Here is a 48445-nt window from a genome sequence, read left to right on the forward strand (position 1 = left end):
CCAATATGGAGTTTACGCCATTGGCGACGATATTCAGGTTGATGTTTCTTTCGTTTCCATTCACTTTCACCTAGAAACTTTAGACCAGTAGAGTCAACAAGTAGATGTAGTCCATCACTACTTTTTTGATAGCCAATCACAATATCGATATGCCTTTGTCTTCTGCACAGTGTGGAATAATCTGGCGCTATCCAATCTAATCCGCAAAGCTTAATCAGACTTTGGACAAAGCCAGTGACCATTCTTGGCCAAGGATAAAACATAAATTCTTAGGGTCAAGTTTCTGTAGAATAAGAGACTGGTTAATAGGTTTAGAAGAAGAAAATAATAAATACCATATAATTACAGGTAATACGATATCCGCAGTAAATGAAAAAAATATAAAAGAAATAATAAATTTTTTTAATTATATTTTTCTCATCCCAAAGGAGATTATTTTTTTATTTCCATATTTAAATGAAAATGTCTATAGAGTTAAAATCTATGATAATGATTAAATCTTAGCCTTTTTAAAAAAATTTAATGGGGAAATTAATAATATAATAGAATTTTATAAGAATAAATTACAAAAAGAAAAACTAAATAATTTTAATTTCTATAATTTAATTAATAGCTTCCTTGAATATATTGAAATTATTCATCTAAAAAGTAATTGTAAATGGGCTGAAAGAAAAAGAGAATACTGTTGGACGACGTCCAGAGCTCAATTTCACAATAATATGTGGACATTTTATCAATATGAGCATGTAAAACATTTAATTAATTCTAACTGGTTAGATTATAACTTATTAAAAAGAAACGAAATAAAAAAAATTATAAATGTAAAAGTGAGCTATCAAAAGATTGATATAAGTAGCGTTGTTGCAGATTTTTTTGAAGATATATTATTTGAAATACTTATAAATACTGTGATTGAACTAAACAATAGAATGAATGAAATTATAGAAATTCAGACTAAAGGAAAGGTTGATCTTAGAGAGATATTTACATCTAACATTTATCTAAAATTAGAAGATGATAAGTGCATACTTATAAATACATTAGGATCATTTGACACAGTTACAAAATTAATTAATTTTGAGTAACAAGTTTAATTAAATGAACGTACGGCAAATTTGAAGAAGTTAAAGCTCAATAATATATATTATTTCGCATAATGTATATTATGTTAAATAAAATATCTAAGACTGTAGCCTACGCAACTTAGTTGTAGCTACAGATCAGCAACGTGAATAATAATATCCAAGATTCACGTTGCTGACTATCCTAATGAACATAATATTCGTTATTCAAAATCCTGCGCTATCTAAGTCGGTCTATGTGATGGTCTAGTTTGATAAAGAATAATTTGAGTTGGTCTATTTCTTCATGGTTATCTGTTTCTAGTTCTCGGATCTGGTCTAAATACTTCTCCAGTGATCCACGCATAAACAAAAAATCAGATTTATCTAAACTGCCTATGTTCCTGTTGTATGAAGTTGTTCGCCATACGTGTCTATTTACTGGCATTGATTAAAAAGTCTTTGCACGAATAATGGCTGAAATGAAAAATCCAAATAAATCATTTAAAAGCGCCCTTTTTAGATCATATTTTGTGCATCGCTACCCGCATATTATAAAAGGGGGATTCAAGACCACTTACTGCCGTGTTTTTAGCGGGTATGGCTATTTTTTGTATAAAGATTTCAGCGATAGATTGATCTTGTATTTTTTTCGGTTTAACCAAGGCATTTTCAAAAGACTTGAGTTTGTTTTGAGTAATGCCCTGCAACATATTTGTGAGAATTTGAGAATCAGCAAGAGAAACATCGTTGAAAGCAGTACGAGTATAAATTTCTAGTGATATTTCTTTTTCTTGAGCAAAGATTTCAGTTGAAATTATAAAATTGATTAATAAATAATCATATTTAATGGTGAAATATATCAAAACTGATCATAAAAAAATCATATTGTTTTTGAAGCGATTATTTATGATTTTGCCAATTATGTTAAATGGAGCTAGTTATCGTCACTCGTGATTCCAAAAGATTTTCTCCATGCTTGAGGACTAGTGCCGTATTTTTCACGGAAATTCTTTCTAAATGAAACAGTATTATTAAATCCTGAAAGCTCAGCTATCTTTTCGATAGACAAGCTTGTGGTTTCTAATAGTTCACAGCTTAACCTGATTCTTTCCGTATTCAGCCAATCCACTAACGTCATTCCTGTCGCTTTCTTAAAATGGCGTGTAAACGTCCTACGAGTCATATGTGCCCTTTCAGCTAAGTCTTCAATACGGTGCTGTATAGATAAGTTCTTTCTTAAAAAATCAAGTAAGAGATTAATCTGAGCATCTTGGCTCGATTTTGCTACAGGCTGTTCAATAAACTGAGCTTGTCCACCTTCACGATGAGGTGGGACTACCATTATTCTAGATACTTTATTTGCAATGTGTGCATTATAAATTTCACGTACCAAATAGAGACAGCAATCTAACGCTGCGCCTGTTCCAGCTGAGGTTACCACTCTTTGGTCTTCTACATAGAGGGCATCACGATCGAGATGAACTTGTGGAAACCTTTCACTGAAATCTTGTTCAGCCATCCAGTGTGTAGCTGCTTTTTTATGGTCGAGTAAACCAGCATATGCTAATGCATAAGTCCCATAGCATAATCCCACTATTCTAATTCCAGTTTGATATGCCCAATTTAACTCCTGAATAAGTAACTGTTCAGGCTTACGATTAAAATCATCCCATCCAGGAATAATGATGAGATCCGACTCTTTCATAAGTTCGATTCCACCATCAGGAATAATCATGATGGATTGGTCTGTTTTGACAGGCTTACCATCTATAGAAAATATTTTAAGGTCAAATAAGGGCTTATCCTGAATTTTAATATTGAAAATAATGTGAGGAATTGAAAAGTGAAATGGATTTATGTTGGGATAAACGAACAGCCCAATAACAGGTATAGCCATTCAATTTACCTCTCTAAAATAATCAATATATCATTTTGTCCTAATAGTTTCGATGATTGTCTTTAAGGACAGTTTTTTTATCAGCGGATTTCGATCATGATCTATCTATTACTAAACAATTGGATTTGGAATATGAATAAATTTTTAAGTAGCTCTGTTATTGCACTATCTCTAACAATAGCTTCAGTCAATTTATATGCGAATGATAAAGTGGTTGAACGAGATACTTCTAAAGTTACACATATACAAGAAATTCGTAATGCAACAATCAAAGTTTCTTATGCAGACACCACTTTTTTAGTTGATCCAATGTTTGCTAAAAAGGGCTTTTATGAAGGCTTCCCGAATACATATCGTAGTTATTTACGTAACCCACTGGTAGATCTACCGATTCAACCAGAAACGATTCTCGAAGGCGTAGATGCGATTATTATTACACATACTCACTTAGATCATTGGGATGATGCAGCGCAAGCCACTATTCCAAAGAATATGCCTATTTTTGTACAAAACAAACAAGATCAAAAAACGATTCAATCACAGGGTTTTAAAGATGTCCACATTTTAACTCAAACGACTTTTCAAGGCGTTCAGTTAACTAAAATTGGTGGTCAACATGGTACTGATGAAATGTATCTTAATGCTGAACTCAAAGCTAGTTTAGGTGAAGCGATGGGTATGGTTTTTGAAGCAGCAGGTCATGAAACAGTTTATGTTGCAGGAGATACGATTTGGCGTCCAGAAATTGATCAATCAATTCAAAAATTTAACCCTGATGTCATTGTATTAAATACAGGTAATGCATTACTGGATGGGTTTAAAGAATCCATTATTATGGGGAAAGAAGACACTTATCACGCTGTTCAAAAAGCACCTAATGCTAAAATTGTTGCGGTTCATATGGATGCTATTAATCATATGTCTTTGACACGTGCTCAACTCTCAGATTATGTAGAAACCAAAGGTATTCAAGATAAAGTATTGATTCCAATCGATGGTGAAACGCTTTCTTTCTAAAGTAATTTTTTTAAAGAAGTAGAATAATTCCACTTCTTTAAAATCATAAGCTAAAACAAATATTAATTAAATAAAGGAAATGTCATGTCAAAATCTGCTTTATTAGTGATCGATTTACAAAATGAATATCTACCTATAGGTAAATTACCATTGGTAAATATTGAACAAGCTGCTGCTAATGCAATGAAAGTGATTGCTAAGGCCCGTCAAGAAGGTACTCAAGTTATTCATGTCCAACATATTGCTAATGCTGAATCTCCTATATTTGAACCCAACTCAAACGGTATTGAATTTCAGGACACAGTTAAGCCACAAGCAGATGAAGCTGTGGTCATTAAAAACCACATTAATGCATTCTTAAACACTACTCTCAAAGAAATTTTAGATACCAATCAAGTGACTGAGCTAGTTGTGATTGGTGCTATGAGCCATATGTGTGTTGATGCTGCTGTTCGTGCTGCTTCTGATTTTGGTTATAACGTAAAAGTGATTCATGATGCTTGTGCAACGCTAGACCTAGAATTTAATGGCATCAAAGTACCTGCTGGTCATGTCCATGCAACATTAATGGCCGCTTTTGAATTTGCTTATGCTCAAGTGATATCAACTGAAGATTATATTGGTTAAAATTAAGATTTACTAAATACACCAGATACGAAGTCAAAAATGGGGGGCAGATCATAAGCTCCCATTTTTAGTAATTTTTTTGATATTTTCGCATGGCTTTGTTGCACAAACATTCAAAAGCTAAACTTTCCTCAAGTTAGCTAAGTTTAAGTGACAACTTGGGTATGGGGTCGGCCTAATTCCGTAAATTTATTCAGAATTGCCACACTTACATGAATTTCATTGATCTGACTATATCGATATAGACTGAATCAATTTGCTTATCAGATGGAATTTGATTGAGTAAATCGCCGAGTACTTGTGAATCACTGGCATTATTTGTAGTTAACTGTACAGCTCGTATTTGTAGGATTTTAGCATCTATGCCGATATGCAGTTTACACCATTGGCGATGGTAAGGCAGGCATCAAGCTAAAAATTGTGCATTCATTTTGCTGGCATTATGCTGTAAACGGGTTTGCATATATTCCGCATAGACCGATAATTTTTCATGAATATGTTCCGCGTAGAACATATCATTCACCAAGTGCGCAGCTTGTGCGCTGGTATAACTGGCATAGCACAGCAGCAACTGAGCATTCAGTTTTGAGAATTTTTCACACAATGCAATATATTGATCATCTTTGTTTTTAAATAATAATTTACGCAGATTCAGTTCAGCCTCATTCACTATTTTATCATGGGGGTCTGTCTCAATATAATGAATCACAACTCTAAAGAACTTTTCCACCTCAGCTAGTTTCGAAATATCCAGCTTTAAATCCGTGATTAAAAAGATTTGAGAAACATCCGAACGGCACAAAGCTTTAATTAAAGAAAAATAGAAAAAATCGGCCTTACTCAATGAAGTTTCAGCCAAATCCAAATACAGATTCAACGCGGACAACACTTCATCAATTTTTAAATTTTGTTTTTGTTCCACCTGATAATAACGGCCCAGAATATTGAGTACAGGAATAGTTGCAGGACTATGATAAATCACGCTTTGATTAAGATTTACCAAAATAAAGGGGGCAAATAAAAAGCCAAGGTTTGCTTGTTCTGTTTGAATGGCAGACTGAGAAATATACTGCATTTTTGAGGTTGAAAATTCGCGTAAAACCTTGGCGCGCAATAATGTTGCTTCCAAATTGACATAATGTTGCTCAAGCATTTTTTGCAGTTTTTCAGAAAATTCTTGCTTCTCAATCAATGTTGAAATGATATTTAATTTTTCAGTTATAAACACAGCTACACCTCAGGTCTTTCATCCCTTCATTACATATATTCTCAACGAATTTATACCAGAGATGTAGCTACAAAAAACCTAGAAGAAAATATAACAAGAATTCGATTAAGCTCCCGCTGTTATATTTTTATCCATATTTTTTGTACCTACTCAAATCTTATAGAATCTTCACAATGTATTAAATTGGCAATATAGATTGCTTCCTAGTTATGAAACTTTTTATTGTTGAGTCATTATCTCTCAGTAAATTACTCATACTTGTTATCAGCTCACCCTCTTTTAAGGAGCTTAGCTATGAGTCTAGGTCTAACAGCATTAGAGTTAGCTAGAATACAATTTGCTTTCACTGTCTCTTTCCATATTATTTTCCCAGCAACGTCCATTGGCTTGGCGTGTTTTCTTGCATTATTAGAATGGAAATGGCTAAAAACCCAAGATGCGGTTTATAAAGATTTATTTAAATACTGGATTAAAATTTTTGCCGTTGCTTTTGGTATGGGCGTAGTATCTGGGGTTGTCATGGCCTACCAGTTTGGTACCAACTGGAGTGAATTTTCCCGTGTCGCAGGTTCAGTTACTGGTCCGTTGTTAACTTATGAAGTGCTAAGTGCCTTCTTCCTTGAAGCAGGATTTCTTGGAATTATGCTGTTTGGCTGGGGACGAGTCAGTCCCAAAGCACACTTTTTTGCAACCTTGATGGTGGCGATTGGCACCTGTATTTCCATGTTTTGGATTTTATCATCCAACAGTTGGATGCAAACCCCTCAAGGTTTTGCGATCGAGAATGGCATCATTGTCCCAACCGACTGGTGGGCCATCGTTTTTAATCCGTCTTTCCCCTATCGCTTTGCCCATATGGCAACAGCAGCATTTTTAGTGTCTTCACTCTTGGTTGTCGGAACTGCAGCATGGCATTTACTTAAAGGCCGTCGTGATGAGTTGGTTAAAAAATCATTCTCTATGGGCCTTTGGATGGTCCTTGTCACTTCATGTCTACAAGTGGTAATTGGTGATAATCATGGTTTAAATACCTTGAAGTACCAACCGGCTAAATTGGCTGCAATCGAAGGTCATTGGGAAACCAATTATGATCATGGTATGCCTTTGCTCCTGTTCGCATTACCAGATGTGGAAAATGAACGAAATGCGGCTGAAATTGGTATTCCAAACTTGGGAAGTCTGATCTTAACCCACTCGATGAAAGGACAAGTCGCCGGCTTAAAAGACTTTGTCAAAGAAGATCGGCCTAATGTACCAATTGTATTCTGGAGCTTCCGCGTTATGGTCGGTCTGGGTATGTTAATGGTTTTACTGTCATTAGCTGCTTTATGGTTACGTAAAACTGGACACCTCTATGAAACTTCATGGTTTCATAAGTTTGCTATCGTTATGGGACCTACAGGTTATATCGCACTGCTTGCGGGTTGGGTCACTACTGAAGTTGGACGTCAGCCTTGGGTCGTTTATGGCGTGATGCGTACACAAGATGCTTTATCTCATACGGTAACGGCCGATCAAGTCGGTTTGAGTCTCATCATTTTTGTTCTGGTGTATACAGTCGTTTTCGGTAGTGGTATTTATTACATACTCAAGCTCATTAAAACAGGGCCTGCATTCATAGAAAGCTTGGAACCTGCAAATAGCGGTCTTGGTCATTTCAAAACACCACTGCGCCCACTCAGTGCAGTCGACGATGCCTTTGATAACAGTACCGAACAGCCCAAATCCGAAACTGACCATACAAAGGAGAATCACCATGATTGATCTAGCTTTAGTATGGGTCGGGATTATCGGTTTAGCAGTTCTGTTCTATGTGATTATGGATGGTTTTGATTTAGGTATTGGGATTTTGTTCCCGTTCATTCAAGATCATCAAGAACGCGATGTGATGATGAATACCATTGCGCCAGTCTGGGATGGCAATGAAACATGGATGGTGCTCGGCGGTGCTGGTTTATTTGCAGCCTTTCCCTTGGTCTATGCAACGGTATTGTCTGCACTGTATTTACCTATCACCTTTATGGTCGTGGCACTGATTTTCCGAGGTGTAGCATTTGAGTTCCGCTTTAAATCAACACGAACCAAGTATTTATGGGATCAAGCCTTTATTTGGGGATCAATTTTATCGAGCTTCTTCCAAGGCGTAATTTTAGGCGCTTATATTCAAGGAATTGAAACCACCAATGGCATTTATAGCGGCAGCGCGTGGGATTGGTTAACACCCTTCTCTATTTTTACTGGCCTAGGTGTAGTTGTCATGTATGCGACTTTAGGCTGCGGCTGGTTAATCTGGAAAACAGAAGCTAAATTGCAAGCGCATATGTATCAATTTATGCCTAAGCTGCTGATTGCACTGCTGCTGATTTTTGCAAGTGTAAGTTTATATACGCCACTGACGCATTCAGAAATTGCCAATCGCTGGTTTACTTTTCCAAATATCTTTTATTTTAGCCCTGTACCAATCTTGGTCCTCTATTTTGTAGGCTCCATTTTAAATGCATGCAAAGATAAAAATGAAATTAAGCCTTTCATTTACACCTTAGCTTTAGTATTCCTTGCTTTTACGGGTTTCGTGATCAGTTTATGGCCCAATATTATTCCGCCATCTGTCAGCATTTGGCAGGCGGCTGCACCTGAATCAAGCTTGAAATTTACCTTAGTCGGTGCTGTGATTCTCATTCCAATGATTATTGCCTATACCTTTTTATCCTATTGGGTATTCCGCGCCAAAGTTCGAATTGGTGATGACGGTTATCATTAAGTTTTCAACAGTTTTCATTCAGTCTATTTCGTATCATCTGGCGACTAAGACTTAGCCACCAGATTGAATCAAAAATGTGATGGAGAGTTTTTAATGCCTAGAATATTCAACAAGATGAATTCCACACAATGGTTTGTCTGCTTATGGCTGACCGGTTTTCTAGGGTTGGCGCTTATTGCAGGTGTATTTAAAATCTTGTTATATTTTGCTTATCCATAAATTAAACCAATTTGGGCTCAATTTTTAAATATCAAAATCTAGCCTTTGTTCATTGCTACAGCAAAACTTAAAATATGGATAGTCTGTACTATCCATATTTCCTTTGTGAATCATTTGAGTCGTTTACCATGTATAAATCAGAACAACTTGCACTTAGTTTGAAGCATCTGATCGAAAGCGGTGCATGGAAAGCCAATGAAAAGCTACCTTCTTTGCGTCAACAAGCACAGGTTTCAGGGTTCAGCTTAATCACTGTCATGAACGCTTATCAAGAATTAGAAGCCCAAGGACTCATTTATTCCAAAGAAAAACTGGGCTATTTTATTGCCGAAGATCCAAACAGTGTAAAAATTGCCAAGACGGTGATTCTGAATGAAAAAATTGAAATTAACTCTACCGTTTTTCGTTATTTAAAATCAATTCAGTCCAAAGATATTGTGCCTTTTGGTATCGCCTTTCCTGACAGTCAATTATTGTATTCTCCTAAACTCATGCAAAGCTTGGCACAACGCGCCAAACACCGCTTAAGCTATGAGCAGATGCCAAGTTTACCGCCAGGTAATTTGGAACTGCGCAAACTTATTGCACAGCGCTATTGTATGCAAGGAATCCCTACTGATCCGTCTGATATTGTCATTACTTCTGGTGGTTTAGATGCACTCAATCTTGCCTTGCAAACCTTGACCCAGCCAGGCGATTATATTCTTTTGCAAGAAACCATTTTCTACGGTGCATGGCAAGCCACGGAACATTTGGGTTTAAAAGTCATCACCATTCCTGAACATCCTGAATACGGTTTGGACTTGGAGGCTTTTAAAAATGCTGTGTCAAATTACCCTATTAAAGCCTGCTTACTGATGTTGAACAGCCATAACCCGATTGGTTTTACAGTCAGTGATGAAATTAAATTACAGTTGGCAAAATTACTACAGAAACATCAAATTTATCTGATTGAAGATGATGTCTATGAAGAGCTCTATTTTGATCATAAAAAGCCCTTGTCGATGAAGTATTTTGATCAACAGAATTTAGTTTTACATTGTTCTTCATTTTCTAAAACCTTGGGTGCTGGTTTTCGTATTGGCTGGGTCTATGCAGGAAAGTTTTCAGAAAACATTCAGCATTTACAATTAATGAGCACCCTCTCGGTCAACTCTTTTATTCAAAATGCTTTGGTGGACTATCTATCACACCGTTATTATGAAAAGCATTTAAAAACTTTGCGCAACACCCTTAAACGTTTTAAAAATCAGTATTATCAATATCTCACTGAAAGATTATCTGAGGAATATAAAGTACATTATTATCCATCAGGCTATTTTTTATGGATCATATTGCCTGAGCAAATTAACAGCAATTTGATTTACCATGAAATGCTGAAACACAAGGTTGGAGTCGCATCGGGTGCATTATTTTATCGAACTAATAAAACACCGCATCACATTCGAATTAATTGTTCATTTGAATTAAACGAACATACGCAAGCCGCCTTAGATCAACTGATTCAACAAATCACTGAGTTTAAGATAGTGGTTTAATACTTAAGCTCAATGATTTGTATCATGGCGAATTTCAACCCGTATAATAGATTTCTTTCATAACTTAAAAAAGGTCCCCTTTTTGGGTGATTATATGTATCTTTCACTTTGTGAAATTGATACATAATCTCAGTATAAATAGGCTTTTTTGCATAAAGCTTTTAAAGATAAAACTTCTCGAAGCCACTCAAATTTAAGATGTAACCTAGGTATGGGGTCGGCCTAACTCCATAAATTTATTCAGAACTGCCACACGTGCATGAATCTCATTCACCTAACTAGGAAAGCTCCTTGCAGTTAATTTATCTCCTAATAATTTGATGCAATGCATCTTGGTTTCCACCAAACTTCGACGATGGTATCCAGACCACTTTTTTCAAATTGCTCTTTCTAGGCGATTAATCAAGGCTCGATTATAAGAAGACCAATTGGTTGTACGATAGATTTTATACGTCGGTTTATTCATGTAGAAATTATATTACCGCATAAGTCTCCAAGAATAGGTTTCTGCAACAAAGTCTATTAGACTTAAAAATTTCTCTTTCTGCACCAATTCCTCCGCAATCTTTACAAACATTCGTGATGCTGAGGTTTCCTTCCTCCTTTTCTTTGCATTAATACAGCTGTTCTCTCGATTTGTTGCATTGCTAAAGAGATCGATACTAAATTATTTTTTTTATTGCTAATTGCAGCAAGTAAAATTGTCGCAAGTGGCATTCTTTGGATGATCTCCAAAATAGCACTAATTGAGCTAGTTTCCATCTGAATATTTGGATAAAATCCTACCTCACGGAAAGCATGATCAATTTACTTTCGTGTCGCAAAGCTTGAATTTAAAAGAATCAAAACTTCTTGAGCCAAGTCTGAAAATGTCAAAGTGCTCCGTTTTGCCAAAGGATACTGCTTTGACATTACGACTGCCAGATTTTCATTTAGCAATGCAATACTTTTGATCTCATTAGACACTCCCGCTTCAAATTATTCCTATATCAATTTCATCATTGAGTAATAACGCTTCGATTTTTTCTTTTGAAATTTCTTGTATATGCGAGGTGGTTTGGGGAACTCTAATAAAATTCAGCGATCAAGGGGCCGATTAAGTAACTGGTAAATGTTGGTGCAGTTGCAATACGAAGTGAACCTCGACTCAGCTAAATAAGGACATACCCTAGTGTAATTCAGCATTTCTAACTGTTCTAAAACCAACATGGCTAATTGCCAAATCGCTTTCTTGCGGATGTCGTGCTGCGGCTCTATATCGTGCACAATAATTGTCTGCACATAAATATGAACCACCTTTAATTGTATAGTTATTGAATGCTTGTGGCTTATGTGCATGCAATTGTTGCTCTGTCCCCATATGGTCGTCATGGCTACCCACAAATGGCGTTTGGGTATATTCCCACACATTACCAATCATATCGTAAAGCCCAAATCCATTGGCAGCAAAACATCCTACAGGTGCAACACCAGCAAAAGTATCAGTTTGATCGTTATGATATGGAAATTCACCTTGCCATACATTGGCATTTACATGGTCTTTATCTGAAGAAGCACTCACATCACGTTGATGACTAAAGGCTTTTGCTGCATATTCCCACTGTTCTTCCGTGGGTAAATCACGTCCTAACCATTTTGCATATGCCATAGCATCTTTCAGCGTAATCATGCGCACAGGTTCATGCTCAGCGATGGGTTTTGAATTCGGCCCTGTCGGTTGTTTCCAATTGGCATTGGGCTGTAATTGCCACCATGTTAATTCATCTGCGGTTTGCGTGGGTGGTGTAAATACAGCAGCTTCACCTTGTTGCTCTGCTTCCGTCACATAATCCGTGGCTTGAACAAAACTTCGAAATTGCGCATTGGTGACTTCAGTGGTATCTATCCAAAAGTCATCCACTTTTCTTTCACTTTTCAGTAGTGAACGTTCCTCAGGATAATGATCATTACTCCCGATCTGAAAAGTTCCACCTGAAATCCGTACCATACCAGCATGTTTATTTTGCAACCATTGTTGCGGTAAACCGCTGTAAGCCTGACATTTCTCTAAACTTCCCAAAGCAGTTTTGCCTTGCTCGGTTGGGTTTAGATCCGTTTTGGCATTACAACCTGAAAGTAGCACAATGGCTGTTAGGCTGAGCACAGAAGTTAAAGGAGATTTATTTTTCATGACATTTACTCAATACAGCAAATTGATACGATGCTTCGTTACAACAATTCGAAACTATTGCAACATCATCACAAAATTCAGCTACGCTATTTTGAAGATAGTGCAACTGAATCTCAGCCAAAAAATGCATTCATTTTTTGGCTTCTTTCAAACAATGCTCATTATTCAGGATCGTTATAATGAATATCAAAGTTCTTATCGGTAATGAATAAAAAAGTCACATCATTATCTTCTTGAGCGCCATGAAACATGGTTTCACCTTCAGGAAACCATACAAAACTTCCGGGACCAAATTCCCCAACCGAAGTCACTAAAATGCCATCTAAAACATACATGCCGTGTGCACAATGATGCGTATGAGATTTATTCATAAAACCTGCTTTATAACAGGCTTTAGAAATAGACATCCCCGTCATATTGTCTAAAAACAACGGTTTCATGAAAATACTCGCATCAAGTTCAGGAATAGGTAACTCCTGCCAAGGCATACGATTGCTATCCATTGTGATCACTTGTGAATGATTGTCCATGTGAAACTCCTGTTTATTCCATTAAATGCTGTCAATTCATTACGTTAAAAATGAGTAATGATTAAAATGGGTAATTCGGTGCTTGCGCCTGAATTGTCATCCATTGCCATTGGGTAAATTCATCCACATTTGCAGGTCCGCCAATGCGTGTGCCATTACCTGATGCACCAAAACCACCAAAAGGATTCAGTATTTCATCATTGACCGTTTGATCATTGATGTGTAATAGACCGACTTTTAAAGATTGTGCTACTTGCATGCCATGACTGACATTTGAAGTAATAATGCCCGCAGATAAACCATAATCGCCCATATTGGCCAATGCGATCGCTTCTTCATCAGTTGCAAATGGCATAAGGACAGCGACAGGGCCAAAAATTTCTTGTTCGAAAATAGGATTGTCTTGCGTAACTTGAGACAACACCGTTGGTTCAAAGAATACACCATTTGCTTTGCCACCGACTTCGAGTTTTGCACCCGCAGTAATCGCACTTTGAACAAGACCTTCGACGCGTTGGCACTGTCTTTGATTAATTAATGGGCCAATGTTCACGCTTGGATCCATTGGATTACCCATTTTCAATTGTTGGACTTTTTCAACCACACGTTGTTTTACTTTTTCAAAAATAGATTGATGAATCAATATTTTTCCTGAAGTCATACAAATCTGCCCTGAGTGCAGAAATACTCCCCAAGCAATATTTTGTGACGCAAGTTCAATATCAGCATCATCTAAAATTAACAGTGAATTTTTACCGCCTAATTCTAAAGACACTTTTTTCAGTGTACGCCCTGCACCTGCACCAATAATACGACCTACTTCAGTTGAACCTGTAAATTGAATGCTCGCAATATTCGGATCATTCACCAAGGCTTCGCCAACCTCAGCTCCTCCCGGTAAAACATGCAGTAAACCTTTTGGCAAACCTGCAAGTTCAAAAATTCGTGCAATTACAAAGCCACTACATACAGCTGTACGTTCATCAGGCTTTAACACCACGGCATTCCCTAATGCTAAGGCAGGAGCAACCGCACGAATCGCTAAATACAATGGAAAATTAAAAGGTGAAATCACACCAACTACACCAAGTGGTAGACGCTTTGCCAAACTTAATTTTCCATTTTGTGTTGGCAATACTGAACCTTGAACACTCGATGGTAAGATCATTGCATTTTTAAGCGCTTGAATGGCTAAATCCGTTTCAAAACTTGCCTTCATGACAATCGAGCCACTTTCTTTGATCAGCCATTCAATGATGTCAGCTTTATGATCAATCGCCACTTGGATCGCATTTTCAAAAATTTGTGCACGTTCTTGGTATGACAATGCCCACCATTTTTCTTGGGCGACTTTCGCTTGTTGTGCGGAGTACTCAACATCACTTGGCTGAGCATAGCCCATAACACCCAACTGATCGCCCGTTGCCACTTCGGTCACCGCATAGTTTTTTTCTGCGACTGCCCATTGACCATTAAAAAAACGATTTTCCCAAATTTCAGTTGCTAATATGCTCATTTCTCTATCCTTAACTCATTTAAATGTGATCAAAACACAATCACGATTTACATCGAAATCCCTTCCAATATAGGTAAAAACCAATATATTGTGTTAGATATATTAAGTATAAGCATATAGCATGCCAAAATTTATTTTAATAAAAATCATAAACATATAAAATGTGATATTTTATTGTCTATATTTTTCACACATCCTAAAAATAATTTGTCCAAATACTAGACACTTCATTTTTTGCTTTTCCATCTGTGATGGATAAAACGAAATCATGCATGTGAATTAGCCTGTATTCACTGCGCTATCGGCATAAATTTAGATATTTATAAACCGTTGATCTTGAAATATTAAGTCGTTTGGCAACCTTTGTCACGTTCATATTTTCTTCTTGATAGACACGTTTAATGGTTTCTCGTGTTAATCCATCAAGGTCTGATGTTGACTCAATCTTTAATGGTGTTGTCACTTGCGCTCCGTCCTGCAAGAGTAATTCAGTGATCATCAAATCATCTGAAAAAACCGCAGATATTTTCAGTACATTGATTAATTCACGAATATTCCCCGGCCATGCATAATTTAAAATCTGTGCTTTAACTTTGTCCGAATAACGATAATCACCCAAATTTTCCAAAATGGAATTTGCAATCGTGAGCTTATCATCCCGATCTCTCAGCGGACTTAACTCAATTTCATAACCTCGAATACGATAATATAAATCACTTCGAAATAGCCCTTGATCGACTAAATTTTTTAAATTTCGATTGGTTGCACAAATCAGTTTAAAATTAGATTTTAATGCGGTTCGACCACCAACCCGATAAAACGTATTGTCTTGCAATACACGTAACACTTTGACTTGTAAATGAATAGGTAAATCACCCAATTCATCTAAAAATAAAAAACCACCATTTGCCATTTCCACCAAGCCAATCTGACCTTTGGCTTTCGCACCTGTAAATGCACCACCCTCATAACCAAATAATTCAGACTCAAGTAAATTATCAGGAATCGCACCACAGTTAATTGAAATAAAAGGTAGTTTTTTAAATTGATCGTGAATTTGTTGCGCTAAGAATTCTTTCCCCGTCCCTGTTTCCCCCGTAATTAAAATAGGAATATCAGCTTGAATGGCACGGATACATTTTTGTAATTTAATATCACCCACTTGACTCATTTTTTTCTGCGGATGAATCATCTTGGCATAACAAAATGCATGATCATTTTTCTTTAATAAATGAATATCACTGCTGTGATGCATTAACGCTTCTATATTGGCAAAAATTTGAGTAATTTCAGCCCCTATAGCATCTTTAATCTGACAGCCAATCAATTGACTTGCTACCTGATTCATATGCGTAATATAACTATCCTGATTAAAAGCAATTAAACCTGAATAAGCGCCACCAATTAAATCGGGAGTATTTTGAAAATATAAGAAATAAGTTGCTTCTTGCGTATTACGAATAAATTCATTTTCAAACTTATAAGACTGATGTAATAAATGATTCAGCCAATTCCCTGTTGAAATTGAAATTTTAGAGGTAATATCTAAAGCACCAAGAATATCACCTCGCCCATTAAAAATGGGCACAGAGGCACATGAAAATGAAGAAAATTCTTTTAAATAATGCTGATGCCCATTTAAAGCCATCGGTAAACGTGAATCTATACTGCAAATCGGTGCAATCGTACCAAAGTTTTCCTCTGAGACAACACGACCTACCTTCAGAAAATCATATAAACCATCAGTAGAATCATCATGTAACTCTTTGACAATTAAACCCATATTATTAATCAGAAAAACACTGATATTTTGTTGCTTATATAAGTTAAAAATATCCTCGAGATAAGGCTGTGTCAGCCGAGCAAGCTGTTGATCATCATAGCTTAATGATTGAATTTCAAAATTTTGTTTATTAACGATAGAATTATGTGGAGTCAAACCTGCATTTTTAGCTTTTTGCCATGAATCTAGAATGGGCAACTGATCTAATTCAAGTTCAGGTCGAATACCTGATTCAAAAAAATCATACTTTATGCTTTCCCATGATGGCGGCTCAATCAATTTATTCATAAAAATCCCTTTAAGAACATAATATAATGATCGATAAGTACAAAAAATAATCACTTCCATTCAATATCATTGCATAAGGCAAATCTATTTATTTCAATATGATGACTTTATGTTGTCTATAGATTATAAAATAAATAGGAATACTTGGTAATAGTCATTTAAAGCATAATTAAATACATTTAAAATCTGAACTTTAAATTAAAAACAACTTATTGATAATAAATATATATTTAATATTAAAAAAATAAAAAACAAATCCACTTGAATTAATTAAAAATTTTATTCAGATCAAATTAAATATTTTTTTTAAAAATATAAATTCTCAAATGAATTACGTTTATAAAATGCCAAATTATTTTCAATCCTGTGTTTTAAATTTGGACACCTCGAAAATAATTCGTCAAATATCTAAACATAAGAATCGAACATATAAATTCAAACTATTGATTTAATAGCATTTAATCAATTGGCATACTTCATGCTAATAAAGTGATTAGAACGCAGCGCTGTGTGACCACTATATAGCCGAACCACTTTTATATTTGATGTAAGGGAACTACATTGATGAAAATTTTAAGCAAATTTAAGATTAAGCCAAGCTGTCTTTTTATTCTTCCTTTAACGAGCCTTTTTTTGGGCGTACCTGTCATTACCATTGCACAGGATGTTCTGCCTTTTCCATTGGTACCTTCAGCAAGTATCGCAAAAGATACAATGGAAGAATCCACGCATATTCGTCGAATAGAACAACAAAAACTCTCTGCTGATGCACCGAATATTTTAATTATTCTCTTGGATGATGTGGGTCCAGGTATTCCCGATACCTATGGTGGTTTAATCCATACACCCAACCTGAGCCGTGTTGCCAAACAAGGTATTTCGTATAATCAATTCCACTCCACGGCAATGTGCTCACCTACTCGTGCGGCTTTGCTTACAGGTCGTAACCACACACGTGTCGGCAATGGACAAATCACTGAACTTGCCAATGATTGGGATGGTTTTAGTGGCGTTATTCCAAAAACCTCTGCAACACTCGCAGAAGTCCTTAAAAATTATGGGTATAGCACCGCAGCTTTTGGTAAATGGCATAACACACCGACGGCACACACCACCCAAGCAGGGCCATTTGACTATTGGCCAACACATTATGGATTTGAACATTTTTATGGGTTCTTTGGCGGTGAAGCCTCTCAATATGACCCATCTTTAATTTTAAATACCCAATACGTTGATAAACCTGCCAAAACTTCACAGGGTGCTTATCACTTAACCGATGATTTAACCGACAATATGATTGGTTGGATGAAAACCCAAAAAACCTTAAATCCTAATAAACCGTTACTCATGTATTGGGCACCTGGTGCTGTACATGGCCCACACCAAGTCGATCAGAAATGGGCAGATAAATACAAAGGTAAGTTTGATGCTGGGTGGGATGAATATCGAAAAATAGCCTTTGCAAGACAAAAAAAATTAGGGTTTATTCCTAAAAATGCGCAACTCACTCCACGCCCTGACTCGTTGCCTGCATGGGAAAGTATCCCGCAGAATGAACGCGCATTTCAAACACGTTTAATGGAAGTCTTCGCAGGTTTTGTTGAACATACTGATTATAACGTTGGACGTATGCTCGATGGTCTTGATGAAGCAGGGATTGGGGATAATACTTTAGTCTATTATATTTGGGGCGATAACGGCTCAAGTGCCGAAGGTCTCCAAGGCACTATCAGTGAAATGCTCGTACTGAATCGTATTCCAAGTAAAATTGATGATCATATCCGTGTTTTAAATGAAGAATTGGGCGGACTTGATGCGCTAGGTACAGCTAAAACCAGTAGTATGTACCATGCAAGTTGGGCTTGGGCAGGTTCAACGCCATTTAAAGGCACTAAATTGGTGGCATCGACTTTGGGTGGTACACGTCAGCCTTTAGCAGTTTCTTGGCCACAAAAAATTGAAGCTGATGCAAAAATGCGTAGCCAATTCCATCATGTCAACGATATTGCGCCAACCATTTACGAGATTCTAAACATTACCCCCCCAAAAGTGGTCAATGGTTTTACGCAAGATACCTTAGATGGCATCAGCATGGCATATACCTTTAACAATGCCAAAGCTGAAGGGCAAAAACACACCCAATTCTTTGACATTATGGGCAGTCGTGCCATTTATAAAGATGGTTGGATGGCAGGAACTTTTGGACCTCGTGTGCCTTGGAGTGCAACTAATCCGGGCATGGCAACATGGACACCCAACAAAGACGTCTGGGAGTTATATAATCTTAAAGAAGATTTCACCCAAGCCAATGATTTATCACAAAAATACCCTAAAAAATTGGAAGAATTAAAAAACAATTTTATGGAAGAATCTCGTGCCAATAAAAATCTACCGATTGGTGGTGCACTGTATACTATGATTCATCCTGACAAAATGTTGGTCAATCCTGCCACCGAATATAATTATAAATCGGTCATTACACGTATCCCTGAATTTACTGCACCACGTTTGGCAAGCAGAAATAATAACCTAACGATTGATGTTAAAAACCCTGACAATGCCAATGGCGTATTGTTTGCAATGGGTGGCTTCGGTGGCGGTGTGAGCTTATTTATTCAAGATGGTTATTTACATTATGAATATAACGCCTTCGAAATTGAACGCACCAAACTCAAAAGTGCTGAAAAACTTCCGATAGGTGATTTAAAAATTGAAGTCAAACTCAATAAAAAGCCTTCGGTGGATGGGATCAAGCATTTATCCTCAGGTGATTTACAAATTTTGGTCAATGGCAAACCTGTCGCACAAGGCACCATTCCTAAATTGGTCTCTTTTGGCTTTACGGTGAATGAAACCTTTGACATCGGTTCAGATGTTGGCTCACCTGTTTCCTCGGCTTACTATGACCAAGCACCATTTGCCTATAACGGAAAAATTAACAATCTTAATGTGAAATATACACCTTAAGGTCGGCTAAATTTTGGCTAAAAATCTTGTATTTTTAGCCTCTTCAATTGGATTCCTACAGCAGATTTTTTAAATTTGGCGTTATAAATCCTGAGTAAAACTTCGTTTTTTCGCTTCTGATTTTTCATTTTTTGAAAAGTCATGGGTACTTTATGGCTTTTTGAGGTCAAAACCCTTAAAAACCAAAACTTAAGCATCAGCACTTTATAAACGAGCAACAGGATCGTTGCTTTTTACCTCCTCAAGGAATATGACAACATGAAACATTTAAATTTCACCTTACTTGCACTAAGCATGTGTGCCATCAATCCTGCACACGCAAATTTTATCGACCAAGCTACAGTGACATTGATCACAAAAAATGTCTATATCGATCGTAATTATATAGGTGAAGGTGTTGCTCAACCTGCCTCGAAAGAATGGGCTCAAGGTTCTATGCTCAATATGAATTCGGGTTATACCAAAGGTGTAATTGGTACAGGGCTTGATGTTTATGCAGGTTTAGGGTTCAAACTGTGGGGAGATGCAGAGCATTCAAGGGGCACAAGTATGTTACCGCTTGATCCTATCACGGGAAAACCGGAGAGTAGCTTTGCTGAAATTAGCGCAACTGCAAAATTCAAATATGCAGAGACGGAATTAAAATACGGTACATTATTTCCAAAAACACCCGTGGTCATTGCCTCGTTTAGCCGTGCCCTTCCTCAGTCTTATCATGGGGTTCAGTTGGTTTCAAAAGATATTAAAAATCTCAAACTCGAAATGACTTACTTAGATCAAGTCAATCAGCGAGATTCAACCAATTATGAAGATATTAAATTGATCCCTGCCAATGGACGTTTTAAACCCGTCTCAAGCGATCAGCTTTATTATATAGGCGCCAATTATGCATTGAATCCACAGACAGAAATTACCTTATTTCATGCCAATTTTCATGATATTTATCAACAATATTATACTGGACTTAATCACAGTTATCCCATCAATGATGCAATGAGCCTGTCTACCGATTTTCGTTATTTCCGTACCCTTGATGAAGGAAAACAACTTGCAGGTAATATTGATAACCATCATGGCAATTTAGTTTTTGGCTTATCTCAAAATAATCATAAATTGAGTGCAGGCTATATTCATAACTCAGGCGATACTGCAATGCCTTATTTAAGTAGTGGCGAAACTGCAACTTATATGGACTCTTGGGCAACGGATTTTCTCAATAAAAATGAGAAAGCCTACACCATTCGCTATGATTATAATTTTAAAGATTATATTCCTGGGCTAAGAGTAATGACACGCTACACTTATGGTAAAGATATTAACCTTGATCATATTGTAGGGCTAGAAAATAAAGAACTGCATGAAAAAGAATTGGGCTTTGATTTGATGTATCAAATACAAACAGGCATGTTAAAAGGTTTAAATTTCCGTGGTCGTTATGCAAATTATGATAATAATCACGGTGTAAAACCAACATTTAAATCTGCCAATGAAACCCGTTTTAATATTGATTACACGTGGAAATTTAAATAAATCGTTCACCTTTATTGAAATGAATATATTTTTTAAAATGAATATTATCTGTCCCTGTAATCGCTTGATCACAGAGACAAGTTTTTTAATGAATCACGCTGTACAATAAAAACTCAATGTCTTATTTTTAGACACTCGTCCACAAATTGAACACTACATTATAATTTAAATCATTAATAATCAAATGGTTAAAATTGGCATACTTTTTGATTAAATTAGCTTTATTAACATACTGAAATTAATATCACCAAAACAATATATGTCACATCAAGGAGATGAAAATGACTGATTTAATAGATATTCAAGCTGCAGTTACGGAAGGTCAAGGTGCAGATTTTGTTTTACAAGATTTGAAAATTCGCCCTCCACAAGGCAATGAAGTGCTTGTTAAAGTCATTGCCACAGGGATGTGCCATACTGATCTGATCGTGAGAGATCAATATTACCCTGTGCCGTTACCTGCTGTTTTAGGTCATGAAGGCGCAGGCATTATTACTGCCATTGGTGAGAATGTAAAAGACCTTACTGTTGGTGATCATGTCGTTTTAAGTTATGGCTACTGTGGTATATGTAAACAATGTAGCTCAGGTGCACCTGCTTATTGTAGTGAATTTTTTGGGCGCAATTTTAGCGGTACAGATCCGCAAGGTGAAAATGCGATTTGCAGACATAATCATGAAAATTTTCACGATCATTTCTTTGCGCAGTCTTCATTTTCAACCTACGCCCTAAGCCTTGAAAATAACACAATTAAAGTCGATAAAAATGCACCTTTAGAACTACTTGGTCCTTTAGGTTGTGGCATCCAAACAGGTGCAGGCGCTGTCATGAATAACTTAAAAGTGACACCTGCAAGTAGCTTTGTCACCTTTGGTGCAGGTGCCGTAGGTTTAAGCGCACTTTTAGCCGCTAAAATTTGTGGTGCAACCACAATTATTGCCGTCGATATTGTAGAAAGTAGATTAGAACTTGCCAAAGAACTTGGTGCAACACATGTCATTAACAGTAAGAATTTAGATTCTGTACAAGCCATTAAAGACATCACAGAAGGTGGTGTTTCTTTCGCTTTAGAATCGACAGGTCGTCCTGAAATTTTAAAACAAGGCATCGATGCTCTAGGTATTTTAGGAAAATTAGCAATTGTTGGTGCGCCTCCTCTAGGGACATTGGCGCAGTTTGATGTCAATGACCTTTTACTTGGTGGTAAAAGCATTGTTGGTGTTGTTGAAGGCAGTAGTGTGCCAAAAACCTTTATTCCACAATTAGTTGATTTATATCAAAAAGGATTATTTCCTTTTGATAAATTAGTGAAATTTTATGACTTTGAAAATATCAACCAAGCCGCTTTAGATAGTCAAAGCGGTATCACACTCAAACCAATTATCAAAATTGCACAGCCTTAAATATAGATTGCATTGCGATTGCATGGACTCATCATGCAATCGCTTTTTTATGTACATCTATTTTCATATTTAAACTATTTTCACACCCCATGATGTACATAAGCCAATTAAAAATTTAAGATTTTTAATGCTGATGACGTTCAAAAATTTATTAGGATTTACCATGAAACAAGGATTTTCGCTCCTTTTACTCAGTGCAAGCATTTTGGTACAACACAGTTATGCAACATCAGTTGAACCACAGAAAACACCACAGCTTGAGCGCAAGCAAGATGAGCAAAATGCACAACGTGGCTTGATTGCTCGTCCACACGGCACATTAACGGATGAGCAAGGTAAACTGATTTGGTCGTATGATGATTATGAGTTTTTAAAAAATTACTCAGGCAATACCATTAATCCAAAATTACTCACTCAAGCAAAATTAAATCAAAATATTGGCTTGTTTAAAGTCACCGAAGGCGTATGGCAACTGAGAGGTTTTGACTTAGCCAATATTACCGTGATTGAAGGTAAAACTGGCTGGATTATGGTAGATACTCTCGCCTCTAAAGAAACTGCTGCCGCCGCATTAAAATTTTTACGCACTCAGCTTGGTGACAAAAAAATTAGTGCAATCATTTTAACTCATAGCCATTATGATCATTTTGGTGGTGTAGATGCATTCTTAGAAGATAAAAATATCCCTATTATTGCGCCTTCAGGTTTTATGGATGCCGCAACCAGTGAAAATATTATGGCTGGTTCAATCATGGGTAAGCGTGCGTCATATATGTTTGGTATGAATTTGGATGTCAATGAAAAAGAATTAGTAGATAGCGGTTTAGGTAAAGGATTATCTTTTGGCACAGTGACCATAGCTCAACCCACTATTTTAATTGATCAACCTGAGAAAAAGCTTAGCGTAGATGGTGTAGAAATTACTTTCTTTAATGTCCCAGATTCAGAAGCACCTTCTGAACTTACTTTTAGTATCGAAAGTAAAAATCTGTACTGTGGTTCAGAAATCATTACTCATACCATGCACAACCTATATACACTCAGAGGTGCTAAAGCACGTGATACTTTGAAATGGGTTAAGTATTTAGATGAAGCTAAAGACTATAATGAGAAAGCAAAAAACAGAAATTTTGATTTCTCAGCATCACTGGCCGGTTTGGGGTAATAAAAACATATCTGAATTTATTACCTTACATCGTGACGTCTATAAGTTTTTGCACGATCAAACTTTGAAAATGATGAATCAAGGTTATACCGCCGATGAGATTGCTGAAAAAATTCAGCTACCAGAAAACCTGAATAAACACCTTTCTATTGGTGGTTACTATGGCAGTATCAAACATAACGTCAAAGGCATTTATCAATACTATATTGGCTGGTTTGATGGTAATCCTGCCAATTTAGATATGCTCCCAAGAAAGCAACGCAGCCTTAAATATATACATACAATGGGTGGTGAGGATGCTGTTTTGCAAACTGCTATAGATGCAAAAAAACAAGGTGAAGAGCGTTGGGCTGCAGAGCTTCTTAATCATATTTTAACTGTAAACCCGAAAAAAACTGCTGCTCAAGAAGCACTTGCTGAAGTATATTTGACCTTAGGTTATGATGCTGAGTCAATTGCGTGGCGTAATTTTTATATCAGCGCTGCTAAAGATTTACGTCAGGAAAAATCCAGCAGTGATCGTAAAAGAATTGATATGTCTGCTATTTTACAACAAGCACCAGTATCTGTTTTTTTAGATAAACTTTCTACATTGTTAAAGGTTAATACGCCAGATAGCTTGACACAAATCAGCATTGATAAACATGATTTTTATGAAATCTCCATTCATAATTCAGTGATGAATTATAAGAAAATCCACCAATTAGATCCTAAAAAAACCACACTTAACCTCTCGAAAAATAATTTTATCGCTATTATTAATCATACAACACTGCTTGATGATCAACAGCAATTTTTTTTAATAGCTTTGATTTAAAAAATAGCCCGATTAATTTGCTGTATTAGATGCTGATGGATATGTATTATTTTTTAAATAAAGTAATGGTCCTGAAATAAATGAACCTATTTCAAATCTAAATTTAGGTTTTTAAGTTTCATTATTTCAATTTTAAAAGGCTTCGTTGCACAAACTTATATCTAAAGAAATATTTATTCTGAAATTATATTACTGAATAAGCATTCAATGATAGATTTGTGCAACAAAGCCTTTATGTAACCTTATAGTATAAATCCCTCTTGAAACATTCCAAATAAAGCATTGAATTATATAACTAAAAATTAACAACTTATATGTCACTTCAAATTATCACTCATTGTCGCCAGAAATCATAACTCATTGATTTTTCTTAATGGCAAATGACAAATTATGTGTCACGTGACATTTATTGGTGCTACAGCTCAGTAATATGATTATATATCATGTTACTAAGTATCCTAATGAATATACTATAAATTCTCTGATAACCTTCACCCGTTAATACCTCAAATATTTCTTTTATATTGCTATATTTCATTCCGAAATTAAGTATCAATCCTTAAATATGGAATATAAAATTCGTTTGACTCAGTTTAACTCCCAGTTCTGGGAATCACATTCCCCAATAAGTAATTTAAAATACATGCAAGCTTTTTAATAACTTTGAGTATGTATGACTGATCTAATTCTTCCTCCACATTTAGCTGATAATAAGGCTTTTACTCGTGTCTTTCAGCCAAATAAGATTACCTTTGGTTTAATCGCGCCTTTTAAGGGCTATCCTGAAGGGCCTGTACCGAATATGTCTGATCATGCGGAGCTAGCAAAAATGGCAGATGAAGGAGGTATTTCAGCATTATGGATTAGAGATGTGCCTTTTTACGATCCAAATTTTGGCGATGTCGCACAAGTTTATGATCCATTTGTGGATCTAGGTTATCTTGCAGCAATCACTAAAAATATTACTTTAGGTACAGCAGGCATTGTTTCACCTTTACGTAATCCAATTTTAACGGCTAAACAAGCTGCATCGGTGGATCAACTCTCAGGTGGACGTTTTATATTAGGTATGTCGAGTGGAGATCGACCTGTCGAATATCCTGCTTTTGGTTGTGATTTTGAGAATCGTGCAGATCGTTTTAGAGAAGCATGGCAAATGATTCGAACCTTAAATGAAAATAAATTCCCTAAGATGGCCACACAACATCATGGTAACTTATCAGGAAATATCGATTTAATTCCGAAACCAGTTGGAAGTCATTTACCGATGATAACGATTGGTCGTGCTCGTCAAGATATGTCTTGGTTTGCCAATCAATCAGACGCATGGATTTGGCATGGTGTTGATCCGAAGCGTTCAAAAGGTATTGTGCAGGAAATTGAAGAACAAGGTGATGGGAAAACATGGCATCCATTTGGATATGCAAACTTTTTAGATTTAAGTGAAAATCCAGACGAACCTGCTCAATTACACAATAATATTTTTCTAAGAACAGGTCGTAATGCGCTGATGGAGTTTTGGGAACAACAACGTCAAGACGGTGTTTCCCACATCACACTCAATTTAAAACCAACGCGTCGGCCTGCCAAAGAAGTTTTACAGGAGCTGATAGAATACGTTGTACCGCAATTTAGTCATTCTTAAGCTTTTAAAGATAAAGAAACAGATTCAAATTAAAGATTTGGATCTGTTTCTATTCTTTCCCAAGGTGGTATATCTGTCCATTGTTCAGTAAGGAAATCAATAAACATACGAATACGTGGTGACAAGTGTTTTTTACTTGGATAAATAATACGGATAGGTTCATCCGAAACAGCATATTCCTCTAAAATTGGAACAAGTTCCCCACGGTCAATCGATTTTTTTGTCAGATAAGACGGCAGTTGGATAATCCCAAAACCTGAAATAGCTGAAGCCAATATCGCATCTGAACTATCAATCTTCATTTTTTCAGGCCCTTCAAATATATAAGGTCCCTGATCTGTTTTAAATTTCCAGTTTTTCCGATTAAAGCTACCATTGAAAAAAATAGTATTGAATTGCAATAAATCTTGCGGTGTTTGTGGACAGCCATGCAGTTGTAAATATTGAGGAGAAGCACATGTCTGCATGCTTTGCCAACCAATTGTACGCGTTAACAGTCGAGAATCATCTTTAGGCTCTCCAATACGAATACCGATATCAAAGCCTTCCTCAATCACATCGACAAAGCGATCGGTAAAAGAAATATCTGCATTCAAATCAGACCACTTTTTGAGGAAATCATGCAATACCGGTAAAATATACTGGTGGCCCAATGAATGTGGCGCAGTAATTTTTAAAGTGCCCGTAGGATGTACACGACGAGTTGCCATAACCTGATCAATTTCATCTAAATCTTCTAGAATCTGTTTGCAATAATCAAAAAGAATACGACCTTCATCGGTCAAACTGAGACTTCGTGTAGTTCTATTGAGTAGCCGTACATTCATTTGTTGTTCTAATCGGACAATACTTTTACCAATAGCAGAGCGTGACAAACCTAAATGTTTTGCAGCTTTGGTATAACTGCCCTGTTTTACAGAGCTAACGAATGCAGATAGATCACCTATTCGATTGATTTCCATGATTTTCTCTTTTATTAAATCGATATCAACCCAATATATGGGAATCAATATCTACAATATTTTAATTATAATGCCATTAGTTAAATATTAAGGCAAATTAAAAGATATGACCAAGCGATCTCAAGCATCACTCCGATTTGAAAAATTTATTCAGCTTTGGCAAGGCAATACTACTGATCTGGTCGAAACATTCCTGAGTCAAGATATTCAATTGTCTTCAAGTCATCGAGGCAATCAACGCTCAATTTCTCAAGTTATTGATCATCTCAAAAATGACTTTGATTCTAATGCAAGTAACAACATACACATCTCAAATGTTGTAGAAAAATCTACGACAGAAAAAACTCAGATAAGCGCATACTTTTATGGTGAAACAACGCTTAAAAATACAGTTTTTTTCGGCGGAATGATGATTGTCACTTTAAATCAACATTTAATTGATGATATTAAAATTCAAATGAATTGGGTCGATGGTGATAAATCACTCATTTCCCATTGGTCTTTACCCTTAGAACGTTTGTGGAAACCCAAGGATCCAAAATCTTCAGCCATTATGAGCGAACTTGATGCTATTTGGCACAGTTCAGAAAATGAATTGAGTCCAAATAGTCATGAGGAGCGAATTGCTGAAGCATGGTATCGCTATGCATGGGCATTAGATCTAGCAGATACCTCCTTATATATGGATGCATTTACAGATGATGCAATTGTCCAACTCCCTCCGATGGGAACGCTCACAGGCAAAAGAGAAATTATCTCGACCTTAAAAGCTTTTAGAATGCCTTGGCCATCTATCCAACATTATGGTGAACCACTTCAAATAGATATTAATCTTGAGAAAAAGACAGCTGACTTAATGCTTGGTCGAATTATTCCTCAACAAGCACAAGATACAGAGGGTCAATCCATCTATGCAGCACATTATAAAATTGAACTGCACTTAACTCAGACAAATCAGTGGAAAATTCATCGAATGAACTATTTACCAGGTTGGATTCGTACTCAGCATGGAGAACTATAATGAAAAAAGTTGTCGGTATTGTCGGGAATTTTAATCAGCCTTCACGAACTTATCAGTTAGCTGAAGAGATTGTAAATAAGACCGCCCACTCGTCAGGACTTAACGCTCAGCTTTATAATCTTTCTGCATTAGGGCCATCCTTTCCAAATGCTCAATCACTGAAAGACTTAGATGATCAAGCACAAGCCATCATTGAGGACATCATCAATGCTGAGATTCTGGTCATTAGTGTGCCGACGTGGAATGCGAGTTATCCAGGTATGTTCAAACATTTGTTTGATTTAATATCACCAGAAGCAATGCAGGCAAAACCCATGATTCTTGCAGCAACAGGTGGTTCAGAACGACATGCTTTAATGCTCGAATATCAAGTGAGACCATTATTCAATTATTTTAAAGCTTGTCCTGTAACGACTTCTATTTATGCCACTAGCACCGATTGGAATGAGAATAGGCTTTCATCTGAACTTAATCTTCGAATTGATCAAGCAGTCAGTGAGATACGTTGTGCTTAGTAGTTCATATATTGCTAAATTTAAAATGTATTAATTGCTTATTGTATTTAAATATATCCAAAATACTGAAACCACAGCCTTAAAATAAAGACTGTGGTTTTTTTGCATTGAAATACTAAGTAGTGCAATAAACTAAGATATTTATCACAACTCACATGCGAAATAACTGCACTTAGCATGGGAAACACATTCCCTAATCTTTGTTTTAAGATGCATTTAAGTTTTAAAACATGTGGACTGTGAGTGAAAAATTATCAATTTTTAAACCCTATTATTCTCCCGAATGGGGTTCAAATTAAAAACCGTGTTGTCTTAGCACCAATGACTGAACAGATGGCATTTCAGGATGGAACGGTTAGTCTTGAAGAAATTAATTACATGCAACAACGTGCAGGCGGTGTCGGTTTACTCATTACACCTGTGGCATATATTAATAAAGAAGGTAAAGGTTTTGAAGGTCAGTTAGGTGTAGATGATGATCATAAAATTGCGGGACTAAGCAAGTTAGCATTTGCAATTAAATCTCGTGGCGCTAAAGCAATTTTACAAATTTTTAGTGCTGGCCGAATGACAAATTCACATATTACACGAGGCTTGAAACCTGTCAGTGCTAGTGCAATTGCTGCGCCGAGAAATGGTGCAGAATGTCCTCGTGAATTAAGCCAGGATGAGGTTGTGAATACAATCAAAGATTTTGCAGAAGCAACACGCCGAGCAATTGCAGCTGGATTTGATGGTATTGAATTGCATGGTGCAAATACATATTTACTCCAGCAATTTGTATCCCCACACTCTAATCGACGTACAGATCAATGGGGTGGCTCATTAGAGAAACGTTTATTTTTTCCGATGACCGTTATTAATGAAGTATTGAAAGTAAAAGAAAAGTTTGCAACACCAGAATTTATTGTCGGATATCGATTATCCCCAGAGGAAATGGAAGAACCTGGGATTAGCTTAGATGATACAAAGTATTTTATCGATAAGTTACAACAAACAGATATTGATTATATTCATGTATCTATGGGTAATGTCTGGCGTACATCGATGCGTGATCAATCTGATTCAGTTCCTATTATCAAACAGCTTAGAAAGGTTTCTAGTAAGAAACCTTTAATTGCGGTTGGGAGCATCAGAACGCCTGAACAAGCAGAAGATGTGATGAATAGTGAAATTGATTTTATTGCTTTGGGACATCAATTAATTATTGAACCTAATTGGGTTGAAAAAGTAGCTTCAGGTCAAGAAGACAGCATTCGTTATCAATTACATGCTGCTGATCTAGATGATCTAGGCGTAAAACCACCCTTTTTAGAGTTTATTCGTGATATGCCCGGATTTGATATTTTAGGTTTAGATTATGCAGATAATCGAGAAATTGTTAAAGTCACTTATCTGTAATGATGCAAAAAGTCCGTAGAAATACGGGCTTTGGATTTATATAAACAACTCAATAAAAAAATGTCTACAAGATCGGCGGCTACTGAAAATTTCATTCAAATCTTAAGACTTTTTTTGTAGGAAACAATCTATTCATAGCTAGGTTCATGAACTAAATATTTTATAAATTATCAATATAATATGCTAAGTCACTAAATTTATTAATTATTAAGAATAATCTAATTATGAACTAGATTTTAGGTAAACATAAGTTAAATAAATAACATATGTTGTTTAGTTCATTAATAATATTGACATAGAGTAAATTGAGCTCTATTTTGTTTTTCATAGGTACTTGCGGATATTTTCCTTAAATCAAAAGCTTAAGAAATCTTTTTTCTATTTTCAATTTAGGTGTGATCGTTGATCAATAAGTAAACATGCTGTGAGTTGTTGTAATTCAGCAAAACTTAATCCATCCACAATTTCAATCACATAAGCTTGTTGTTCTTTTATTTCAATAATACATAAATCCGTGTAAATTCGGTCAACACATTGCTCACCAGTGATTGGATAAGTCAATTGATTTACAATTTTAGCATTACCTTGCTTTGTGACATGCTCCATGCATACAAAAATACGTTTAGCACCCACAGCTAAATCCATTGCACCACCGACAGCAGGAACATCATCTACATTACCTGTGTGCCAATTGGCTAAATCACCATTCATCGCAACTTGAAATGCACCCAATACACAAATATCTAAATGCCCACCACGCATAATATCAAATGAATCTCCATGATGCATAAAACAGCCACCATCTAATAAAGTTACGAGCTCCTTACCCGCATTAATTAGATCAGGGTCTTCTTTACCTAGAATCGGTGGTGGGCCAAAGGCTAAGATGCCATTTTCTGAATGTAAAAAAATTTCTTTATCTTCTGGTAAGTATTTAGCAATATTGGTTGGTAAGCCAATGCCTAAATTAACATAAGATCCATCAGGAATATCTTCAGCAATCATTTTTGCAATATCTTCACGACTTCTTTTTTGAATATTCATTAAATATCACTCACTTTCACAACATGCTGAATAAAAATTCCTGGCGTAATAATAGCTTCAGGATCAAGCTCACCTAAGTTAACTGTTTCATTGACTTGTACAATGGTCGTGGTTGCAGCTTTTGCCATAATTGGGCCAAAATTTCGTGCTGCTTTTCGATATATTAAATTACCCCAACGATCTGCTTTATCTGCATAAATCAATGCATAATCAGCTATAAGTGGGTATTCCAGTACATAGTTTTTCCCATTTATCTTTCTTGTTTCCTTGCCTTCAGCTATTTTGGTTGCATATCCAGTTGGTGTAAATACCGCACCTAATCCCGAACCTGCAGCTTGAATACGGCATGCTAAATTACCTTGCGGAACTAATTCTAGTTCAATTTTCCCAGCATTATATAATTCACTAAACACGGTTGAACCTGCTGACTTTGGGAAAGAACATACAATTTTTTTGACTAAACCTGAAAGTAGTAATTTTGTTAGCCCTCGTTCACCAGATGCTGCATTATTATTAATTAACGTTAATTCTCTAGGTCCTATATCTATTAATGCCTCAATAAGTTCAATAGGCTGTCCAGTAATACCAAATCCACTGGTCATAATGGTTGAGCCATCAGGAATTTTTTTAAGTACCGATTCAATATCACTGGTAATTTTATTTATCATAATAACTGATGCTTCTATATAAATATGGGATGAAACTCAAGAAAAACGAGCTTCATCCTGATTAAAATTAAGCCGTTGCTTCCTTAATCATATTTTTTGCAATAATGATTTGTTGAATCTGCGTGGTTCCTTCATATAAACGGAATAAACGTACATCTCGGTAAAAACGCTCAATTGCATATTCGCTGATGTAACCTGCTCCACCATGTATTTGCACGCAACGATCTGCGACTCGTCCACACATTTCAGTCGCAAACATTTTTGAACATGATGCTTCTGTACTAATATTTTCACCCAGATCTCTGCGACGAGCTGCATCAAGCACCATACACTTAGCCGCATAAATTTCAGCTTTAGAGTCAGCCAACATTGCTTGTATTAATTGAAATTGAGCAATAGGTTGACCAAACTGTTTACGTTCAACTGCATAATTCAACGCATCTTCTAGCATACGTTCAGCACTTCCAACGCTGTACGCTGCAATATGTAAGCGACCTTTGTCCAATACTTTCATGGCAGTTTTAAAACCGACACCTTCTACACCACCGATCAGTTGATCTTTATGTATACGGCAGTTTTCAAAGATCACATCACAGGTATGTGATCCTTTTTGTCCCATTTTTTTATCAATTTTACCAAGCGATAAGCCTTCTGTACCCGCTTCTACTAAAAATGCAGAAATTGCAGATGATCCTTTAATTGTCAGATTGGTTTTTGCCATGACTGTAAAAGTTGCTGCGCGTGGTGCATTGGTTATAAAGCGTTTTGTACCATTCAAAATATAATAGTCACCATCTTTTGCTGCTGTTGTTTTTAATGAAGCAGCATCCGACCCTGCATCTGGTTCAGTTAAACAAAATGATCCTATAATTTCTCCACTTGCATAGCGTGGTAAATATTTTTGTTTTTGTTCTTCTGTACCATCAATAATGATTCCACTCGAACCAATGCCATTATTAGTACCAATTAACGATCGAAAAGCTGGGGAAGTCTGGCCAAGTTCAAAAGCGACACGGACCTCTTCCTCCATCGTTATGCCTAGGCCACCAAATTCTTCTGGTATGGTTAGTCCAAACAATCCTAGTTCACGCATTTGTTGCACAACAGATTCAGGAATTTGATCTGTTTCAGCTACCTCATGTTCAAGTGGTACAAGTTCATTTTTAACGAAATCACGTATTGTAAAAAGTAATTGTTGCAACATTTCTTCATCACGAACCATGTCTATCTCCTATCCTTTTTCATTCATTATCCTATTGATTTTTTAAACTCTAGGATGTCCATTTTAAAAATAATATCCGTTTTCAATTGACTCATGCATCATTGATGTTAATTTCACTAATTAATATTTAATTAGTTTCGTATTGCAAAACTATAATCAAAATAATTTTTAAAACAAATTAGAATTTCAAATCCATATTATCAAATATTCTTATTGAAAATATGCTTGTATTTTTTAAAAATACAAGCAAAATTAAAAACAAATATGTTTCGCAATACGGAATTTGATAAATGTTTAATTATGATAACAATGCGGATGACAGCAATATCATCACAGTTGACTTCTCTACACCTAAAGTTGCAGTCATTTGTATTAATCGACCTGAAGCAAAAAATGCTTTAAATATTTTAGTGCGCAAACGTCTAGCAGAAACTTTTTCAGAATTAACTTTTAATGATGATATTCATGCAATTGTATTAACAGGCGGAGAAACTGTTTTTGCGGCAGGTGCAGATTTAAAAGAAATGGCAACTGCGACCTCAACAGAAATGATGCTTCGTCATACAGAGCGTTACTGGAATGTGATTGCACAATGTCCTAAACCTATAATTGCAGCTGTAAATGGCTATGCCCTAGGGGGTGGATGTGAATTGGCTATGCATGCAGATATTATTATTGCAGGCAAAAGTGCGATATTTGGTCAACCAGAAATTAAAGTGGGTGTCATTCCTGGTGCAGGTGGCACTCAACGACTATTTAGAGCTGTAGGTAAATTTCATGCGATGCGTATGATTATGACTGGCGTATTGGTTTCTGCAGATGAGGCATATCGTATCGGACTAGTTTCTCAGCTTACAGAGGATGAGCAAACTATTGCTACTGCATTACAAATGGCAACTGATCTAGCAAGAATGCCTCCAATTGCATTACAGCAAATGAAAGAAATTGCTTTATTAAGTGAAGATGTGCCTTTAAATGCTGGTTTATGTTTAGAAAGAAAGGCTTTTCAGCTTTTATTTTCCACGGAGGATCAAAAAGAAGGCGCTGCTGCATTCCTTGAAAAGCGCCATCCAAATTATGTAGGTCGATAATGCATGAATCGAAAATAATATTCAAAAACTAATTGATTAGGTTTACGCCCACCAAATGGCATATAAAGGATTTACTCGATGCAACGTGAAATAAAGAAAATTGGCATCATTGGTTCAGGGATTATGGGAAGTGGAATTGCTCAAATTTCTGCGCATTCTGGACATCAAACATATTTATATGATGTACAAAATGGAGCCGCAGAAAAGTCTAAACTGAATTTAATTTTAACTTTTGAAAAATTACAAGCGAAAAACAAGTTATCCGTTGAACAAGTAAACTTAGCCATTAATAATATATATATTGCTTCAGAACTCGCTGATCTTGCTGAGTGCGATTTAATTATCGAAGCAATTGTTGAAAATTTGGCTATTAAGCAAAAATTATTAAAAGACTTAGAAACACTTGTTTCTGAGGATACAATTCTTGCATCAAATACCTCATCTCTCTCCATTACTAGTATTGCAGCTCAGTGCCAGTTTCCTGAAAGAGTCATCGGTTTTCACTTTTTCAATCCTGTTCCACTTATGAAAGTTGTTGAAGTCATTGCAGGTCTAAAAACTGAGCCCGTAATCATACAAAAACTGAGTCAGTTGGCTCAAGCCTTTGGACACCGTGCTGTTATTACAAAAGATACCCCAGGATTTATCATTAATCATGCTGGACGTGCTTATGGTACAGAGGCATTAAAAATTCTAAATGAAAATATTGCTGACATCTCAGATATTGATCGAGTTTTACGTGATGGTGTTGGTTTCAGAATGGGTCCTTTTGAGCTTTTAGATTTAACAGGTTTAGATGTCTCACATCCTGTGATGGAATCTATTTATCATCAGTATTATGAAGAACCTCGTTATAAGCCAAATCCGCTTACTCAGCAAATGCTTGAAGCAAAATTACTGGGTCGTAAAACTCAAGCAGGTTTTTATCAATATGCAGATGGTCATAAATATGGTGAAAAACCATGTCAAACTGCTGTAAAACCTGAATCATATCCATCTATATGGATTGCCGCTGATTTTATTGAAGATAAAAAAATTCTTGAGCACTACATAAGCAATCAAAATATTAGATTAGATATAAGTGAAAAACCAAATCCAAAGAGTTTATGCATTATTGCAAGTTATGGGGAGGATACAACTCATAGTTGTTTACGTTTTAAAACTGATCCTCATCAAACAGTTTGCATTGATATGCTTTATGGATTTGATAAGCATCGAACATTAATGCCCTCGCTTATTACCCATCCTGAGCTTATTGAAACCGCACATTATATTTTCAGTCGAGACAATACACACGCCAGTGTAATTCAAGAAAGTATTGGTTTTATTGCTCAACGCATACTCTCAATGGTGATCAACTTAGGCTGTGATATTGCTCAGCAACAGATTGCTACAGTAGATGATATTAATGCTGCAGTCAGATTAGGGTTAGGCTATCCATTTGGACCAATTGAATGGGGCGATCAATTGGGTGCAGATAAAATTTTGCTCATCTTAAATCGTATTTCAGCACTCACCAATGACCCGCGCTATAGACCAAGCCCATGGTTACAACGCCGTGTAGCACTTAATTTACCACTTACTTTTGCTCAATCTTAAAATGGATTTTCTATGTTAAATGCTTATATTTATGATGGTTTACGTAGCCCTATTGGTCGTCATACAGGTGCGCTAAGTAGCATTAGACCCGATGATTTAGCAGGTTTAGTTATTCAACGCTTAATCGAGAAAACTGGAATTTCAGGTGAGTGTATTGAGGATGTTATTTTAGGGAATACTAATCAAGCTGGTGAAGACAGTCGTAATATTGCTCGGCATGCCGCACTACTTGCAGGTTTACCTGTTTCTGTACCAGCTCAAACAGTCAATCGGTTATGTGCAAGTGGTTTAGGTGCAATCATTGATTCAGCACGTGCAATTACTTGTGGTGAAGGTGATTTATATATAGCTGGAGGCGTAGAAAGTATGACACGTGCCCCATTTGTGATGGCAAAAGCAGAAAGCGCATATAGTCGTGATACGAAAATTTTTGATACGACTATTGGTAGCCGTTTTCCAAATCCTAAAATCACACAACTTTATGGCGCTCACAGCATGCCTGAAACAGGTGATAATGTTGCTGTGGAATTTGGAATTACACGGGAACAAGCTGATTTATTTGCTGCACAATCTCAAACAAAGTATCAGAAAGCCAAATTAGATGGTTTTTTTGAGGATGAAATTATCGCTCTTGAGGTTTCTCAAGGTAAAAAACTACCTACAAAAATAATCAATGAAGATGAACACCCACGAGCAAACTCAATAATTGAAAGCTTATCAAAACTAAAACCTCTATTTGAAGGTGGTATTGTTACAGCCGGAAATGCTTCTGGTATTAATGATGGTGCAGCAGCATTACTCATTGGCTCCGAAGCAGTACAGACAAAATACGGTTTAAAACCTATGGCCAAAATATTATCAGCAGCGGCAGCAGGTATTGAACCTCGTATTATGGGTGCAGGACCTATTCAAGCAATTCAAAAAGCAGTTGAGCGTGCGGGTCTAAACTTAAATGATATGGATATTATTGAGATTAATGAAGCTTTCGCTTCACAAGTATTGTCTTGTTTAAAAGGTTTAAATATCGCTTTTGATGATGAACGTGTTAACCCAAATGGTGGAGCCATCGCAATCGGTCATCCCCTTGGTTGTTCTGGTGCGCGCTTGGTATTAACCGCAGCACGTGAATTACGACGTCGCAATAAAAAATATGCCGTTATTAGTTTATGTATTGGTGTAGGACAAGGGCTTGCTATGGTCATTGAAAACATTTCTTAATGCTTTAAGCTATCCATTCATGCGGATTAACTGTAAGCATGAATGGATTTATTTTGCTTAGCAAAATAAAATAGCATTTCAGTTTTATAATTTTAAAGATTAGGGAAATACATGGCTCAATCACTCAGTCTTGATGAAATTCGATTAGATCCTATTTCCCATATTCACCGAGAAAATAATCCTCAATTCATCGCCTCTCTTGCACGGGGTTTTGAACTATTAAGATGTTTCTCATCACAGCAGCAAGTTTTAGGCAACCAAGAATTAGCTCAAATGACGGGATTGCCAAAGCCAACCATTGCACGTATTACTTTTACCTTAGTTTCACTTGGCTATTTAAAACAACTCACAAATTCATCAAAATACATGTTAGATATCGGTGTTCTTTCTTTAGGTTATGCAGCTCTTTCAAATATTGCGATTCGTAGTATTGCGCATCCTTTTATGCACGAAATGAGTTTACATATTCAAGCGCCTGTTGCTTTAGCGACTCGTGATCGTCTCAACATGTTGTATTTAGATGTGATTCAAACCAATAGTATGATGCGCCGTACAGTCGGATCAACTCTTTCTTTACACAGTAGTGCAATGGGAAGAGCTTGCTTGGCTGCGACACCTGAAAAAGAGCGCCATATTCTTATGACCGCTTTAGCAAAAAAAGATCCTAAAAATTGGGAAAATGATCAAATTGCTTTAAACAAAGCATTTAAAGATTATGAACAATATGGTTATTGTTTATCTTTGGGAGATTGGCAAAGAGATATCAATTCGGTTGCTGTCCCACTGCTCAGCACACAGCATGGCTTATTTGTATTTAACTGTGGTGCACCAAATTTCCAGTTAACGCCTGAAAAAATTGAAAAAGAAGTCGGACCAATGCTGAAATTTATGGTGAATAATATTAATGAAGCACTCATTGAAGCCAGTTAATATTCAAATTTATTTATTAAGATAAATAATTTCGTGATTAAATTTTTTTAAGTTCAGGTTTTTAAAAAATCTTGAACTTAGATTCATTTAAAATTTGTTTAAAAATCAATGCATCTTTTTCGCCACTCTCTTGGTGATAAGCCATACCATCGTTTAAATGCACGAGTAAAATTACCTTGAGCCTCATAGCCCAATTGATTTGCAATATCCAAAACAGATAACTCAGGGTTTTCCAAAAGTTTACATGCTTTGTTTTTTCGCGTTTGATCCAACAATGATTCAAAATTTGTTTTCTGATCATTCAAATAACGATAAAGAGTAAAGCGATGAATAGAAAAAAACTCAGAAACCTTTTGTACTGTGCATATACCATGCGGTAATAATTCTTCAATCACTTGGCAAACTTGGGTTTCTAACTCAATACTTTTATGACTATGTAATTCTGATAAATGACTTCGTAAAAAATTATCCAATTGATCATCATGCCCTGTTCTTTTTTGATCAAGTTGTGACTGCGGAAAAAGCATTTCATGTTGAGATTGCCCAAACCAGACTGGGCATTTAAAAAATTTTTCATAAAGATGTGCAGATTTTGGCTTAGGATAAGAAATTCGAACCAAGGTGGGACGCCATGATTTACCTAGAATAAGTTCCATAATTAAAACAGTTGCGACTAAATAAGCAGTTTGTAAGAGTTCTTTTTCAGGGGCATTCCCTTCAATCGCCATGCGAACACCTGCATATCCTTGATCTTCATTCAAAGTTAGGTGTAAGCCTCGATACCACAAACGTCCATAGTGAAATAAGCTTTCAAGTGCATCACGCATAGATGCAGCATTCAGAACTAAAAAACGCAATGGACCCGTATTTGACAAATTCGCTCTTTGACCAATAAGCAACCCTAGATGATCACATCCTGTGAGTTCTTTAGCAATTTGATGAATTTCACCATGTATATGAATGGGCACAGGCATCAAATTGTTTTTAAAGTCTTCCTCTTTAATCCCAAATTGATTAAATAAGGGCCATGGATCTATCCCTTTTTCGATTAGGATTTTTGACAAGGGTGCCAATGCACCCAAAGGAATTGATTTTTCCTGTACTTTTGAATGAATACTTTTCAACTAAAACCTCTAAATTTTTGAGGCATCAGGTGTAGGATTTTTCACTGTCCTGATTGAGTTGTTCTACTCATAGAACCACGTCCCTGAAGCTATTTCCTATGCTTAATTTTTATAACATAAAATATTCACTTTTCACCATTTTTAAGTCAAGTAAAAAATGGAATAACGGTTTGATATAAAATTTTATTAAAAATAACTTAATCCTCCCCCAATAATCATTAATTGGAGGGTCAGTACAAAACCAAGTATCAGCGGTTTCATTCCTGCTTTTTTTAAATCTATAAGTCTGACACTCACACCCAATGCCACCATAGCAGTTGCCAATGCTAAGTCATCTAATAAAATAATTGTTTGGTGTAAATCTTTGGGAATTGAAATCCAAGAGTTTAATAACATACATATAATGAAACCAAAGACAAAAATAGGCATTTTTACAGAACCAGCAGACTGTCCTGATATTGAATTACGAGTGAGTAAAAAACATAAGACCAAAAGAAATGGAGCAAGTAATAATACTCGAATAAGCTTGGTTACAATTGCAGCTTCTGCTGCTATAGGTGTCATAGCTTGCCCCGCAGCGACAACTTGTGCAACCTCATGTAAGGTTGCACCTGTAAAGATACCAAAGGTACGATCATTTATAAAAATATGCGGTAATACATTGAATATCCATGGATATAAAAACATCCCTATCGTACCGAAAAGAACAATACAGCTCACGGCAACTGCGATCTGATCATTTTTTGCTTTAACAATACTTGATGTTGCTAAAATAGCTGCTGCGCCACAAATAGCATGCCCTGCTCCAATTAAAATCGCTGTTTCCTTTTCCATTTTGAGCAGTTTAATACCTACCCACATTGCTAAACCCATTGTTGAAATAATCAAAATTAAATCAATGATAAATGCTTGAATGCCTAGAGCTTGTATTTGTTGAATACTCAATCGAAACCCATAAAAAGCAACGGCTATTCTGAGTAGTTTCTGCTTACTAAAAGCCATCCCACTTTCTAATGCTTCGTGCATTCGATTTGGGATGCTATTACCAACCAGCATACCCAAAAGCATTGAAATAGTGAGTAGACCTAAACCCATATTTTTCAGTGCTGGAACTATAGATAAATAGAATGCAATCAAAGCCAGTGCGAAAAAAAATATGATGCTTAAAGAAAATTCAGACATCCCTTGTTTTAGCCGATTGAGCATAGTAAATTCACTTTAAAAAAAAACGAAAATGAGTTAAGCCATCATGGCCAATTTAAGACCATGATTGTCATTCCGAAGGTTGGATTTAAATTGATATAAATAAATTGGATAATGAATGTTAAATATTGATTCTCATTAGAAATTCACTTTAAAGACCATAGATGCGAAGTCTCGATCATCCATTGTGCTAAATTCATTTGAACCAAAGTAATTTTGATATGCAATTTCAGCTGAATATTTCTTTTGATAAGTAGCAGACACTGCAACACCTATAGCCATTTGCCCTTCTTGAAAATTTTGTCCATAGCCTGTGACATCATGTCGAAAAGTTAAACTTGGTGTAACAACCGTTTCAGGTAAAGCATTGTCATAGCTCAATGCACCACGAACACGATAACCTGCGGACCATTCAGAGAAAAAACCATCCTTTGCATTACAATATTTCGTATTCAGTTCGGTAATTTCATCTTTAGATAAATTTCCAGAATTTGCAGTAATACAGGCAAACTCTCCTGTTTCAGGATTATATTGACCAGTACTTAATTCACTGCGTCCAAAAGCACTGCTTCGACCAAAGCGATAATTACCAATATCAGCAATATGATTAATCCCCATTTCTGCCGAAACTGCTAAGTTTTTAGCACCTAAAATATGAGGGAAATTATCTGCTGCACCGAATGTAAACTGCGTGACAGGCACTCGTGCATAACCATCAACATGTTGCCCAAGTTCAGGTTTTACACCCTTGTCTGTAAAGGGAGTATTATTCGCAAGGATCTGAAAATTAACAGTATCCGTGCCATTAAAACCTAAAGGTTGGTTTGTTTTATGGTTCAATTCACTAAAGATGTTGGTTGTACCTAATTTGGTTGCAAAACTCAGCCCAAACATACGAATATCTTCTGGATGAACTGCATAAAATCGTGCTGTATTAAAATTTTGAGGCCCTGAAGCAGTGACGGCAGTTCCTTCAAAAGCAGAAACACGACTATGATAATTGGCATAGTACAGACCTAATTCAGCATTGTTTAAACTTGGAATAATTTGTTTAAGTGCAACCCCATACTGCCCACCATCTTTTGGTAACTGTGTTTCTGAACGAGGAATGTAAGATCCTGTTCGCATCGAGGTATCTGTTGTTCGATCTCCAACCACTGCAATGGTAATCGGACCACAACTTTCCGCCGTAAAATCTGAAATTTGGAAAAATGTGCCACAACCGTCTAAAACTGTCGCCCTAAACTTATATTGATAAAAACCCTCAAATTGAAGATGCTTATTAATACCAAATGTGAACGACAACATTTCAGTTGGAATCATCCGTTCTTTAGCATCAACACCTGGTCTATTCATCGCTGCGACATCAATTGCACTGACCGAGTTTAAACCGTTTTGGAAAAAACGTGATTTCCCCCAGTTTAGTGTCTGTTTTCCAAGTTTTATGTCTAAAGCTTTTCCATTGGAGAATTCAAACTTTTTCCAAATGTAAGCATCCCAGAGTTCAATACCTTTAAATTTTGCTAAATCTGGCCATCTTTGATCATCAAAGGTTTCAAAATCACCTTTCCCAGTCTCATAGGCATGGTCGTACCAATATTTTGCACTTAATACAGCACCTTGCTGACCATTACTCAAATTAAACTCAGTTAAGCCTTTTACAACTTGAGAAATAACATCATGCCGACTAAAATTTTGACGACCATTGTCACCATTGGCATCAACACTATTTCCATTTTTGCCAATATTGAGCGCATCAGGTTTAAAAAGCAGTGATGCTGATGGTGTTTGCATGCTCCAGCTCGTTCCCATGCTCAATGTTGTATTGGTTTTTAATTTCCAACTTTCATTCAAGTCAAAACTTGCTGCATGAATCTCTGAAATTGACAATGCTAAAACACTACTAATACCAATAATACGAATTAAATAATCGCTCTTTTGCGTTCCATTCAGGCGTGCGAATCTAGTGACCATATCAGCTCCGTTTAGATATGATTTATTATTGTTACTCCCAGATTACTGGGAGTGCTTTTGATTTAACTGAGGTAAACTAAGATTTTGTATCGCGTAACAAGCGTGCTGGAATGCCGAGTAACAAGGTTACTGCGCCAATGACAAGTAATAGTGCAATTACACTGAATGCCATATATATGCTTCCAGTCTGAGTTTTAATGGTTCCTACAAGAATAGGACTTAATACTGCTGCCATCCCCCCTAAAGTACTAATGAGTGCAATACCTGCAGCTGCTGCAGTACTGGATAAATAAGCAGGAGGAATCGTCCAAAACAATGGAACTGCGGCAAGACAAGCGGCTGCGCCTAGTGTTAATAACGAAATAGACAGCACAATTTCATTTTGAAATAAACCTAACAGCGTAAAACTGATTGCGCCAACCAACATGGTGAGTGCTAAATGCCAGCGACGCTCCAAACGTTTATCTGAACTACGACCCAAAATATACATTGCAACTAAAGCAGTAATATAAGGAAGGCTTGAGATTAAGCCAATTTGACGAATATCATGAATACCAAACTCTTTAATCAATGTTGGCATCCAATAAGCAACAGTGTTCGTCCCAGAATAAATACAGAAGAATACAAAACCTGCTATCAATATTCGTGGATCACAAAGAAGTTGCTTTAAAGGTATGCTCTTTTTCTCAATGGCTTGGTTTTCTGAAGATAAGCTATATTGCACAACCAATTTTTCACGTACGGTAAGCCACTTTGCTTTTTCAGGATGATCAACCAACCAAAACCAAGCGAAGAAACCGAGAATAACAGCAGGAATACCTTCTAAAACAAAGAGAGCTTGCCAGTCTTTTAAACCAAACCAACCATGAAAATTACTCATGATCCACCCTGCAAGTGGGCCACTCACAATCCCTGCCATAATCCCCGCCATGAAAAAAACGGAAGTGATACGTCCTCTTAATGAACCTGGAAACCAATAGGTCAGATACAAAATTACACCTGGAAAAAATCCAGCTTCAGCCACACCTAGTAAAAAACGTAAGACATAAAATCCCATTGCGCTTTCTACAGTACTCATGAGCATGGTCACAATGCCCCAAAGCACCATGATTCTGGTCAAGGTTGCTCTGGTTCCTACTTTCTGCATATATAAATTACTTGGTATTTCAAATAATAAATAACCAACAAAAAATGCAGCTGCTCCAATACCATAAGCAGCATCGCTAAGGAGTAGATCTTCAGACATTCTTAATTTTGCAAACGAGATATTAATGCGATCAATTGCATTAATGGCATAAGCTAAAAATAAAAAGGGTAAAAGCCGAAATGCAATTTTCTTAAACGTCTTTTTTTGCTCATCCTGAGTAATGTCTAGACGCTCTAAAGGAGTACTTTCATTGATAGAGCTCACACATATTCTCCTAATATTTTTTCAATATATCCTTATTGTCCTTGTGTCTCGTATCTAAAAGCCAAAATATTAATTGGGTTTCTTACGAGTTATTGCTTGCTTTAATGGCCTCATCCAACATGGGAATACCCATTTCACAAGCTTCAATTCCTTGTAAACTTACAATTTTAAGAACTTCTAGAATTTGCTCACGGGATGCACCTAAAGCAAGTGCAGCTTCAATATGGCGTTGTGTACCATGCTGATACATATGCGTGATGGTCGCATCACCCGCAATACATAGGAATTCAATCCAAAGAGGGGGCAAAATTCTATCCTTCCAAAGACCGAACCCCATTTTTAGAAAATTTTCTAAATAAGTTGGATCCCAACGATAAATTGTTTCCCAAAGCGGATTAAACATGCCTTGTTCGCGTACAGCATCACATACTGGAGTAGCACCAGCAGGAGTTACTTCATCAGCCAAACCTGCTTGTGAAAGTTCATTTTCTAAAATAGGCACACCCAATGCACAGGCATGGATGCCCACAACACTAGCCAGTTTAAATACTTCTAATATTTCAGCACGGCTTGCACCGAGTTTTAACGCTTCTCGTATATGGCGACGCACACCCGGTGCGTATAAATGTGTCGCTGTTACATCAATATTTAATCGAATTAATGCAACTAATTTAGGATCTAGAATATTGGTCAGTTGAGTATCCTGCACCAAAGTCATAAATTTTTCAGTCCACTCTGGTGCCCACTCTGCCATTGAATCCAATGATGAATCAAAAAGACCCGCTGCTCGTAATGCATTAAAATTTGGTGTTTTACTCATTTTTGTTCCTAATACAATTAAATTACGCCGCCGCCATTTGGACTAATCACTTGCCCAACCAAATAATGTTCACCACTGAGATAAAGCACCGTACCTGCATACTCTTCAACCGTACCAAAACGCCCTAGTGGTACGCCCTGCCAAAGTCGATTTCGTGCCTCTTCACCAATGTGATCTAGATATTCATTAAAGCGTGGTGTTGCGACTCCACCCGGTGCCATTGCATTGACAAAAATATTTGATCCAGCAACTTCGTATGCAACAGATTTTGTAAATGAAATTACAGCGCCTTTGGTTGCACAGTAATGTGGACTATGTGCACTTTTACTGGATAGACCTGCAATTGAAGCAATATTGACAATTTTTCCAGAACAATTAGGTTCCATAATTTTTAAAGCTTCACGTGTACAATAAAATACGCCATGTACATTTACTCCCCAATAACGATGCCACTCTTCATCGCTAATTGAACTGGTAAAGCTTAAAGAGCGACGTGGCTCAGGTGTAGACATATAACGATATAGCTCATTGCGACGTTGTGTATCTGTATCTGAATTGGGCGTGATTGCTGCATTATTGACTAAAACATCTAAAGTCCCATAACGTTGCATAATTTTTTTGAACATTGTGCTGACTTCTTGACTTGAAGAAACATCACATTGCACAGCCAGACATTCCGCACCATAGTGTTCAACAGCATGCTGTGTCTCATCTAAAGTTTTTTTATTCACATCGCAAATTGCAAGTTTTGCACCTGCTTTTGCAAAGGCTTCTGCACATGCTTTACCTAAACCAGGACCAACGCCAGTGACCAATACAACTTTTCCATGAAAATCCATTTTGATTCTTCCATATTGAAGTTAATCACTTGTATATTTTGCATTTAATCAGTGATTAACTCTTAATTTATCTAAATTAAAGTCCTGGAACGGTAAATCCACGCTGGCCAGGTTTACGATTTGGTGCCATACCTAACTGACGAATCGTTTCATCCGAGCTCTCATATTTTTTACCAATTTTATAAATTTCACGCGCTTCTTTACCTGTTGCAATATCACGATGAAGCTCACGAGAAATACGAACAATTTGCTCAATTTGTTCAACAGAAGTCATACGTTCACCTTTGCGTCCCCATAAGGTATCTTCAATTCCGACACGAACATGCATACCTAAAGCAACAGCCATGGTATTCATAGGCAATACTGCACGCATTGCACTTTCATAAGTTAAAATAGATCCTGCAGGACAGCGCTTGGTAAACTCAATAAGGTCTGAAGGATCTAAACCTGCCGCTCCACCACCAATAGCAACATAATTTAGATTTAATGGACCTGTGTATAAGCCCTTACGAATTAGACGTTCAACTGTTTCAAGCTGATGAACATGACCTAACATAAAATGTGGCTGAATATCAGCTGCATGTAAGCGTTTTAAGTGCTCAATAAAGAAAGATGGTCGCGCATCAGATACCATTTCTGAATACGCTTTAAAATATTCAGGTCTTTCCAAAATAGTGCCAACTACATCTTCAGGTGCAAGTAATTCACAAATATTCATCTGACTAGTATTAATGGCAATAGTGACTTGATCAGGCTTAGGATTTAGTTCTGCAAGCATATGACGGGTATCATAATCAAGCCATTGTGCTGCTTGACCCTCTTCTTCTGGAGCAAAAGAAATTGAACCACCCACTTGTAAAACCATATCAGGTACGGCTTGGCGGAGTAGACCAAGCATTTCATTAAACTTACTCAGTTTTTTTGAACCTTTACCATCTTCTTCACGGACATGAACATGCAGTACGGTTGCACCTGCATTATAGCAATCTACCGCTTTTTGAATTTGCTCATCAAAAGTGACTGGGATATCATTAGAATCACTCGGAATCCATTGTGGACCATACGGTGCAACTTGAATGACCAATTTTTCTTGATTTTCAGGCAAAAGGCTATCATCTAGAAAGTGCATTAACTTATTCTCCACGCTTCATCATTATTTTCAGAACCATCCTTTGACTCTTGATTCATAATAAATTACAAGTTTGGGAAATTAAAAATTTATCATTAAGTCACATAAATTGATCATTTGGTCATAATTGAGATTCTTAAAAATTGATGTGAACTGATAAAAATGGAGACTTTAAATGATCTCCCCCCGAAAGTTGAACGATTGGATTAAGTATCTTTTAAAGACGGAGTTTTGTACAACAGAAAGGCTTTGTTGCATAAAGACTTTAAAGATAAAACTTCTCTAAGTCACTTAAATTTAAGACACAACTTAGGTATGAGGTTGACCTAATTCAGTGAATTTATTGAGGACTGCTACACGTGCATGAATCTCATTTATCTGGCTAGGAAAGCTCCTTACAGTTAATTTATCGCCTAATAATTTGATGCAATGCATCTTGGTTTCTAGCAAACTTCGACGATGATACCTAGACTACTTTTTCCAAATTGCTCTTCCTAGGCATTTGAGTGTTTTCAATAATTCATTTCTTTCTAAAAATCCCATTTTTTGTCTTTCTATGGTTTTGCATTTTTTCTTGGTGGAATGGCTGCATATGCTTGACGATCTAAAATGAGCTGTCGGCAGCACTTAGTGTCATAAACTCCATCGGTATAAACACAGAGTCAATTCGCTCATCAGATGGAATTTGATTGAGTAAATCTTCTGATACTTGTGAATCACTGACATCATTTGTGGTGAGTTGTACAGCACGTATTTGAAGGGTTTTAGCATCTATACCAATATGGAGCTTACACCATTGATTGAATAGCCGCCAAAATTCTAGACACACATAACCCTCTTTTGATGGGCCATTTCATAATCTAATGGAGAACGCTGACCATTGGAACCATGTCTGCGTTTTGAATTGTAGAACATCTCAATATATTCAAAGATATCTGACCTTGCTTCAGTTCTAGTTATATAGATTTTCTTCTTGATCCTCTCTCGCTTTAACAGCTGAAAGAAGCTCTCAGCAACAGCATTATCATGGCATGAGCAGTGTACTGCGCAAGTGGCGACTCATACTACTTTCAAGATTATGGTGCTTGAGAAATGTCTGCCATTCATAGCTAGTGTATTGGCTACCTTGGTCAGAATGAATCAACACCTTGTTCTTTGGTTTTCTTCGCCATAAAGCCATCAATAACGCATCTAAAACTAGATCTGTTGTGATTCTAGATTTCATGGACTAGCCAACAACAAGACGTGAAAACAAGTCAATTACAACTGCAAGATACAACCATCCCTCGTGAGTACGAATATAAGTAATATCAGTCACCCACAGTTGGTTGGTATGAATTGGGTTGAACTCGCGATTTAAAGTATTTGCAGCAACAATTGATGGATACCGGTATGAGCTCTAGGTTTGCGATAGCCACGCTGTGACTTAAGACCATTAGTTTTCATAAGCCGATATACTCGGTTGATCCCGCAACTTTCACCTATATCTTTCAAATCACAGTGAATCTTGCGATAGCCGTAGACTCCACCAGATTCTAGCCAGAACTGTTTAATCAATCCTGAAAGCTGTTGCCGTTTCTTTGCAGTTTTACTAGTAGGTTGCTTTAGCCAAGCGTAATAACCACTGTGATGAACATCTAGAGTTGAACATAATCGACGGACAGGCCATATGTGCTGATTGTCCTGAATAAAGGCGTACCTCATTTGGACTGGCTTGCGAAGTACACCGTGGCCTTTTTTAATATGTCCCTTTCTTCAGTGACTCGTTGTAGTTCTTTTTTTAACTTTGCCAATTCTGCAAGTGGATCATCAGATTCTGTGATTTTAGGCTGTTTAGGCTTTGTTGCACAAAGATTTTAAAAGTAGAACTCCCCTAAGCGACTCAAATTTAAGTGACAACTTGGGTATGAGGGCGACCTAATTCCGTGAATTTATTCAAGACTGCTACACGTGCATGAATCTCATTCACCTGACTAGGGAAACTCCTTGATGTTAATTTATCTCCCAATAATTTGATGCAATGCATCTTGGTTTCAACCAAGCTTCGACGATGATAGCCTGACCATTTTTTCCATAGTGTCCTGCCTAAACGTTTAACTGTTCAAAGTA

At 36.6% G+C, this 48445-nt stretch carries 40 protein-coding genes and 6 pseudogenes; 20 read left to right on the forward strand and 26 right to left on the reverse strand.

The genetic code is table 11. The features are described 5' to 3' along the window. Window positions 1–245: pseudogene (locus B9T35_RS16985) on the reverse strand (transposase); the annotation flags it as partial. Window positions 246–719: 474 nt separating this feature from the next. On the opposite strand from B9T35_RS16985, the gene B9T35_RS16990 reads away from it, so the two are divergent. Then, window positions 720–1085: a hypothetical protein gene (locus B9T35_RS16990; RefSeq protein WP_086192335.1), complete on the forward strand. Its 366-nt coding sequence runs from the start codon at window positions 720–722 to the stop codon at window positions 1083–1085. 500 nt (window positions 1086–1585) lie between these two features. Here B9T35_RS16990 and B9T35_RS16995 read toward each other — a convergent pair whose 3' ends face one another. Together B9T35_RS16995 and B9T35_RS17000 are read right to left on the reverse strand one after the other, a co-directional pair. Further along, entirely contained in the window at window positions 1586–1927 is a 342-nt protein-coding gene (locus B9T35_RS16995; RefSeq protein ID WP_086192336.1) for a hypothetical protein, read from the reverse strand. A 71-nt stretch (window positions 1928–1998) separates the two neighbouring features. Next, window positions 1999–2961, reverse strand: coding sequence for a GlxA family transcriptional regulator (locus tag B9T35_RS17000; protein ID WP_086192338.1), 963 nt, complete (start codon window positions 2959–2961; stop codon window positions 1999–2001). 132 nt (window positions 2962–3093) lie between these two features. On the opposite strand from B9T35_RS17000, the gene B9T35_RS17005 reads away from it, so the two are divergent. Beyond that, entirely contained in the window at window positions 3094–3978 is an 885-nt protein-coding gene (locus tag B9T35_RS17005; RefSeq protein WP_086192339.1) for an MBL fold metallo-hydrolase, read from the forward strand. An 84-nt stretch (window positions 3979–4062) separates the two neighbouring features. Beyond that, window positions 4063–4605 carry a cysteine hydrolase family protein gene (locus B9T35_RS17010; protein WP_086192341.1) on the forward strand — a complete coding sequence of 181 codons (543 nt, stop codon included), beginning with the start codon at window positions 4063–4065 and terminating at the stop codon, window positions 4603–4605. Window positions 4606–4751: 146 nt separating this feature from the next. On the opposite strand, the pseudogene B9T35_RS17015 reads toward B9T35_RS17010, so the two are convergent. Beyond that, window positions 4752–5002 (reverse strand): annotated as a pseudogene (locus B9T35_RS17015) (transposase); the annotation flags it as partial. A gap of 9 nt (window positions 5003–5011) precedes the next feature. Beyond that, window positions 5012–5833, reverse strand: a complete 822-nt coding sequence (locus B9T35_RS17020; RefSeq protein WP_086192343.1) for a hypothetical protein — start codon at window positions 5831–5833, stop codon at window positions 5012–5014. 294 nt (window positions 5834–6127) lie between these two features. Between B9T35_RS17020 and B9T35_RS17025 the strand changes: the two genes are divergently transcribed. From B9T35_RS17025 to B9T35_RS17040, 4 genes are all read left to right on the forward strand, one after another. Then, window positions 6128–7597, forward strand: coding sequence for a cytochrome ubiquinol oxidase subunit I (locus B9T35_RS17025; RefSeq protein ID WP_086192344.1), 1470 nt, complete (start codon window positions 6128–6130; stop codon window positions 7595–7597). Continuing rightward, the gene (gene cydB / locus B9T35_RS17030) at window positions 7590–8594 is read left to right on the forward strand and encodes a cytochrome d ubiquinol oxidase subunit II (protein ID WP_086192346.1); all 1005 of its coding nucleotides are present in this window, start codon (window positions 7590–7592) and stop codon (window positions 8592–8594) included. The genes B9T35_RS17025 and cydB overlap by 8 nt, the downstream gene beginning before the upstream one ends. 93 nt (window positions 8595–8687) lie before the next feature. Next, window positions 8688–8813 carry a DUF2474 domain-containing protein gene (locus B9T35_RS17035; RefSeq protein WP_086192347.1) on the forward strand — a complete coding sequence of 42 codons (126 nt, stop codon included), beginning with the start codon at window positions 8688–8690 and terminating at the stop codon, window positions 8811–8813. 128 nt (window positions 8814–8941) lie between these two features. Further along, complete coding sequence (locus B9T35_RS17040; RefSeq protein ID WP_086192349.1) at window positions 8942–10351, forward strand: PLP-dependent aminotransferase family protein; 1410 nt, start codon at window positions 8942–8944, stop codon at window positions 10349–10351. A 205-nt stretch (window positions 10352–10556) separates the two neighbouring features. Here the strand turns inward: B9T35_RS17040 and B9T35_RS18735 are convergent. The 7 genes and pseudogenes from B9T35_RS18735 to B9T35_RS17075 all read right to left on the reverse strand — a co-directional run. Then, window positions 10557–10727, reverse strand: a pseudogene (locus B9T35_RS18735) (IS5/IS1182 family transposase); the annotation flags it as partial. 191 nt (window positions 10728–10918) lie between these two features. Further along, the gene (locus B9T35_RS18575) at window positions 10919–11068 is read right to left on the reverse strand and encodes a hypothetical protein (protein WP_213033377.1); all 150 of its coding nucleotides are present in this window, start codon (window positions 11066–11068) and stop codon (window positions 10919–10921) included. Between the two features lie 90 nt (window positions 11069–11158). Then, the gene (locus B9T35_RS18885; RefSeq protein ID WP_086192352.1) at window positions 11159–11317 is read right to left on the reverse strand and encodes a LysR substrate-binding domain-containing protein; all 159 of its coding nucleotides are present in this window, start codon (window positions 11315–11317) and stop codon (window positions 11159–11161) included. 202 nt (window positions 11318–11519) lie between these two features. Beyond that, on the reverse strand, window positions 11520–12521 hold the full coding sequence (locus tag B9T35_RS17060; protein WP_086192354.1) for a formylglycine-generating enzyme family protein: 1002 nt from the start codon (window positions 12519–12521) through the stop codon (window positions 11520–11522). A 161-nt stretch (window positions 12522–12682) separates the two neighbouring features. Further along, window positions 12683–13051 (reverse strand): cupin domain-containing protein, encoded by a 369-nt coding sequence (locus B9T35_RS17065; protein ID WP_086192355.1) that lies wholly within the window; start codon window positions 13049–13051, stop codon window positions 12683–12685. Window positions 13052–13112: 61 nt separating this feature from the next. Continuing rightward, window positions 13113–14567 (reverse strand): benzaldehyde dehydrogenase, encoded by a 1455-nt coding sequence (locus tag B9T35_RS17070; protein ID WP_086192356.1) that lies wholly within the window; start codon window positions 14565–14567, stop codon window positions 13113–13115. 298 nt (window positions 14568–14865) lie between these two features. Further along, window positions 14866–16638, reverse strand: a complete 1773-nt coding sequence (locus tag B9T35_RS17075; RefSeq protein WP_086192399.1) for a sigma-54-dependent Fis family transcriptional regulator — start codon at window positions 16636–16638, stop codon at window positions 14866–14868. A 564-nt stretch (window positions 16639–17202) separates the two neighbouring features. Between B9T35_RS17075 and B9T35_RS17080 the strand changes: the two genes are divergently transcribed. From B9T35_RS17080 to B9T35_RS17110, 6 genes are all read left to right on the forward strand, one after another. Beyond that, window positions 17203–19605 carry an arylsulfatase gene (locus tag B9T35_RS17080; protein ID WP_086192358.1) on the forward strand — a complete coding sequence of 801 codons (2403 nt, stop codon included), beginning with the start codon at window positions 17203–17205 and terminating at the stop codon, window positions 19603–19605. Window positions 19606–19899: 294 nt separating this feature from the next. Continuing rightward, a complete protein-coding gene (locus B9T35_RS17090; RefSeq protein ID WP_086192401.1) occupies window positions 19900–21135 on the forward strand; it encodes an OprD family outer membrane porin in 1236 nt (411 codons plus the stop codon). 281 nt (window positions 21136–21416) lie between these two features. After that, a complete protein-coding gene (locus B9T35_RS17095) occupies window positions 21417–22538 on the forward strand; it encodes an NAD(P)-dependent alcohol dehydrogenase (protein WP_086192361.1) in 1122 nt (373 codons plus the stop codon). 163 nt (window positions 22539–22701) lie between these two features. Next, window positions 22702–23703 carry an alkyl/aryl-sulfatase gene (locus B9T35_RS17100; RefSeq protein ID WP_171264314.1) on the forward strand — a complete coding sequence of 334 codons (1002 nt, stop codon included), beginning with the start codon at window positions 22702–22704 and terminating at the stop codon, window positions 23701–23703. Then, window positions 23645–24520: an alkyl sulfatase dimerization domain-containing protein gene (locus B9T35_RS17105; protein WP_171264315.1), complete on the forward strand. Its 876-nt coding sequence runs from the start codon at window positions 23645–23647 to the stop codon at window positions 24518–24520. The genes B9T35_RS17100 and B9T35_RS17105 overlap by 59 nt, the downstream gene beginning before the upstream one ends. A gap of 673 nt (window positions 24521–25193) precedes the next feature. Next, the gene (locus tag B9T35_RS17110; RefSeq protein ID WP_086192366.1) at window positions 25194–26165 is read left to right on the forward strand and encodes an LLM class oxidoreductase; all 972 of its coding nucleotides are present in this window, start codon (window positions 25194–25196) and stop codon (window positions 26163–26165) included. 29 nt (window positions 26166–26194) lie between these two features. Here B9T35_RS17110 and B9T35_RS17115 read toward each other — a convergent pair whose 3' ends face one another. Next, the gene (locus tag B9T35_RS17115; protein WP_086192367.1) at window positions 26195–27127 is read right to left on the reverse strand and encodes a LysR family transcriptional regulator; all 933 of its coding nucleotides are present in this window, start codon (window positions 27125–27127) and stop codon (window positions 26195–26197) included. 106 nt (window positions 27128–27233) lie between these two features. Between B9T35_RS17115 and B9T35_RS17120 the strand changes: the two genes are divergently transcribed. The 3 genes from B9T35_RS17120 to B9T35_RS17130 all read left to right on the forward strand — a co-directional run bounded on the left by B9T35_RS17120 (window position 27234) and on the right by B9T35_RS17130 (window position 30064). Then, window positions 27234–28148 (forward strand): nuclear transport factor 2 family protein, encoded by a 915-nt coding sequence (locus tag B9T35_RS17120; protein WP_086192368.1) that lies wholly within the window; start codon window positions 27234–27236, stop codon window positions 28146–28148. Beyond that, window positions 28148–28663, forward strand: a complete 516-nt coding sequence (locus tag B9T35_RS17125; protein ID WP_086192369.1) for an NAD(P)H-dependent oxidoreductase — start codon at window positions 28148–28150, stop codon at window positions 28661–28663. Before B9T35_RS17120 ends, B9T35_RS17125 begins: the two co-directional genes overlap by 1 nt. A gap of 243 nt (window positions 28664–28906) precedes the next feature. Continuing rightward, entirely contained in the window at window positions 28907–30064 is a 1158-nt protein-coding gene (locus B9T35_RS17130; protein WP_086192371.1) for an NADH-dependent flavin oxidoreductase, read from the forward strand. A 384-nt stretch (window positions 30065–30448) separates the two neighbouring features. On the opposite strand, the gene B9T35_RS17135 is transcribed toward B9T35_RS17130, so the two are convergent. The 3 genes from B9T35_RS17135 to B9T35_RS17145 form a co-directional block, all read right to left on the reverse strand. Next, entirely contained in the window at window positions 30449–31108 is a 660-nt protein-coding gene (locus tag B9T35_RS17135; protein WP_086192373.1) for a 3-oxoacid CoA-transferase subunit B, read from the reverse strand. Beyond that, window positions 31108–31776, reverse strand: coding sequence for a 3-oxoacid CoA-transferase subunit A (locus B9T35_RS17140; RefSeq protein ID WP_086192374.1), 669 nt, complete (start codon window positions 31774–31776; stop codon window positions 31108–31110). The genes B9T35_RS17135 and B9T35_RS17140 overlap by 1 nt, the downstream gene beginning before the upstream one ends. 67 nt (window positions 31777–31843) lie before the next feature. Next, entirely contained in the window at window positions 31844–32998 is a 1155-nt protein-coding gene (locus B9T35_RS17145) for an acyl-CoA dehydrogenase family protein (RefSeq protein WP_086192376.1), read from the reverse strand. A 290-nt stretch (window positions 32999–33288) separates the two neighbouring features. Here B9T35_RS17145 and B9T35_RS17150 point away from each other — a divergent pair, with 290 nt between their 5' ends. From B9T35_RS17150 to B9T35_RS17165, 4 genes are all read left to right on the forward strand, one after another. After that, entirely contained in the window at window positions 33289–34089 is an 801-nt protein-coding gene (locus B9T35_RS17150; protein ID WP_086192377.1) for an enoyl-CoA hydratase, read from the forward strand. A gap of 78 nt (window positions 34090–34167) precedes the next feature. Further along, window positions 34168–35688: a 3-hydroxyacyl-CoA dehydrogenase gene (locus tag B9T35_RS17155; RefSeq protein ID WP_086192379.1), complete on the forward strand. Its 1521-nt coding sequence runs from the start codon at window positions 34168–34170 to the stop codon at window positions 35686–35688. Between the two features lie 12 nt (window positions 35689–35700). Further along, on the forward strand, window positions 35701–36906 hold the full coding sequence (locus tag B9T35_RS17160; RefSeq protein ID WP_086192380.1) for a 3-oxoadipyl-CoA thiolase: 1206 nt from the start codon (window positions 35701–35703) through the stop codon (window positions 36904–36906). Window positions 36907–37017: 111 nt separating this feature from the next. Continuing rightward, a complete protein-coding gene (locus B9T35_RS17165; RefSeq protein ID WP_086192382.1) occupies window positions 37018–37836 on the forward strand; it encodes an IclR family transcriptional regulator in 819 nt (272 codons plus the stop codon). Window positions 37837–37934: 98 nt separating this feature from the next. On the opposite strand, the gene B9T35_RS17170 is transcribed toward B9T35_RS17165, so the two are convergent. The 10 genes and pseudogenes from B9T35_RS17170 to B9T35_RS17230 all read right to left on the reverse strand — a co-directional run. Then, on the reverse strand, window positions 37935–38960 hold the full coding sequence (locus B9T35_RS17170; RefSeq protein ID WP_086192383.1) for an AraC family transcriptional regulator: 1026 nt from the start codon (window positions 38958–38960) through the stop codon (window positions 37935–37937). 186 nt (window positions 38961–39146) lie between these two features. Further along, window positions 39147–40166, reverse strand: coding sequence for a YeiH family protein (locus B9T35_RS17175; RefSeq protein WP_086192385.1), 1020 nt, complete (start codon window positions 40164–40166; stop codon window positions 39147–39149). Window positions 40167–40301: 135 nt separating this feature from the next. Next, the gene (locus B9T35_RS17180; RefSeq protein WP_086192387.1) at window positions 40302–42137 is read right to left on the reverse strand and encodes a DUF1302 domain-containing protein; all 1836 of its coding nucleotides are present in this window, start codon (window positions 42135–42137) and stop codon (window positions 40302–40304) included. Window positions 42138–42213: 76 nt separating this feature from the next. Next, a complete protein-coding gene (locus B9T35_RS17185) occupies window positions 42214–43548 on the reverse strand; it encodes an MFS transporter (RefSeq protein WP_228147189.1) in 1335 nt (444 codons plus the stop codon). Window positions 43549–43630: 82 nt separating this feature from the next. Beyond that, window positions 43631–44368 (reverse strand): carboxymuconolactone decarboxylase family protein, encoded by a 738-nt coding sequence (locus B9T35_RS17190; protein WP_086192389.1) that lies wholly within the window; start codon window positions 44366–44368, stop codon window positions 43631–43633. 17 nt (window positions 44369–44385) lie between these two features. Further along, window positions 44386–45207 (reverse strand): SDR family NAD(P)-dependent oxidoreductase, encoded by an 822-nt coding sequence (locus tag B9T35_RS17195; protein WP_086192391.1) that lies wholly within the window; start codon window positions 45205–45207, stop codon window positions 44386–44388. Window positions 45208–45283: 76 nt separating this feature from the next. Beyond that, window positions 45284–46336 (reverse strand): 3-keto-5-aminohexanoate cleavage protein, encoded by a 1053-nt coding sequence (locus B9T35_RS17200; protein ID WP_086192392.1) that lies wholly within the window; start codon window positions 46334–46336, stop codon window positions 45284–45286. Between the two features lie 309 nt (window positions 46337–46645). Further along, window positions 46646–47135 (reverse strand): annotated as a pseudogene (locus B9T35_RS17205) (IS5 family transposase); the annotation flags it as partial. Window positions 47136–47155: 20 nt separating this feature from the next. Beyond that, window positions 47156–48144 (reverse strand): annotated as a pseudogene (locus B9T35_RS18740) (IS3 family transposase); the annotation flags it as partial. Between the two features lie 80 nt (window positions 48145–48224). Beyond that, window positions 48225–48437: pseudogene (locus B9T35_RS17230) on the reverse strand (IS5/IS1182 family transposase); the annotation flags it as partial. Window positions 48438–48445: the final 8 nt, after the last annotated feature.

Origin of the sequence: Acinetobacter sp. ANC 3832 (genome assembly GCF_002135415.1) — a bacterium.
GTDB lineage: Bacteria > Pseudomonadota > Gammaproteobacteria > Pseudomonadales > Moraxellaceae > Acinetobacter.

Excerpts from the sequence above, each read along its gene's own strand:
- B9T35_RS17005 (WP_086192339.1), top strand. The coding sequence starts at position 3,094 with ATGAATAAATTTTTAAGTAGCTCTGTTATTGCACTATCTCTAACAATA.
- B9T35_RS17010 (WP_086192341.1), top strand. The coding sequence starts at position 4,063 with ATGTCAAAATCTGCTTTATTAGTGATCGATTTACAAAATGAATATCTA.
- B9T35_RS17135 (WP_086192373.1), bottom strand. The coding sequence starts at position 31,108 with ATGAATATTCAAAAAAGAAGTCGTGAAGATATTGCAAAAATGATTGCT.
- B9T35_RS17160 (WP_086192380.1), top strand. The coding sequence starts at position 35,701 with ATGTTAAATGCTTATATTTATGATGGTTTACGTAGCCCTATTGGTCGT.
- B9T35_RS17110 (WP_086192366.1), top strand. The coding sequence starts at position 25,194 with ATGACTGATCTAATTCTTCCTCCACATTTAGCTGATAATAAGGCTTTT.
- cydB (WP_086192346.1), top strand. The coding sequence starts at position 7,590 with ATGATTGATCTAGCTTTAGTATGGGTCGGGATTATCGGTTTAGCAGTT.
- B9T35_RS17100 (WP_171264314.1), top strand. The coding sequence starts at position 22,702 with ATGAAACAAGGATTTTCGCTCCTTTTACTCAGTGCAAGCATTTTGGTA.
- B9T35_RS17150 (WP_086192377.1), top strand. The coding sequence starts at position 33,289 with ATGTTTAATTATGATAACAATGCGGATGACAGCAATATCATCACAGTT.
- B9T35_RS17065 (WP_086192355.1), bottom strand. The coding sequence starts at position 13,051 with ATGGACAATCATTCACAAGTGATCACAATGGATAGCAATCGTATGCCT.
- B9T35_RS17075 (WP_086192399.1), bottom strand. The coding sequence starts at position 16,638 with ATGAATAAATTGATTGAGCCGCCATCATGGGAAAGCATAAAGTATGAT.
- B9T35_RS17090 (WP_086192401.1), top strand. The coding sequence starts at position 19,900 with ATGTGTGCCATCAATCCTGCACACGCAAATTTTATCGACCAAGCTACA.
- B9T35_RS17105 (WP_171264315.1), top strand. The coding sequence starts at position 23,645 with ATGAGAAAGCAAAAAACAGAAATTTTGATTTCTCAGCATCACTGGCCG.
- B9T35_RS17070 (WP_086192356.1), bottom strand. The coding sequence starts at position 14,567 with ATGAGCATATTAGCAACTGAAATTTGGGAAAATCGTTTTTTTAATGGT.
- B9T35_RS17140 (WP_086192374.1), bottom strand. The coding sequence starts at position 31,776 with ATGATAAATAAAATTACCAGTGATATTGAATCGGTACTTAAAAAAATT.
- B9T35_RS17165 (WP_086192382.1), top strand. The coding sequence starts at position 37,018 with ATGGCTCAATCACTCAGTCTTGATGAAATTCGATTAGATCCTATTTCC.
- B9T35_RS17195 (WP_086192391.1), bottom strand. The coding sequence starts at position 45,207 with ATGGATTTTCATGGAAAAGTTGTATTGGTCACTGGCGTTGGTCCTGGT.
- B9T35_RS18575 (WP_213033377.1), bottom strand. The coding sequence starts at position 11,068 with ATGCCACTTGCGACAATTTTACTTGCTGCAATTAGCAATAAAAAAAAT.
- B9T35_RS17180 (WP_086192387.1), bottom strand. The coding sequence starts at position 42,137 with ATGGTCACTAGATTCGCACGCCTGAATGGAACGCAAAAGAGCGATTAT.
- B9T35_RS17190 (WP_086192389.1), bottom strand. The coding sequence starts at position 44,368 with ATGAGTAAAACACCAAATTTTAATGCATTACGAGCAGCGGGTCTTTTT.
- B9T35_RS17120 (WP_086192368.1), top strand. The coding sequence starts at position 27,234 with ATGACCAAGCGATCTCAAGCATCACTCCGATTTGAAAAATTTATTCAG.
- B9T35_RS17115 (WP_086192367.1), bottom strand. The coding sequence starts at position 27,127 with ATGGAAATCAATCGAATAGGTGATCTATCTGCATTCGTTAGCTCTGTA.
- B9T35_RS16990 (WP_086192335.1), top strand. The coding sequence starts at position 720 with ATGTGGACATTTTATCAATATGAGCATGTAAAACATTTAATTAATTCT.
- B9T35_RS17125 (WP_086192369.1), top strand. The coding sequence starts at position 28,148 with ATGAAAAAAGTTGTCGGTATTGTCGGGAATTTTAATCAGCCTTCACGA.
- B9T35_RS17035 (WP_086192347.1), top strand. The coding sequence starts at position 8,688 with ATGCCTAGAATATTCAACAAGATGAATTCCACACAATGGTTTGTCTGC.
- B9T35_RS17145 (WP_086192376.1), bottom strand. The coding sequence starts at position 32,998 with ATGGTTCGTGATGAAGAAATGTTGCAACAATTACTTTTTACAATACGT.
- B9T35_RS17095 (WP_086192361.1), top strand. The coding sequence starts at position 21,417 with ATGACTGATTTAATAGATATTCAAGCTGCAGTTACGGAAGGTCAAGGT.
- B9T35_RS17060 (WP_086192354.1), bottom strand. The coding sequence starts at position 12,521 with ATGAAAAATAAATCTCCTTTAACTTCTGTGCTCAGCCTAACAGCCATT.
- B9T35_RS17155 (WP_086192379.1), top strand. The coding sequence starts at position 34,168 with ATGCAACGTGAAATAAAGAAAATTGGCATCATTGGTTCAGGGATTATG.
- B9T35_RS17080 (WP_086192358.1), top strand. The coding sequence starts at position 17,203 with ATGAAAATTTTAAGCAAATTTAAGATTAAGCCAAGCTGTCTTTTTATT.
- B9T35_RS17040 (WP_086192349.1), top strand. The coding sequence starts at position 8,942 with ATGTATAAATCAGAACAACTTGCACTTAGTTTGAAGCATCTGATCGAA.
- B9T35_RS17000 (WP_086192338.1), bottom strand. The coding sequence starts at position 2,961 with ATGGCTATACCTGTTATTGGGCTGTTCGTTTATCCCAACATAAATCCA.
- B9T35_RS17175 (WP_086192385.1), bottom strand. The coding sequence starts at position 40,166 with ATGCTCAATCGGCTAAAACAAGGGATGTCTGAATTTTCTTTAAGCATC.
- B9T35_RS17025 (WP_086192344.1), top strand. The coding sequence starts at position 6,128 with ATGAGTCTAGGTCTAACAGCATTAGAGTTAGCTAGAATACAATTTGCT.
- B9T35_RS17200 (WP_086192392.1), bottom strand. The coding sequence starts at position 46,336 with ATGCACTTTCTAGATGATAGCCTTTTGCCTGAAAATCAAGAAAAATTG.